The following is a 57,298-nucleotide window of genomic DNA, read 5'->3' on the forward strand; positions in this document are numbered from 1 at the left end:
CCGGACCCGCCGCAGCGTCGTCTCGTGCACCTGCCGGGTCCGATGACCGCAGCGTTCGCAGTGCATCCACTGCCGCGTCGGCTTCAGGTGCAACTCCAGCGTGCCGCCGGCCTCCTCCGGCCAAACCGCACGCTCCAGCCGATAGCCTTCCCAGCCGCCCAGCTTCTGCAACGTCTTCTTGTCCAGCATCGCTCCCTCCCGTGTCCTTCCTGGCTCCACGCGAGACTACGATGCCCTTCAGCGGTCGAACACCTCCCCGGTATCCTTCGATGAACCAAAAATAAGGCGACCCTGCGGCACCCGGGCGATTCCGGGTACCAGAAAAAAGCCCGGCACCGCGCAAGCGGGCCGGGCTTTTTCGTGGTCGGGAGCGCACCAAGCGCCCCCTCGCGGTTCTGCGGCGACTAGTCGAGCGCGTCGGGGAAGCGCTTGATCTCCGCCTGCTCTTCCAGCCATGCGAGATAGGACCGGAATTCGGCACTCCCGTAGGCGTTGCCAATCTGGTCGCGCGCCTGCTGGCGCGCCGCGGCATCCACCGCATCCTCGCCCATGCGTACGGCTTCCAGCACGGTCACCGCGAAGTCACCCTCCCCGACCCGGGCGCCGGCAATCTCCACTGCGCCCTCGCCTGGCGCCGCCAGCCGGAACAGGTGGTCCTGCAACCCGGTTGGCAGATCGGCCGCCCGTTCACGGGTGATCTCGACCGACCGACTCCATTCTCCGTTCTCCCCGGCCTCGGCGGTCCAGTCATCGGCTTCGCGCAGTCGCTCGATCAGGGCCTCTCCCGCCTCACGCGCGGCATCCGCGGCGGCCTGACGTTGCAGGCGCTCGCGGATCTCGTCCTCCACTTCCGCCAGCGGGCGCACCTCGGCCGGCTCGTGCTCATCGACACGCAGGATCACGGTGGAGCGGTCCTGCAGGTCGATCGCCTCGCTGTTGTTGCCGTCTTCCAGTACCCGCGGGTCAAACGCCGCATCGCGGATGGACCGATGGCGGGCGATGCCATCGCCCGAGCCGCGGGAGAACCAGTCGCTGGTCTGGACCTCCAGGCCCGTGGCGTCGGCGGCCGGCTCCAGAGTGTCCGGAAACTCGATTGCCAGTGCCATCAGGTCGTCCAGGGCGTCGATCTGCATCTGCTCGGCCGTCCGGTCGCGCAGATCCTGCTCGACCTCCTCGCGCACATCTTCGAACGGCTGCGCCCGGGATTCCTGAATCGAGGTCACCTCAAGGATGAACCAGCCGCGATCCGTTCGTACCGGCTGGCTGATGAGATCCTTCGGCAGGGTGAAAATGACGGTCTCCAGGGTGGAATCCAGATCGCCCCGGGCGACCTCGCCCAGGCTGCCACCACGGTCGGCCGTCAGGCTGTCTTCGGAGTATTCCTCCGCCAGGTCGCCGAAGTCCTCGCCATCATCCAGGCGACTACGCAGTTCGCGGATACGCGCCTCGCCGTCCTCGTCGGTATCCTGGATGCGGATCTGGCGCACCTCGCGCAGTTCCGGCTCTTCGTAGCGGCTGCGATTGACCCGGTAGTGTTCGCGCACCTGATCCTCGGTGACATCGACCCCGGCCTCGAGGCCTTCCGGGTCCAGGCGCAGATAGCTCACCCGCACCCGCTCCGTGGTCGTGAAGTCTTCCGGATTGGCGTCGTAGTAGTCGCGGATCGCGTCGTCATCCACCACATCGGGACGATCAAACTCGTCCGCGGCGAAGACCTTCCAGCTCGCAACCCGCGTCTGGTTGCGCAGGCGGCTGTAATCCGCCACCAGGGCTTCCGGCACCACGCCCGTGGCCTGGATGCCACGCTGAATTTGCGACATCACAATACTGCGGGCGATGTCCTGCTCGAAGTCGGCCGGGCTGATGCGCTGGGCATTCAACAACTGGCTGTAGCGTTCGCGGCTGAAGCGGCCCTCCTCCTGAAACACCGGCATGCCACGGATCTCGCGCAATACGCTGTCGCCCGCCGCCTTGAAGCCGGCGGAATCGGCCGCCTGGCGCAGCAGTTCCTGGCGGATCAGGGTCTCCATCGCCTGCAGGCGGATGCCCTGCTCGTCCAGGACGTCATCCGGGATCTCGCCGCCAAACATGCGCGCCATCTCGTCGCGCTGGGCGCGGGCCTCCTGGTGCACGTCGCGCACCGCGATATCCGTGCCGTTCACCTCGGCGGCGACCAGCGGGCCCGCCCCGCCGAAATACTCGCCCAGGCCCCACAGGGCAAAGGGGATGGTGATCAGGCCAATGATCACATAGGCGAGCCAGCCGCTCGCCCGGTCACGAATCGCTTGCAACATGATGGTCTCTGCTCACTCCGGCAATTGGGAGGAAAACGGGAATCAGCGGCCGATGGTAGCAGGCACGCCCGCGCGCGTCTGCGCCTGGGCGGCGGTGTCTGCCACGCAGCGCGCGCTGACAAGAAGAAGGCCCCGACCAAGATCATCTACAGGCAGAAGAGACGACTGGAAGGGGGCGCGGCGAAAACCTGAGCCCCTGGAGCGGTCTCCTCGCATGAAGCCTGGCCCACTCTCTTACCGGCGCCGAACACTGGGGGCGCACCTCGGCGCCGTCGGCCTGAAGAATCGGACTCGCATTCGATGCGCTCGCGCGATGACAGTGCCCGCCCCCGGACTCCCGAAAATGCGTCTCGGGCTTAGTTCTGCCCTTCCCACATTGCGGTCGACTGCTATGGACCCAGGTCTGGCCCAAAGGTGTGGCTTCGAGCGCTTCGTGGTAGTCAACAAAGAAAAAGGCGCCACAAGGGCGCCTTTCTCAAAGATGGCGGAGCGGACGGGACTCGAACCCGCGACCCCCGGCGTGACAGGCCGGTATTCTAACCAGCTGAACTACCGCTCCGTATTCGTGCAGCGCAACCAGGGTCAGGGTTGCACTTGGTGGGTGCTGACGGGTTCGAACCGCCGACATTCGCCGTGTAAAGGCGACGCTCTACCAACTGAGCTAAGCACCCGATAAAGCGCGCTAGTTTACTCGATCCTTGAGCGCTTTACCAGCCTTGAACGAAGGCGTTTTCGAGGCGGCAATCTGGATGCTCTGACCGGTACGCGGGTTACGGCCGGTGCGGGCTTCACGCTCGCGCACCAGGAAGGTACCAAAGCCCACGAGGGAGACCTGGTCACCCTTGGCGAGGGTATCGCCGACCACACTCACCATGGCATCCACGATCTTGCCGGCCTGGGCCTTGGGAACATCGGCTTCCGCCGCGATCGCGTCGATCAATTCGGATTTATTCATGAAGCGCTTCCTTATCTCAGTGGTGACTCAGGCTTTCTGCCGGACGGGGCCTAGCTTACACCAGCCGGGGACCTTTTCTCCATGGTCCCGCGACTGCCCTCGGCACGAAATCAGATGATGCGCATGGGGTTATAGCAAGCCCCCCGAAAAAGTGTCAAACGCCCGCCCGGCGGGGCGCTCGGCCGGGCGTGAACCCGCACACAAAAAAACCGCGGGCGCCGATGAACCCAGCGCCCGCGGTTTCGCTCCAATTACAGATGCTTAGTGATGCCGGACCCGACGGCGACCGGTTTCCTTGGCCGGTTTGACGACTTCCTCGACCTTCTCTGGCGTTTCCCCGGCCTTGCCTTCCGGCATGTGGGTCAGCGCGAGCTCGAGGACCTCGTCGATCCAGCGCACCGGACGAATATCCAGCTTCTGCTTGATGTTCTTCGGGATGTCGACCAGATCCTTCTCGTTCTCTTCCGGGATCAGGACGGTGCGAATCCCTCCGCGGTGGGCGGCCAGCAACTTCTCCTTCAGGCCCCCGATCGGCAGAACCTGACCACGCAGCGTAATCTCGCCGGTCATCGCGACATCCGCCCGCACCGGGATACCGGTCAGTGCCGAGACGATCGCGGTGCACATGCCGATGCCCGCGGACGGGCCATCCTTCGGCGTCGCGCCCTCCGGCACGTGGATGTGCAGGTCCTTCTTCTCGTGGAAGTTCTCCTCCAGGCCCAGGGCCTCGGCGCGCGAGCGAACCACGGTCAGGGCGGCGTGGATCGATTCCTGCATCACGTCGCCGAGCTTGCCGGTCTGCTGGGTCTTGCCCTTGCCCGGGACCACGCTGGCCTCGATGGTCAGCAACTCGCCGCCGACCTCGGTCCAGGCGAGGCCCGTGACCTGCCCGACCTGATCGTTTTCCTCGGCCAGGCCGAAGCGGAAGCGACGCACGCCGAGATATTTCTCCAGCGTCTTGGGCGAGACCGAGGTGGTGCGTGCCCGCTCCTTCTCGCTGGCCAGCAGACGCTGCTTGGCCACCTTGCGGCAGACCTTGGCGATCTCGCGCTCCAGCGAGCGCACGCCGGCCTCGCGGGTGTAGTACCGCACCATGTCGCGCACCGCCGAATCGGAGATCTGGATCTCGGCCGGCTTCAGGCCGTTGGCCTTGATCTGCTTGGTCAGCAGATAGTTGTGCGCGATGTGGACCTTCTCGTCCTCGGTGTAGCCGGACAGGCGGATGACCTCCATGCGGTCCAGCAACGGCCCGGGGATGTGCATGCTGTTGGCCGTGGCCACGAACATCACGTCCGACAGGTCGAAATCGACCTCCAGGTAGTGGTCGCTAAACGTGTGGTTCTGTTCCGGATCCAGCACCTCGAGCATCGCCGAGGCCGGGTCACCCCGGAAGTCCATCGCCATCTTGTCAATTTCGTCCAGCAGGAACAGCGGGTTGCGCACACCGACCTTGGCCAGGTTCTGGATGATCTTGCCCGGCAGCGAGCCGATGTAGGTCCGACGATGGCCGCGGATCTCGGCCTCGTCGCGCACGCCGCCCAGCGCCATGCGCATGAACTTGCGATTGGTCGCACGCGCGATGGACTGCCCCAGCGAGGTCTTGCCAACCCCGGGCGGGCCGACCAGGCACAGGATCGGGCCCTTCAGCTTGCGCACGCGGGACTGCACCGCGAGATACTCGAGGATGCGTTCCTTGACCTCTTCCAGGCCGTAGTGGTCCTCGTTGAGGATCTTCTCGGCGCGCGTCAGGTCCTTGCTGACCCGGGTCTTTTTCTTCCACGGGACGTTGACCAGCCAGTCGATGTAGCTGCGCACGACGGTGGCCTCGGCCGACATCGGGGACATCATCTTCAGCTTGTTCAGCTCGGCGGTGGCCTTCTTCTTGGCCTCCTCCGGCATCCCCGCCTTCTCGATCTTGTCGGCCAGGTCTTCCTGCTCGTTCGGCGCGTCCTCGAGATCCCCCAGCTCCTTCTGAATGGCCTTCATCTGCTCATTCAGGTAGTACTCGCGCTGGGACTTCTCCATCTGCTGCTTCACGCGGCCACGGATCTTCTTCTCGATCTGCAGCACATCCATCTCGCCCTCGATCTTGGCGACCAGGTGCTCCAGGCGCGCGCGCACATTGGCGATCTCGAGGACTTCCTGCTTCTCTTCCAGCTTCAGCGACATGTGCGCGGCAATGGTGTCGGCCAGGCGCGAGGTGTCGTCGATCCCGGCCAGCGAGGTCAGGATCTCCGGCGGGACCTTCTTGTTCAGCTTGATGTACTGCTCGAACTGATTCAGCGCGGAGCGGCCGAGGATCTCCAGCTCCTTGTCCTCGGTGTCGTATTCCTCGTCGATCAACCGGATGTCGGAGACGAAGTAGTCCTCTTCCTTCTCGACATTGCCGGTAGTGGAGATATCCATCACATGGGCGCGCTGGGCACCCTCGACCAGCACCTTGATGGTGCCGTCGGGCAGGCGCAGCAGCTGCAGGATATTGCCGAGGGTGCCGATCTGGTGCAGATCGCCGGCCTCCGGCTCGTCGACCTCCGCGCTCTTCTGCGCGACCAGCAGCACCTGCTTGTTCTCGGCCATGGCCGAATCCAGCGCCCGGATCGACTTCTCGCGACCCACGAACAGCGGGATGACCATGTGGGGATAGACCACGACATCGCGCAGCGGCAGGACCGCGACGCGCTTGACGGGGGAGTCCACCTCGTTCTGGGAGGAGTGGGTATCGGTCATGTTGCCCCCTAAGGGCTGGACGAATGTACAGGAGGAAGTGGGGGCGGCGGCGCCCGTTTCAAGGGCGCCGCAACACTTCCGCTCAGGAATCCGCGGCAGCCTGCTTCTTGGCGAACGAGTCGTTCTCGTAGACCAGGTACGGCTCGGCATCGCCACGGATCACCGCCTCGTCGATCACCACCTTGCTGACCCCCTCCATGGAGGGCAGCTCGTACATGGTGTCGAGCAGGATGTTCTCCATGATGGTGCGCAGCCCGCGCGCACCGGTCTTGCGGGCCATCGCCTTGTGGGCGATCGCGGACAGGGCATCGTCGCGGAACTCGAGCTCCACGCCCTCCATCTCGAACAGGCGCGCGTACTGCTTGATCAGGGCGTTCTTCGGCTGGGTCAGGATCGTGATCAGTGCGTCCTCGTCGAGCTCGTCCAGCGTCGCCTGCACCGGCAGACGGCCAACGAACTCGGGGATCAGGCCATAGCGCACCAGGTCATCGGCCTCCAGCTGCTTCAACCACTGGCCACCGGACTTGGCCGCCTCGGTGGTGCGCAACTCGGCGCCAAAGCCGATCCCGCCCTTCTCGGCGCGCTGCTGGATCACCTTCTCCAGCCCGGAGAAGGCACCGCCACAGATGAACAGGATATTGCTGGTATCGACCTGCAGGAATTCCTGCTGCGGGTGCTTGCGCCCGCCCTGCGGCGGCACCGAGGCGGTGGTGCCCTCGATCAGCTTCAGCAGGGCCTGCTGCACGCCCTCGCCCGAGACGTCACGGGTGATGGACGGGTTGTCCGACTTGCGCGAGACCTTGTCGATCTCGTCGATGTAGACAATGCCGTTCTCGGCCTTCTCGACGTCGTAGTCGCACTTCTGCAGCAGCTTCTGGATGATGTTCTCGACATCCTCGCCCACGTAGCCAGCCTCGGTCAGCGTGGTGGCATCGGCGATGGTGAACGGGACATTCAGTACCCGCGCCAGGGTCTCGGCCAGCAGCGTCTTGCCGGAGCCGGTGGGGCCGATCAGCATAATGTTCGACTTGGACAGCTCGACATCGTCCTTGCCGGCCCGGGCCTGCAAGCGCTTGTAGTGGTTGTACACCGCGACCGAAAGGATCTTCTTCGCGGAGTTCTGGCCGATCACGTAGTCGTCGAGGATCGCGCGGATCTCGTGCGGCGTCGGCAGGGAATCACGCTCGGCGTGCCCCGCTTCCTGCATCTCCTCGCGGATGATGTCGTTGCACAGTTCGACGCACTCGTCGCAGATGAATACGGATGGCCCGGCGATCAGCTTGCGCACCTCGTGCTGGCTCTTTCCGCAGAAAGAACAGTACAGGAGCTTGCCGTCGGCGGGGGGGGTGGTTTCGTCGCTCATCCGTTTGCCTCGGTTGCGATTTCAGTGTTCTTCAGAACATGCCCCGTTTGCCTGGCAGTTGCAAACGAGCCAAGCGGAAGTCCGGTATTGAAGCTGCGCCCCGCAGCGGTGCTCCGGGGCGCAGTTGCGAAGGACGCGGACTCAGCTCGCGGAGTCGCGGTGGGTCAGCACGTGGTCGACCAGGCCGTATTCCTTCGCCTCAGTCGCGGTCAGGAAACGGTCGCGATCGGTGTCCTCCGCGATCTTCTCCACCGGCTGGCCGGTGTGGTGGGCCAGCACATTGTTCAGTTCATCACGGATCTTCAGGATCTCGCGGGCGTGGATGTCGATATCCGAGGCCTGGCCCGAGAATCCGCCCAGCGGCTGATGGATCATCACCCGTGAATGCGGCAGGGTGTGCCGCTTGCCAGCGGCACCGCCCGCCAGCAGCACGGCGCCCATGCTCGCCGCCTGGCCGACGCACAGCGTGCTGACCTCGGGCTTGATGAACTGCATGGTGTCGTAGATCGCCATGCCAGCGGTGACCGCACCGCCCGGGGAATTGATGTACAGGCTGATTTCCTTGTCCGGATTTTCCGACTCGAGGAACAGCAGCTGGGCCACGATCACATTGGCCATGTAGTCCTCGACCGGACCCACGCAGAAGATCACTCGATCCTTCAGCAGGCGGGAGTAGATGTCGTAGGCGCGCTCGCCGCGGGCGGTCTGCTCGACCACCATCGGTACCAGGTTCAGCCCCTGGGCGTGTTGTGCGCCCTGGTCGGCCATATCGTGGCTCATTCAGTCGACTCCTTGTTCGGATTCATCACGTCCTGGAAGCTGGTTTCCTTCTCGGTGACCTTGCCCTGCTCGAGCACCCAGTCAACGACCTGATCTTCCAGCACCAGTGACTCCAGGTTGCTCTTCGCCTGGGGATTGGAGCGGTAGTACTGCTTCACCTCTTCCGGATCCTCGTAGGTTGCGGCCATCTCCTCGAGATCGCGCTCGACCCGCTCGGCGTCCACCTCGAACCCCTTCTGTTCGATGATGGCCCGCAGCGCCAGGCCCAGGCGCACGCGACGCTTGGCTTCTTCCTCGAACAGGCTGTCCGGCAGCGGCTGGGTCTGCTGCGCGCCGCCGAAACGCTTCTCGGCCTCTTCGCGCAGGCGGTTGACCTCCGACTTCACCAGGGCCTCCGGAAGATCGAAGTCGTGCTTGTCGACCACGGCCTCCAGCACCTGTTGCTTGACCCGACCCTTCAGGGCCTGACGCAGTTCCCGCTCCATATTGGACCGCACATCGGCGCGAAGTTTCTCGACCGAGCCGTCCTCGATGCCGAATTTCTTCGCAAATTCCTCATCGACCTCCGGCAGCTTGGGGCCTTCGACCTGCTTGATGGTCAGCGCGAACTGCGCGGTCTGGCCCTTCAGGTTCTCCGCCGGGTAGTCGTCGGGGAAGGTGACATCGATGGTCGGCTCCTCGCCGGTCTTCACACCCTTGAGCTGTTTCTCGAAGTCCTCGATCAGGCGCCCGGCACCAAGCTCGATCTGGAAGTCGTCGGCCTTGCCGCCCTCGAACTCCTCGCCGTTCAGCGAACCGACGAAGTCCAGCGTCACCCGGTCGCCTTTCTTCGCCTTGCGTTTGACCTCGGCCCACTCCTTGTTCTGCTCGCGCAGGGAGTCGATCACGCGATCGATGTCCTCGTCCCCGACCTCGGCCACCGGGCGCTCGATCTCGACGCCGGAGAAATCGGCCACCTCCACTTCCGGGAACACCTGGAAGCTGGCGGTGAATTCGATCGCGTCGGTGCCTTCCAGATTGGTCGGCTCAATGCTCGGGTTACCGGCCGGCTCCAGGCCTTCCTGCTGCACCGCCTCACGGTAGCTTTCCTGCAGGACCTCGCTCAGAACCTCCTGATACACACCGGTGCCGTAGCGCTGGCGCACGACCTTCAGCGGGACCTTGCCCGGGCGGAAGCCGTCCAGCTTGACCCGCTTGGCGAGGGACTTCAGGCGATTGTCGACCTCGGTATCGATCCGCTCGGAGGGGACCTGGATGGTCATCTTGCGTTCCAGGTTGCCGGTGGCTTCAACAGAAACTTGCATGGAGGGCCTCGTCATAGTTCGGTAATCGGTCATCCCTGCCGATCGCAGTGGTAACCTTCATGGCTGGTCGGAATGCAGACAGTGGTGCGAAAGGAGAGACTCGAACTCTCACGGGTTTTACCCCACTGGGACCTAAACCCAGCGCGTCTACCAGTTCCGCCACTTTCGCAATCTTGCAGAAAACTCTTGTTGCGTTCGCGCGTTAGCCGCGCATTCTAGCGTGTTCCCCACCCACAAACACAAAGAGCCCGTATAGACGGGCCCTTGTGCCGGTGCGGGGACCGGAGAAAATGGTGGGTCGTGTAGGATTCGAACCTACGACCAATTGGTTAAAAGCCAACTGCTCTACCAACTGAGCTAACGACCCTTTTCGGTTCGGCCCGGAGCGAACATCTGAATCGCCCTGGCCGTTGCAAAGTCGAAGGCCCGGGATCGCCGGGCCTCCAGTGCCGCGTAGTTTACGGCGCGACGGGGAAAACGCAAGACGTGCCCCCGTCGCTATGCCATCAGATGGCTTCCAGCTTGCGCATGCCGCCCGGCAGCAGCTTCATGTCCACCAGCGAGGTGATCAGCGCCTTGCCAAAGCTGGCCTCGTCTTCGTAGACCATCTTGTAGTACTGGATCTTCATGGTCAGCGCGGCGCCGAAGACGATCATGATGAACGTCAGGAAGCCGCCCAGGGCCAGCGTGGAGATGCCGGTGATCCCCTGGCCGATGGTGCAGCCCATCGCCAGAACGCCGCCGAAGCCCATCAGGATCCCGCCGATGAAGTGGTTCACGAAGTCGCGCACCGAAGCGAACCACTCGAAGCGGAAGGCACGCGTGACCAGGGCCCAGAAGAAGGAACCCAGGATCACGCCGGCCAGCGCCATCACGCCGAAGTACAGGACGGTGCTGTCGAAGCCGGTCGACACGTAGCGCAGGCTCTGCCCCATCGGGTTGATGAAGGTGAACGACTGGTTGGCCCAGGGGGCACTCTCGGCCGGGCGCTCACCCGCGTCGGCATCCGCCACGAAGTCCCAGTCCGAGACATAGGCTTGCGGCGTGTAGGTGTCCATGCCGTCATCGACCTGGATGTTGCTGGTCAGCCACCAGGCACCCAGCACCATCAGGCCGATCACCAGACCGCCCAGGATGTTGTCGAAGCTCTTGCGGAAGTCCGCGGCCTTGAAGATCAGGGCCAGCAGCAGAACGCCGATCACCAGACCCAGCACCAGGCGCGCGGTCAGGCCGTTCTCTTCACCGGCCACCAGCGTGCCCAGATCCTGGCCCGCCGGGGTGGAGATCGCCAGCGCGGTGGTCCAGTCCATGAACAGCAGGGAATACAGGGTGTCGGACGTGCCCGGCAGCGGGCGAACCATGTAGAAGGCGATGATCGCGATCACGATCAGCACCATCAGCGACTTGATGTTGCCGCCGCCGACGCGCACCAGGGTCTTGTTACCGCAACCCGAGGCGTAGGTCATGCCGATCCCGAACAGGAAGCCGCCCAAGGCGTGCTCGACCCACTGGAATTCGGTCATGCGATAGTTGGGGAAGGAGCCATCCGCGCTCAGCACGCCGAAGAACTCGAGGATCGCCACGCCCAGCATGGCCACGGCAATCGCCAGCAACCAGGAACGCATGCGCCCTGTGTCGCCCATGTTCACCCAGTCGGACACGGCGCCCATGGTGCAGAAGTTGGTCTTGTTCGCTACGGCTCCCATGATGAAGGCGAGGATGAACGCCCCACCCAGGAACGCCATTGCGGCAGTCGAAAAACTGGAGAATTCCATCACGTATCCTCTCGATGAAAGATTTCAGGGCACGCCTGCACCCATGGGGTGCGCAGCATACATCGGACGCTAGACGAGATCGAGCCCGCTTTCATTCCTGCCCGAGGCATTCCGGGGCCACGGATCAGTCGGGGACATACCGGGTCGGGTCGGGCACACCGGCGGCCGCGAAGCCCTCGCGGCGGATGCGGCAGCTGTCGCAGCGCCCGCATGCGCGGCCGGCGGCGTCGGCCTGGTAGCAGCTGACCGTCTGGCTGTAGTCGACCCCGAGGCGGACCCCGGCCTGGATGATCTCGGCCTTGGACCAGTGCATCAGCGGCGCCCGCACCTCCCAGGGCGTGCCCTCCACCCCGCTGCGGGTCGCCACCCGGGCGAGGTCGCGGAAGGCCTCGATGAAGGCCGGACGACAATCCGGGTAGCCGGAGTAGTCCACCGCATTGGCCCCCACATACAGCAGGCGCGCGTCCAGGGTCTCGGCAAACCCCAGGGCGAGCGCCAGAAACACCGTGTTGCGTGCCGGCACGTAGGTCACGGGGATACCCTCGGTCGGTGCCGTGGGCACGGCGATCGCGGCGTCCGTCAGTGCGGACCCACCAATCGCGCTCAGATCCACCGCCACTATGCGGTGATCGGTCACGCCCTGGGCGGCGGCTACGCGCCGCGCGGCGTCCAGCTCCGTGTGATGGCGTTGACCATAGTCGATCGACAGGGCGTGACAGTCCAGCCCCTCGGCGCGGGCCATGGCCAGGCAAGTCGCCGAGTCGAGCCCGCCCGAGAGCAGCACCACGGCCTTCTCCGCGCGCTCACTCATCTCAACGGCCCGGCTGATCGCCCCAGAGGAGCTTGTGCAGTTGCACCTGAAAGCGAACCGGGAGGCGTTCCGCGATGATCCAGTCGGCCAGGGCCCTCGGTTCCAGTTCGTCGTACACCGGCGAGAACAGGACCTCGACCTCCGGGGCCAGCCCCAGACGCTCCAGCTCGGCTCGCGCCCAGTCAAAGTCCTCGCGCCCGGCCAGCACGAACTTCAGCTGGTCGCCGGCCTTCAGCCGGGGGATATTTTCAGGGCGATTGCGAGCGGCCTCCTGCGAGGCCGGCGCCTTCCAGTCCATCACGATGGCCACCCGCGGATCGACACCCGCGATCGCCATCGCCCCGCTGGTCTCCAGCGACACGCTGAAACCGGCATCGCACAGGCCCTCCAGCAGCGGCAGGCAGCCCGGCTGCGCGAGCGGCTCGCCACCCGTCACGCAGACATGCCGAACCCCGGCGCGCCCGACCCAGTCAAGGATCGTCGCCAGCATCAGGGCCTCGCCCCCCTCGAAGGCGTATTCGCTGTCACACCAGCGACAGCGTAGCGGGCAACCGGTCAGGCGCACGAAGGCGGTGGGCCAGCCCACCTGCGCCGCCTCCCCCTGCAGGGAGACGAACATCTCGGTGATCCTCAGCCGCACCGCGGCCGGGTCGATCACCCCGGCGCCCCGGGCATCGCGCAGCGTGTCCGTGGTCATTGGCGGTCTTCGATCCGCCGCAGGCGCTCACGGGCCAGGCGATCCAGGGTGGTCCCGCCGTGGTCGGCCCGCACCGCCTCCAGGGCCTCGCGCGCCGCGTCGAAGTTCTGCAGTTCGTAGTGGGCGTAGCCAATCTTCAGCAGGGCATCCCCACCCTTGTCGCTTTCGGGGAAATCCTCTCGCAGTCGCTCGAAATCCTCCAGCGCTGCCTCGAACTCGCCGCTGGCGTATTTCGCCTCGGCCAGCCAGTACCAGGCATTGGCGGTGAAGTTGCCCTCGGGGTAGTCCTCGATGAACTGCTCGAGCTTGCGCATGGCCGTGGTGTAATCCCCGGCCATCAGGTCGTCAAACGCCGCCTGATAGGCGGCCTGCTCGTCCGCCTCCGGCAGGTCCAGTTCGACCACTTCCTCCCGCGGCGCGGCATCCGTGGCTACCGCCCCGCTCTCGAACGCGCCCACCCGCTCATCCAGATGACGGAACTGATCGCGCTGGCGGGTGCTGAGACGGTTCATCTCGTGGCGCAGGGTTTCCACCTCGCCACGCAGTTCGCGCAGGTCCCGACTCAGCGACTCCGAGACCTGCAGCAGTTCATTCATCGCACTGGAATCCAGCACCCGCTCGACCCGCTCGAGGCGGCGTTCGAGCTGGCGGATCTGCGACTGGGTGGCGAACACCGTATCGTCCTGGGCCCCGGCCGTGCCCGGCACCAGGGCCAGCGGGGCCAGGGCAAAGGTTACGGCCAGAATGACGCCAAAAAGAAGGCCCGGACGTCCCGGGCACCGAAACAGAAATGCCCCCGAGGGGGCATTTCCGCAAGACTTGTCGAGCTTTGATTGCATCTGGCTTCCCGTCGCTTAGCGCCGGGATTCGTAGACCAGCTCGACCCGGCGATTCTTGGCCCAGGCCTCCTCGTTCTGCTGGAAGGCCACCGGCATCTCTTCACCATAACTGATGACCTCGAGCTGGTCATCCGAGGCGCCGTTCAGATTCAGCACCCGGCGCACCGACTGCGCCCGGCGTTCGCCCAGAGCCAGGTTGTACTCGCGCGTGCCGCGCTCGTCGGTATGCCCTTCCAGACGCAGGCGCGCACCCGAATTCTGCGAGAGATAGGCGGCATGCGCCTCCAGCATCGGCATGTATTCGGACTTGACCTCGTCGCGGTCGAACTCGAAATACACCAGGCGTTCGGCCAGCGGGCTTTCCGGGTCGTCCAGGGCCGCCGCGTCGAAATCGCGATCTCGACCCAGGCCGCGGGCCTCGGCGGCCTCGCGTTCGGCACGCGCCTGTTCGGCGGCCGCCTCGCGCTCGGCGGCACGTTCGGCATCCTCGGCATCGCGCGTGGGTGTGGCACAGGCCGACAGGGCCGCAATGACGACAGCCGCAACGGCCAGGCGAAACAGGTTATTCATGGCTTTCGTTTCCTCGAAAAAGGGATAGTAAATAGGTCTGGGGACATCAGTTCAGGGGCGACCAGGCAGGTTCGCGCACTTCGCCTTCGCGGGCGGCCAACCGCTGGTGCACCTGGCCGTCGCGACTGACCGAGCCGAGCACGCCTCGCCCCCCATCCGTCAGGGCATACAGGATCATGCTGCCATTGGGTGCAAAGCTTGGCGACTCTGCATCGCGCCCGTCCGTGAGGCGCGTCACACGGCGATCATCCAGATCGAGACGCGCCAGCTGAAATCCGCCATCGCCCCCATGGACGTACACCAATGAGCGACCATCCGGGGAAATCGTGGCCGCCGCCGCGTAGCCGCTCTCGAAGGTAAGACGGCGCGCATTGCCACCGCTGGCCGGCTGGGCATAGATTTGCGGCGCGCCCGCACGATCCGAGGTGAAGTAGATGGTGTCGCCGTCGGGTGACCAGACCGGCTCGGTCTCGATCGCGCTGGAGCGCGTCAGTTGACGCAGATCGCCTGAGGCCAGATCCATCACGTAGATATTCGGCGAGCCGTCGCGCGAAAGGCTCAGCGCCAGCTGGCGGCCGTCCGGGGACCAGGCCGGGGCGCTGTTAATGCCGGTAAAACTCGCGATCCGGTTGCGCTCGCCGGTCTCCACATTCTGACGGAAGACCTCGGAGCGGCGATTCTCGAAGGAGACGTAGACCAGCTCACGACCGTCCGGCGACCAGTCCGGCGACATGATCGGATCCCGCGACCGGAACAGGGTGCGCGGATTGGCGCCGTCGGAGTCGGCGACCTCCAGGCGAAACTCGCGCGAGTCGTTGCGGCGCTCGACGCTGACAAACGCGATACGCGCACTGAAGGCACCCGGGTCTCCGGTGATCTGCTCGTAGACGATATCCGACACGCGATGCGCGCCGCGGCGCAGCATGTCCGCCGGCACCGGGATACGCCAGCCGCCCAGGCGTTCCTCGGCCAGCACGTCGAACACGTGGAACTCGACCAGCACGTTGTCGCCGTCGGGGCGCATGGAGCCGACCACCAGGTACTCCAGACCCGCCTCGGCCCAGGGCTGGGCAAGGAAGTCGGCTGGGCCCGAGGGTGCTTGGGGCAAACCGTCGCGTTCGACGTCAAACAGCCCGCTCCGGGTCAGGTTCGCGGCCAGGATCTGGTCCACATCCTCGCCCGGACGCCCGTCGCCGTCCCAGGTGAACGGAGCCACGGCCACCGGGATCGCACCCGTCACCCCCTCGGTTACCGTCACTTCCAGTACCGCCTGGGCTTGCGCCGACCAAAGCAGCGCCAACCCCAGCAGCATCGTATGAATCATTCGTCGCATGTGTTTCCTCGTGGACCGGCTTGCGCCGGCCCGGTCAGTCGGGCTCGAAGCGGATGAGCACCCCACCGCGCACGGCATCCGCATCCGGCGGGCGCGGCAGCGACGACAGGCGATCCATGGTCTGACGGACCGAGTCGCAGAAGGCGGGCCCGCCGGAGCAGCTCTCGATGTCGAAATTGATGATACGCCCGGTCTCGTTGACGCGCACGAGAACGATGGCACGATCCGAGGCATCCAGCCCCGATGGCTGGCGCCAGCGTCGCTGCACCACCGACTGCACCTGCGCGCGCCATTCGTTCAGCTCACGATCCGCCTGTGCCTGGCGTTCCGCGGCCTCGCGCCGGGCCTGGGCCTCGGCCATGCGCTCCTGCTCGCGCTCCATCGCCTCACGGCGGCGCTGCTCTTCCAGTTCGCGCTCCTGCTCGGCGCGACGCTCGGCCTCTTCCCGTTCGCGGCGTTCGGCCGCCTCGCGCTCGCGGCGCTCCGCCTCTTCCTGCGCCTGACGCTCCGCTTCCTCGCGCTCCCGCCGTTCCGCCGCCTCACGCTCGCGCGCCTCCTCGGCCTCACGCCGGGCCTGTTCCGCAGCCTCGCGCTCCTGGCGGATACGCTCGCGTTCGGCCTCGGCCTCCTCGCGCGCCTGGCGACGCTCCTCCTCGGCCTCGCGGCGGGCCTGCTCGGCATCCTCCAGGGCCTGCTGGCGCGCGCGCTCCTGTTCCTCGCGGCGGCGTTGCTCCTCCGCCTGGCGGCGCTCTTCCTCGCGCCGGGCCTGTTCCTCGGCGCGGCGGCGCTCCTCTTCGGCGCGCAGCTGTTCGGCGACCTGCTCCTGCTCGGCGACTTCGCGCTGGTGTTCGATGCGATCGAAGGTCTCGGCATCCACCGCGACCGCGTCGATCACCTCGATATCCTCCTGCACCGCGATCTCGACAGCGGCACGGGTGGAGGTCGGCGAGACGAGGCTGACATTCAGCAACAACGCCGCGAACAACACGCCATGCAGAAGCAGGACGAGGACCAGGCTCAAGGGATGACGGCGCAGGAGCTCGAACACGGCGGGGCGGCTCAGTCCTGGTTGTCGCGCGGCGGCTCGGTGATCAGCCCGACCCGGCCGCCTCCGGCACGCTGCAGGGCAACCATGGCATCGATCACGCGGCCGTAATCGACATTGCGGTCACCGCGCACGAAGGTCTGGGTACCCGGATTCTCGGCGAGGAACTCGCGCACGATCTCGGTCATCTCCTGCGGCGCCAGCGGCTCGTTCACATAGGGCCCCTGGTTCAGGCTCATGGCGCCGCCGGCATCCACCGTGACCACCAGCGGCTCGGCCGCCTGCGGGTCCTCTTCCATGGCCTCGGCATCGGCCTCCGGGAGGTCGACCTCCACGCCCTGCTGCAGCATGGGCGCGGTGATCATGAAGATGATCAGCAGAACGAGCATCACGTCGATGAACGGCACGACGTTGATCTGCGACATGGGCCGCCGCAGGCGGCGACTGTTGCGACGCGACTCGGCCATGGCTTAGGCCGGCGCCCCGGCGGCACCCTCGGCAGGCTTGCCCGCCCCCTGGCGATTCAGCAGGGCCACGAACTCGTCGCCGAAGTTCTCCAAGCGCGAGGCCACGCGGTCAACATCCCCGGCGAAGCGATTGTAGGCGATCACCGCCGGGATGGCGGCGAACAGGCCAAGCGCGGTCGCGATCAGGGCCTCGGCAATCCCGGGGGCCACCATCGCCAGTGTGGCCTGCTGCACCCCGGACAGCCCCAGGAAGGCATGCATGATGCCCCACACCGTCCCGAACAGGCCGATGTACGGGCTGGTCGAACCGACCGTGGCGAGGAACTGCAGGTAGCGCTCCATCTCGTCGGTCTCGCGCGCGATGGCCACGCGCATCGCGCGGTGCGCGGGCTCGCCGGGCGCCATGCCGTGCTGGCGGGCCCGCAGGAATTCCTTGAAGCCCGAGGAGAAGACATGCTCCATGCCGGACATCTCCGACTTGCGCCGCACCCCCTCGTACAGATGCGACAGATCGGCGCCGGACCAGAAGCGCTCCTCGAATTCATCGCTGGCGCGGTGGGCCGCGTTGAGGGAACGCGCCTTGATGATAATCACCAGCCAGGAGAGCACCGAGGCGACCACCAGGATCACCATGACCAGCTGCACGATCAGACTCGCGTCCATGATCAGCTGGTACATTGAAAAGTCGACTGTCACTTGTCCATCTCCCGTTATGCCTTTGTTCCATCCGCCGCACGCAGCGCGTGCGTCACTTCATCGGGGATTGCCACCGGCGCCTGCCGGGCCACGTCCACACAGGCAATGCCGACCTCGCCAGTCACCAGCACCGCCGCGTCACGCTGCACCGCCTGCGCGAATTCGATGCTGGCGCGGCGCAGACGCTGCACCCGGCAGGTCACCGTCAGGGCCTCGTTGAAATGGGCGGGACGCTGCATCTCCACAGACAGACGCCGCACGGCGAACACAATTCCGTACTCGGCGCGCAGCCGGTCCTGCTCGAAGCCCAGCGCACGCAGCCATTCGGTCCGCGCGCGCTCCATGAATTTCAGATAATTCGCGTGGTAGACCACGCCACCGGCATCGGTGTCCTCGTAATACACCCGCACCGGCCATTCGAAATCCGTCGTCATGGCTGGCGCGCGCCCTCGGCCATCGGCGTCAGCAAGTCACCCTCCTCCGTGCGCGCCAGACCAAACATGGCCAGCGTGCGGCGGGTCGCCTGGCGCCCGCGCGGGGTGCGCTGCAGATAGCCCTGCTGGATCAGGAACGGCTCGACCACATCCTCCAGCGTGCCGCGGTCCTCGTTCATCGCGGTGGCCAGACTCTCGACCCCGACCGGGCCACCATCAAACTTCTCCACCAGCACCTCCAGCAGACGGCGGTCCTGGGCATCCAGCCCCGAGGCATCGATCGCCAGCAGGTCCAGCGCCTGCGCGGCCACATCGAGCGTCACCACGCCGTCGGCCCGCACCTGGGCGAAATCGCGCACCCGCCGCAACAGACGATTGGCCAGACGCGGCGTGCCGCGCCCGCGGCGCGCGATCTCGGTCGCGCCCTCGGCCTCGACCCCCACGCCCAGCAAGCCAGCGGCGCGATTCACGATATGCGCGAGATCGGGGACAGTGTAATGATCGAGGCGCTGGACGATACCGAACCGGTCACGTAACGGGGCCGAGAGCAGCCCGGCGCGGGTGGTGGCCCCCACCAGCGTGAACGGCGGCAGGTCCACCTTGATTGAACGCGCGGCCGGACCCTCGCCGATCACGATATCCAGCTGGCCATCCTCCAGGGCGGGATACAGGATCTCTTCCACCACCGTCGGCAGGCGGTGGATCTCGTCGACGAACAGGACATCGCGCGGCTCCAGCGCGGTGAGGATCGCCGCCAGGTCGCCGGCGCGCTCCAGCACCGGGCCGGAGGTCTGACGCAGGCCCACCCCCAGTTCGTTGGCAATGATATGCGCGAGGGTCGTCTTGCCCAGCCCGGGCGGGCCGGCGACCAGCGTATGGTCCAGGGCCTCGTCACGCCCGCGGGCGGCCTCGATGAACAGCCCCAGCTGCTCGACCACGCGCGGCTGACCGGTGTAGTCCGCGAGCCGTTTCGGGCGCAGGCTGACCTCCGCCCGCTCTTCCTCGGACCGACTCTGCATATCCACCAGACGTGATTCCATAGCCTCGCAGTATGCATCGCCACCGGCGCCGTTTACAGGGCCTTCTGCCGGGTTTTCGGACCGGGGTCCGGGCGTGGGTCGGCGTGGTCAGGCGCTGGCGGGCAAGTCGCGGGCGTAGACCAGGAACACGCCATGCCCGCCGGCCTCGAACTCCAGCCAGATCATTGGCAGGTCCGGGAAGGCGGCCTCCACCGCGGCCTGGCTGTTGCCGACCTCCACGATCAGCGCGCCGCCCCCGGTCAGGTGCTCGCGGGCCCCGTCCAGGATGCGGCGCACGATATCCAGCCCGTCGCCCCCGGCAGCCAGTCCCAATGCCGGCTCGTGGCGGTACTCCTCCGGCAAGGCCGCCATGTCCTCGGCATCCACGTACGGCGGATTGGACACGATCAGGTCATAGCGGTCACCGGCTTGCAGCCCATCGAACACGTCGGACTGCAATGCGCGGACTTGTTCGCTCATCTGGTGGCGCTCGATGTTGATCCGAGCCACCGCCAGCGCATCCGGCGAGACATCCGCCAGGTCCACCTGCGCCTGCGGCAGGGCCAGCGCCATCGCGATACCGATGCAGCCGCCCCCGGTGCAAAGATCCAGGGCCCGAGTCACCCCATCGGGATCCACCCACGGTTCGAAGCCCGCGGCGATCAACTCCGCCAGGGGCGAGCGCGGCACCAGCACGCGCTCGTCGACATAGAACGGCAACCCGGCGAACCAGGCCTCGCGGGTCAGGTACGCCGCCGGCTTGCGGGTGGCGATGCGCTCGCGCAACACCGCCACGACCCGCGTGCGCTCGGCCTCGCTCAGGCGCGAATCCCACCACGACTCGGGTAGATCCAGCGGCAGGTGCAGGGTGTGCAGCACCAGCCAGGCCGCCTCGTCAAAGGCGTTGTCGGTGCCATGGCCGAAGGTCAGCCCGGCGCCGCGAAACTGGCTGGCGCCGAAGCGAATGAAGTCGCGCAAGGTGCGCAATCCGGTGGTTGAATCCATGCCCGGTCTTTCCGTTGCGTGCGGGGGCGGTCATCATACCGCCTCGATGTCACTGTGTACGCCCGAGCGAGATCCCGCATGAGCAAGATCGACCCCTGGCTGGCGCGCCTGTCGCACCTGCTGCCGCAGCACGCCCTGTCGCGCGTGGTGCACCGGCTGGCGCGCATCGAGTCGCCGCAGCTGCAACCGCTGCTGCGCGCCTTCGTGCGCCGCTTCGGCCTGAACATGGACGAGGCCGCGGAACCGGACCTGACCACCTACCCCAGCTTCAACGCGCTGTTCACCCGCGCCCTGCGCGAGGACGCACGGCCACTGGAGGGGGACGCGAATACCCTGGTCAGCCCGGCCGATTCCCGGGTCAGCGCCGCCGGGCGCATCGAGGGCGGACAGATCTTCCAGGCCAAGGGGCATCACTACACGGTCCGGGAACTGCTGGGCGGGGAGGACGAGCTCGCGGAGGCCTTCCGTCACGGGCACTTCGTGACCCTGTACCTGTCGCCGCGTCACTACCACCGACTGCACATGCCGCTGACCGGCACCCTGACCCACATGATCCATGTGCCCGGACGGCTGTTCTCGGTCGCCCCGCGCATCGTGCGTCACGTGCCGCGGCTGTACGCCCGCAACGAACGCGTGGTGACCTGCTTCGACACCCCGGTGGGGCCGATGGCCATGGCCCTGATCGGCGCCCAGAACGTCGGTTCCATCGAGACCGTCTGGGCCGGCGAGGTCACCCCGCCCCATGGTCGCGAGATCAGTGTGAGCGAGTATCCGGACCGTGCCGTCACCCTGGAGCGCGGCGCGGAGATGGGTCGCTTCAACCTGGGCTCGTCGGTCGTGCTGCTACTGCCCGATCACCCGCTGAAACTCGCGGAACACCTGACGCCCGAGACCGAGGTCCGGGTGCGCTCGACGCTTGGCCAGTTCTACTGAGCCTTCACCACGAAGCCCACAAAGAGCTGCCAGTTCCTTGATGGGATTCGCTGCGCTCATCCCATCCTACGACCTACTGAGTTTTCACCACCAAGCAAGCGACCGAAGAAAGGCCAGGTCAAGGGCGGATTGACCTGGCCTTTGTTCGGGCCTTCGTGTGCTTCGTGGTGACTCCTGAAGTTCAAGCGTGGGCGCGGGTCCCAGCCGGCTGATTGAAATAGGCGGCCTTCCAGCTTTCGTAGTCGGCGACGAGCCGCTCGACGTCGGCGGCATCGAACGCGCGCAGCCCGCTCAGCACCAGGTGCTTGCTGCCGTCGGCAACCACGGACTGGTCGATCACCAGCTCGTAGTCCAGGCGGATCTCGCCACGCTTGCCGTTGACCGTCATCACCGCATCCTTCAGGCGCGGCTCCGGCACCCCGGCGCTGGCCGCCAGCGGCTCGGGCAGGCGAAAGCCCATGCGCTCGTACATCACCAGCGGGCGCTTCGGGTTGACCATCACGCCGTGTTCCTCCATCAGCGGCACCAGCACGTGCGGGAAGTTCTGCCCGGAAAAGCCGACATAGCTGCGGATCAGCGACTCGATCGCATTGGGCTCGTCGATCACCGGCCCGGAGCGTTCCACCTCGATCACGCTCTTGCCGCCTTCGTCGGTGATGGCGAAGGCGTCACCCGGGCTGTCCGGGAACACCAGTGGCACGTTGCCACCCACCATGCCGGTAAAACGGAAGTGCATGTTGGCACTGGCGCCGTAGGTATCCAGCACCAGGGCGAACAGGAGATCGCCCGGGACGCAGAAGCGCCGGTTGTCGGCATCGTGGATCGGATTGAAGTCGCCCGCGAGGGTCTTGGCGAAGTCGCTGCCCTGCTCCGGGGTTACGACCAGCTGACCGTCGCGAAGGCGGTAGAAATCCTCAAGGAAGCGGGTATCGGTCACGCGGTCTCCCCGAACGCATCATTTGGTGTGGTTTTTCGCACCACTATAGCCCGAAATGCCCCTCGATGGCCTTGATAAAGGCATCGCCGTAGCGTTCCAGCTTGTGCTGCCCGACCCCGGAGATCCCGGCCATCTCGTCATGGGTGCGCGGCGCGGCCGCCACCATCTCCAGCAATGTGGCATCGCTGAAGATCACGTAGGGCGGCACCCCCTGATCCCGCGCCAGCTCGGTACGCAGGCCCCTTAGCGCCTCCCACAAGGAGCGATCCTCGGTGTCCATCGCCGCGACTGTACGGGCCGTATCACGCCGTGCCGGGCTGGCGCTACGTGTCCCCTTCTCCGGACGGGCCGCCTCCTCGCGCAGGTGAATCCCCTCCTCGCCGCGCAGAACCGGGCGGCAGGCCGGATCCAGCTTCAGTCCGCCGTAGCCCTCGTCATCCAGACGCAGCAGCCCACGCGCCAGCAACTGCCGGACCACGCCGCGCCACTGCGCCTTGTCCAGTTCCTTGCCAATGCCGAAGGTGCTCAGACGATCGTGCCCCAGACGGGTCAGGCGCTCACTGGCCGAGCCGCGCAGCACGTCGATCACATGCCCGGCGCCGAAGCGCTCGCCGGTTCGATAGATGCAGGACAGGAGCTTTTGCACCGGCACGCTGGCATCCCAGGTCGCCGGCGGCTCCAGACAGTTGTCGCAGGCCCCGCAGGGTTCCGGCATGTGCTCGTCGAAATATCCCAGCAGGGCCTGGCGGCGGCAGCTGGTGATCTCGCAGAAGCCCAGCATCGCCTCCAGCTTCTGCTGTTCGACGCGCTGGCGTTCGGCCCCGGCCTGCGACCCCTCCAGCATCTGGCGCAAGGTCACGACATCCTGCAACCCAAAGACCATCCAGGCATTGGCCGGCAGGCCATCGCGGCCGGCGCGGCCGGTCTCCTGATAGTAGCCCTCCAGACTCTTCGGCAGGTTCAGGTGGGCGACAAAGCGCACATTCGGCTTGTCGATGCCCATGCCGAAGGCGATGGTGGCAACCATCACCACCCCCTCCTCGCGCAGGAAGCGGGTCTGGTTTGCCGCGCGGGTCGCGGCCGGCAGGCCGGCGTGATACGGCAGGGCGGTGACACCCTGCTCCGCCAGCCATTCGGCCACGGCGTCCACCTTCTTGCGCGACAGGCAGTAGACGATCCCCGCCTCCCCGGCGTGTTCCTCGCGGATGAAGCGCAGCAGCCGATCACGTGCCGAGCCGCCCCGGCCGCCGTCTGCCTGGGCGATGCGGTAGCGGATATTGGGGCGGTCGAAGGAACTGACGAAGGCGCGCGCCTGATCGAGGCACAGCCGTTCGCGGATCTCCTGGCGGGTCGGGCCGTCGGCGGTCGCGGTCAGGGCCAGGCGCGGCACCTGCGGAAAGCGCTCGGCCAGCACCGCCAGCTGGCTGTATTCGGGGCGGAAGTCATGCCCCCACTGCGAGACGCAGTGCGCCTCGTCAATCGCGAACAGGGCGAGATCGATGCCTTCCAGGCGTTCCAGCATGCCCGAGGCAAACAACCGCTCTGGCGACATGTACAGGAGATCCAGTTCGCCGGCGTGCAGGGCCGCCAGCACGGAACGCGCCTCGTCCGCCTTCTGGCCGGAGTCGAGACTGGCCGCGGCCACGCCGTTCTGGCGCAGGGCGGCGACCTGATCCTGCATCAGCGCGATCAGCGGCGAGATCACGATGCCGCAGCCGGATCGCGCCAGCGCCGGGATCTGGTAGCAGAGCGACTTGCCGCCGCCGGTGGGCATCAGCACCACCGCGTCGCCACCACCGGTCACGTGCTCGACGATCGCCTGCTGCTGGCCGCGAAATTCCGTATAGCCGAAGGTCTCGCGCAGGATCTCCAGTAGCGCCGCCGCCGGAGCGCTTCCCTGCGCTTCTCCAGCTGCAAGACCCGAGGGTTCCAATGGATACACTCCAAACAAGATGACAGGCGGGCAAGACTGCCGAATGCCCGGCACCGCTGCAAGCGACAGGCGTCGGAATCACCCTGCGCCGCCCGCAACCGACACCTGCAAGAAGACGCTGATTCGATTTTTTGCGCCTTTCCGCGATAACACCCGCCACGCTAGACTGCCAACCCAGCCCTTCTTCTCCGGAGATCCAATGCCGACCCCCGTCCGCCTCCTGCCCGTTGTCTGTCTCGCGCTATTGACGCTCGCCGCCTGCTCCGAGGCTCCGGATTCGGACACCGGCGACGCGGCCGCGCAGGCACCCGCCAGCGAGTCGAACGCGGCCTCGGGCTCCACGGCGCAGCTCGACTACAGCCTGCCGCCGGAGGATTTCGCCGCCGACCCCGAGGCCGGCCGCTCGCTGTTCCGGTCCAACTGCATGCAGTGCCACGGGGAGGAGGCGCGCGGCACCGACCAGGGTCCACCGCTGATCCACCGGATCTACGAACCCTCGCACCACCCGGATATCACCTTCCATCGTGCCGTGGCCCTGGGCGTGCACCAGCACCACTGGGAATTTGGCGAGATGCCGCCGGTGGCGGACGTCACCGGCGAGGACACCGCCCACATCATCGCGTGGATCCGCCAGGAGCAGCGCGCCGTCGGCATCGACTGATCTCGATGCCCTCCAGCGTGAAGGCCGCCATCCGCCAGGTCGTTCACGGTTACCTCGACGCCTGGCTGCGTGAGCGCGACCTCGCACGCGTACTCGAGTGGCACGCACCCCAGGTCGGTGGCTTCGGAACCGGAGGCGACGAAGCGGCCTTCACACCCGAGGACGTGGAGCGCGTCGTCGGACGCGACATCGAACAGGTCCCGGAACCGTTCGACTACGAGATACACCGCGAAGACGTCCGCCTCGTCACGGATCAGGTCGCCCTGGTGATGCTGGTATTCGACATGCAGCTCGACACCCGCGGACAACGGGTGCGACTGAACGGACTGCGGGCCAGCCTCTTGCTGCACCGGACCGACGACGGCTGGCGCCTGGAACACCTGCACGGTTCCTTCCCCACCAGCGTCCACGATGCCGACGAGCCGTACCCGGTCAAGGAGCTGGAGGAGCGCGCGCATGTGCTCGAACGCCTGGTCCGGGAGCGAACACACTCCCTGGAGGCGGCCCAGAGACGCCTGGAACGTCTCGCCACCACCGACCCGCTGACAGGCCTGCACAACCGCATGAAGGCGAGCGAGGTACTGGCCGACGAAATCCGGCGGGCCGAACGTCACGGGGGTGTGCTTGGCGTGATCATGATGGATCTGGACCACTTCAAGCCGATTAACGACACCCTGGGGCATGGTCGCGGCGATGCCGTGCTCACCGAGGTCGGTCGCGTGATCGCCGCACGCATCCGCGAAACCGACCGGGCCGCCCGCTGGGGCGGCGAGGAATTCCTCATCCTGTGCCCACAGGGCGATGTCATGGCCACGAGCCAGCTGGCCGAGGACCTGCGCCGCACCCTTGAGGCCACCGACTTCGACACCGGACACACGCTGACCGCCAGCTTCGGCGTGGCCCAGCTGAAACCGGACGAGAGCGCGGAGGCCCTGGTCGATCGCGCCGACCGCGCCCTGTACGCCGCCAAGAATGCCGGGCGCAACCAGGTACAGGGCACGTGAACTCGATCCGGCGTCTGCGGGTCGACCTGGAACAGGACCGGGGCGAGGGCTACCGCATCCACCGCTGACCTTCCGCGGACGCAGGGATGAGCCGCTACTGAACGCGCGCCCATGTGCGAATTCCGCCGCGCCTCTCTAAAGTAAGCGACCTACCCAGCCCCGGACTCCCCCATGCGCGGTCATTCCAGCGTGCACGATGCGCCCGACGATGCGATCAACTGGCGCATCGTTCGCTCCCTGTTCCCCTATCTCGCGGAGTTCCGCGGGCGGCTGTTCCTCGCCCTCGGGCTGATGGGCCTGGCCAAGCTCGCGACCGTGCTGGTCCCGCTGGCACTGAAGTACATCGTCGACCACTTCGAGGATTCCGGCACCGACGCGCTGGTGACAGTACCGGTGGCACTGGTGGTGGCCTACGGCCTGTTGCGCTTTGGCGGCACCCTGTTCGGGGAACTGCGCGACGCGGTGTTCGTGCGGGTGGCCGAACGCGCAATGCGGCGGGCGGCCCTGCGCGTGTTCGAACATCTGCATCGGCTGGAGCTGAGCTTTCATCTGGCGCGCGAGACCGGCGGGCTGGCGCGGGACATCGAACGCGGCACCAGCGGCATCAGCTTCCTGCTGCGCTTCATGGTGTTCAACATCCTGCCGACCATCATCGAGATCGCGATGGTCGCGGTCATCCTGCTGATCGCGGTGGGCCCGGTATTCACCCTGACGGTGCTCATCGCGGTGGCGGCCTACATCGCCTGGTCGGTGTGGATTACCGAGTGGCGCACCCGCTTCGTGCGCGAGGCCAACCAGCGCGACAACGAGTCCAACACCCGCGCGATCGACAGCCTGCTGAACTACGAGACGGTTAAGTACTTCGGCAACGAGGGCTTCGAGGCCCGGCGCTACGACGAGGGCCTGGCCACCTGGGAACAGGCGCGTACCAAGAACGTGCTGTCGCTGGTGCTGTTGAACTCCGGGCAGGCCCTGATCATCGCCGGCGCGATCACCGTGATGATGCTGCTGGCCGCCAGCCGCGTGGCCTCGGGGCAGATGTCGCTGGGCGACCTGGTCATGGTCAACGCCTACATGATCCAGCTGTTCATGCCGTTGAACTTCCTCGGCTTCGTCTATCGCGAGATCCGCCAGTCGCTGGCGAACATCGAGCGCCTGTTCGGGCTGCTGGAGAAGCCCGTGCAGGTCGAGGACCGCCCGGACGCACCGGATCTCGAGGTCACCAGCGGGCAGGTGCGCTTCGAACAGGTCGCCTTCCACTACCAGCCGGAGCGCCCGATCCTCGCGGACGTCTCGCTCGAGATCCCCGCCGGGCACAAGCTCGCGGTGGTCGGGCCCAGCGGGGCCGGCAAGTCCACGCTCGCGCGTTTGCTGTTCCGCTTCTTTGACGTGACCGACGGGCGCATCACCATCGACGGACAGGACATCCGCGAGGTGACCCAGCAGAGCCTGCGCCGCGCGATCGGCGTGGTCCCGCAGGACACCGTGCTGTTCAACTCCAGCATTCGCTACAACATCGCCTACGGCGACCCGGAAGCGTCCGAAGAGGCGATCTTGCGCGCGGTCCACCTGGCGCACCTGGACGACTTCATCGAGCGCCTGCCCGACGGCCTCGACACGGTGGTCGGGGAACGCGGGCTCAAGGTCTCCGGCGGCGAGAAACAGCGCATCGCCATCGCCCGCATGCTGCTGAAGGACCCGCCGATCCTGGTATTCGACGAGGCCACCTCGTCACTGGACTCGGGCTCGGAGAAGGCCATCCTGCAGGCCCTGAACGAGGTCTCGGCGCGGCGCACCACGCTGGTCATTGCCCACCGCCTGTCCACCGTGAAGGACGCCGAGCAGATCGTGGTGCTGGACCAGGGCCGCGTGGTCGAACGCGGCACCCATCGCGAACTCCTCGCCAGGAACGGCGCCTACGCCCGCCTGTGGCAACACCAGCAGGAACACGAACCCACCACCGCCAACGCAAGCCCGAACGCCGGGGACTAAACCCTTGTTCACCACGGAGGGGACAGAGAAAACAGCGAAGTGGAAGTGAGATACGGGTATTGATTGCAGCTTGGGTTACTGCCGGTTAACCGCCGCTGCTTCGTGCGCTTAGCGGCACCCCGCACCCTTGACGGATCACGCACATCAGAGCCTTTCGAATTTCTCCGTGTCCTCCGTGCTGAATACGCCCTTGAGTTCCGTCATTTCTTCGTGCGCTTCGTGGTGTACCGAGAAGTGGATCAGTCCGGGTCGACGCGGCCGCGCAGGGCCTTCTTGCGGCCGCGCTGGGTCTTGCCCTCCAGGCGGCGCAGCTTGGAGGCGCGGGTCGGCCGCGTGGCCTTGCGCGCCTTGATCGGGCGGCCGGCCTCGCGCAGCAGCTCCGCCAGGCGTTCGAGCGCGTCCTCGCGATTGGCCTCCTGGGTACGGTACTGCTGCGCCTTGATGACGATCACGCCCTCCTTGCTGATGCGCTGATCGCGGCGGCGCAGCAGGCGTTCCTTGTAGACATCGGGCAGGCCGGAGGCGCGGATATCGAAGCGCAGGTGAATCGCCGAGGCGACCTTGTTGACGTTCTGGCCGCCAGCCCCCTGGGCACGGATCGGAATCAGCTCGATCTCGTGCTCGGGGACGCTCACGCTGTTGGAGATTTGCAGCATCGCGGGATCAGCGAAACTCGCCGCCACGGATACGATTTTCGTCGTCCAGATCGGCGAAGAACCGGCTGTGATCGGTGCGGTATTCCTGGGTCACGATGTCGCCGGGCAGCACCAGCATCACGTCGGGGTAGACGCGCCCGAATTCCGCGGGTGTCGGGCGGCTCTCGAGAAAATGCAGGAACGGGTTCATCTGCTCGACCGTGCCCGGACGCGGCTCGGGCCCGTCACCCCGGGTCTCGGTCTTGTGCACCGAACAGGCACCAACGCCCAGCGCCAGCACTACAACCACAAGGGCCGGGGTCCATCGGAAATTCAACGCCATGCAAACCTCCTGCGCAGGCAAGATGCAACGTCATTGCGAGGCGCCGAAGGCGCCGCGGCACCCTCCAGAAGCTCGCACCCCAGCTAGATCCGATGGCCCACGGGGGATTGCTTCGTCGCTTCGCTCCGCGCAATGACGGGCCAATGTCCCGCGCGCCGAGGGAGTAGTTAGGAGCGCGGAGGTTACTCCGTCGGCTGGCCGTGCTCGCGAGTCGACTGGAAGCGGATCTCCGGCCACTTCTCCTGCGCCATCTGCAGGTTGACCCGGGTCGGGGCGATATAGACCAGATCGCCGCCGTGGTCGATGGCCAGGTTGGTCGCCGCCTTCTCCTTGAACTCGTCGAATTTCTTCGGATCATCGCTTTCGACCCAGCGCGCCGTCTGGACGTTCACGTTCTCGAACTGTGCCTCCACCTTGTACTCGGTGCGCAGGCGTTCGGCGACTACCTCGAACTGCAGCACGCCGACCGCCCCCAGGATCAGGTCGTTGTTGGTCAACGGGCGATAGAGCTGGGTCGCACCCTCCTCGCACAGCTCCTGCAGCCCCTTGGCGAGCTGCTTCATCTTCAGCGGGTCCTTCAACTGCGCGCGACGGAACAGCTCCGGGGCGAAGTTCGGCACGCCAGTGAAGGTGAGGTCCTCGCCCTGGGTGAAGGTATCCCCAATGCGGATGGTGCCGTGGTTGTGGATGCCGATGATGTCACCGGGATAGGCGGTCTCCACATGCTCGCGGTCGGAGGCCAGGAAGGTCAGCGCGTCCGGGATCTTCACGTCGCGCCCGATGCGCACGTGGCGCAGCTTGGCGCCCTTGTCGAAGGTGCCCGAGCAGATGCGCATGAACGCGATGCGGTCACGGTGGTTCGGGTCCATGTTCGCCTGGATCTTGAACACGAAGCCGGTGAACTTCTCCTCGGTCGGCTCTACCTTGCGCGAGTGGGTCGGGCGCGGCAACGGGCCCGGAGCATACTCGACGAAGTCGTCCAGCAGTTCCTCGATCCCGAAGTTGTTGATCGCCGAGCCGAAGAACACCGGGGTCTGCGCACCGCTCAGGTAGGCCTCCGGGTCAAATGCGTGCGAGGCGCCCTGCACCAGCTCCAGTTCCTCGCGCAGCTCCCCGGCCTGCGGCCCCAGCACCTCGTCCAGGCGCGGGTTGTCCAGGCCCTCGATGATCTCGCCGGTGGACTTCTTGCCACCCTCTTCCGGGTCGTACAGATGCACCGCGTCGCGGCGGAGGTGATAGACGCCACGGAAGCGCTTTCCCGAGCCGATCGGCCAGGTGATCGGGGCGCACTGGATCTTCAGCACTTCCTCGACCTCGTCCAGCAACTCGATCGGATCGCGGCCCTCGCGGTCCATCTTGTTCACAAAGGTCATGATCGGCGTATCGCGCAGCCGGCAGACCTCCATCAGCTTGATGGTCCGTTCCTCGACACCCTTGGCGGCGTCGATCACCATCAGCGCGGAGTCCACTGCGGTCAGCGTGCGATAGGTGTCCTCGGAGAAGTCCGCGTGTCCCGGGGTGTCCAGCAGGTTCACCATGCGGCCCTTGTACGGGTACTGCATGACGGAAGAGGTGACCGAGATGCCACGCGATTTCTCCATCTCCATCCAGTCGGAGGTGGCATGGCGCGCTGACTTGCGCCCCTTGACCGTACCGGCGAGCTGGATCGCGCCGCCGTACAGCAGGAGCTTTTCGGTCATGGTGGTCTTGCCGGCGTCCGGGTGCGAAATGATCGCGAAGGTCCGGCGTCGGCGGGTTTCCTCGATAAAGGACATGAATACGGGCCGCTTGAATCAAGCCCGTCAGTTTAACGCGAAAGCGCCGGTCCGGTTCATCTTTCCGGGGGCCCAACATGCAAACGGCCCCGAAAAACGGGGCCGTTTGCATGGGTTCCGGCGCTGCCCGATCAGCGCGCCGAGGCCGCCCGAAGCGCGGCGTTCTGTTCCTTGAGGCGCCCCTGGGCAGTCACCAGGTCACGGTTGTTCATGCGAGTCTCCAGCGAGGCCAGGCGTTCCCGGTCGTCCGCCATGCTGTACCAGACATGTGCCTGCACCAGATCACGTTCGACCCCGCGACCGTTCTGGTGCAGGCGACCCAGCCCGATCTGGGCATGCCGGTAGCCCTGCTCCGCTGCAGCGGTATACCAGCGCGCGGCGGCGGCCGGATCACGCGAGGTGCCCTGACCATTCTCGTGCATCAACCCCACATAATACTGCGCGGCAGGCAGTCCCTGATCTGCCGCCTTGCCCAACCACTCGAGTGCGGCGGTCGAATCCTGCTCGCCATTGGCCAGATGGCTGCCCAGCCAGTACTGGGCATCGGCATGACCCAGTTCCGCCGCGCGGGAGTAGTGTTCGTGACTGCGTTCGGCGTCGGCCGAGGGGCCCTTGCCGGTCGCGAAGAGGTAACCCAGATAGTAATGCGCACTGGCGTGGTCGGCATCCGCAGCGCGAGCAAACCAGCGCAGGGCCTGATCGTAGTCCACCGCCGTGCCGCGCCCGGCGTAGTTCGCCATGCCCACGTCGAACATCGCCGCCGTATTGCCCTTCTGTGCGTTGCTTTCACGGATCTCGTACCAGACTTCCAGCAGCTCCTGCTGGCGCTCGGCCTCGTCATAGCCGAAGGCCTGCTGGGCATGGGCAAGCCCTCCGGTAGCCAGGAGCGGCAGCGCCAGGGGGAGCGAAACAAACAATGCACGTAGGGATCGGGACATGGGTTACCTCATCCGGAGTCGGGGCCAATACCGAGTTCGATCATAGACCCGGGGGGTGACCGTCACAACGCGGAGGTCCCGGGACGAGAACCCAAGGCGGCAAAACCCGACCGGGTTACGGATTTTGCACCCGACGCTGTGACTGACTTCACACTCCGGCGCCGAACCGACACATCATGCCCCGGCGGGTGCGGCGCAGCGACGCGTCAGCACCCAGGCATCCTCGCGGCCGCTGGGGAGCGGGTAATAGCGCGGACGGGTACCGATATGCTCAAAGCCCTCGGAGCGGTAGAGCTGCACCGCCGCCACATTGGATGGGCGCACCTCGAGGAACAACGCCTCTGCATCCTGACTGCAGACATAGTCAAACAGGCGACGGACCATGAAACGGCCAAGCCCGTTGCCCTGCCAGCGCGGGTCCACCGTAAGGTTGAGCAGGTGGGCCTCGCCGGCGGCCACCGTCAGCACACTATGCCCCACCTGGCGACCATCCACCGCCAGCACCCAGCAGTCGTAACCCACCCGAAGACAGTCCTCGAAGATGCGGGCGGTCCAGGGGTACGCATAGGCCTCGCGCTCCACGCGCATCACGCCTTCCACATCGGCCACCTGCATGCGGCGCAACTCGGGCTGGACGCGGGGTTCGGCACTCATGACGCAGGCTTCTCCAGCAGCAGTGAAGGAAAGGACGGGGCGAGGTGTCGTTGGTTCGGAACCCTGCGACTCGGCCAAGGTTCCCAATCCCTCAATCAGTGAGCGGTTTTGACAGACAGGTCCGGGCGCGCTGCAGGTCCTTCCAGGCACGCGCCTTGTCGCCCGGCTTTCGCAGCAGGTAGGCCGGATGGTAGGTCACGACCAGAGGAACGCCCTGGTAGCGCTGCTCCGTGCCACGCAGCTGACCGAGCGGCTCGTCCGTCGCCAGCAAGGCGTGGGCCGCTACACGCCCCAGCGCCACAATGACCTCTGGCTGGATCAGTTCGATCTGGCGATCGAGAAACCCGCGGCAGGCCGCGGACTCCTGGGGTTTCGGGTCGCGGTTCCCGGGCGGGCGGCACTTCAACACGTTGGCGATAAACACGTCGCGGCTCCGGTCCAGGCCCAGCGCCCGCAGCATGTTGTCCAGCAGCTGCCCCGCACGACCCACGAAGGGCTCGCCACGGCGGTCCTCTTCCGCACCCGGGGCCTCGCCGACGAACAGCCAGCGCGCGCGCGGGTCGCCCACCCCGAACACGGTCTGCGTGCGTTCGCGGGCCAGCTCGGCGCAGGCATGGCAGCCACGCACCCGCGCCTCCAGGGCCTCCCAGTCCAGGGTATCGACCGCGGCGTCCGGCGCCCCGGCATCCACGACCTCGGCGTGCTCGCCCGCCACAAGGGCGGATTCCGCCGCTGGCGCCGCAGCCTCGGTCTTGTCCTCCAGCGCGATGCGCGAGCGCCACACCGGAATGCCCATGTCCGCGAGGATGCGGCGCTGGCGCACCGACAGCGACACGCGGTTACTCCCCCGACGGCGCCCGGCGACGATGCCGGCGCCAGCGCTCCAGGGTCAGCAACGGTCCGGACAGGGCATAGATGACGAAGGCCGCCAGCAGGACCTTGGGCGGATCCAGGGCCAGCAGCATCAGCGCCAGCACCACCCCGACAATCGCCAGGAAAGGCACCCGATGCTTGAAGTCCATGTCCTTGAAGCTGAAGTAGGTCAGGTTGCTGACCATCGCCGCCCCGGCGAGCACGGTGACCACCAGGATGCCCACCAGATAGGGGTCGGCCAGCTCCGCCGGGATGCCCCAGTCCTCCAGCACCCAGACCATGCCCACCAGGATCGCGGCGCTGGCGGGGCTTGGCAGCCCCTGGAAAAAGCGCTTGTCGCTGACCGCGAGCCGGCTGTTGAAGCGCGCCAGGCGCAGGGCCGCGGCGGTGGCAAAGAAGAACGCCGCCACCCAGCCAAAGTTGCCGAGGTCGTGCAGTTGCCAGAGGTAGACCACCAGCGCCGGGGCCACACCGAAGGACACCAGATCCGACAGCGAGTCGTACTGCGCGCCGAACTCGCTCTGGGTATCGGTCATGCGCGCGACGCGGCCGTCCAGGGTGTCCAGCACCATGGCCACGAAAATCGCGATGGCGGCGGTGATGTATTCGCCATTGATTGCGGACACGATGGCGAAGAATCCGGAGAACAGCACCCCGGTGGTGAACAGGTTGGGCAGCAGATACACCCCGCGCCGGCGCCGGCGATGGGGCGGCTGGTCGTCGGCGACGGTATCCTCGCCCTCGATGTAGTCCGGCTCGGGATCCGTCCGTCGGTCGCCTTCGTCCCCTGCACTCATTGCAGCACCTCCGCCGCGCTCTCGTCGTCCCCGGTCGCCTCGGATTCGGGTAACCCGCCGAGCAAGGCCGAACCCGCCAGGACCCGTTGACCCGGCTCGACCATCACCTGCGCGCCGACCGGCAGCCAGACCTCGAAGGTACCACCAAAGCCGGCGAAGCCCATGCGCTTGCCGCGTCCCAGGCGGTTGCCGGGGACGTTGTTCTGCATGCGCACCATGCGGGGCCAGTGATCGACGCTGAGTGCCAGGGTCAGCCGGGTGCCCTCGTCGGTCTCCAGCGCATAGGCCAGACGCCCCTCCAGCTGGGCATCCGGCACCTCGTCGGTCTCCTTGCCGGGCCAGACCCGTTCGCGAATCTCGGCCTCCTGCGGGGCGTGCACGTTGTATTCGCCCAGGCGGCGCTGACGCAGGCGGATGCAGACCGCCGGCTTTTTCGTAAACGGATCCCGGGTCTCGGTAATCGACTCGATCGTGCCATCGGCCGGAGCGATCACGCCCAGGGCCGGTGCCGGGGCCTTGCGCCGCACGTTCCGGAACAGCCCCATCAGGGCCACGGTGAGGATCACCATGAACAGGCCCAGCTCCGCCTCCCCGACCAGCAGCGTAATCACCGTCATCCACGCGGCGATGATGACGAACAGACGGCCTTCGGGAGCTAGCGGAAACAGCATCGGGTGCTCGAGAGAGAGGACGCCCTGCGACAGACCGGAATGTCCATCGCAGGGCCTCGCATCAGTTGCGGGACTTGTCGACCAGCTGGTTGGCCGTGATCCACGGCATCATGGACCGCAGACGCTCGCCGACCTGCTCGATCTCGTGGGCGGCGTTCAGGCGTCGGTTGGCGGTCATCGACGGGTAGTTCATCGCGCCTTCCAAGATGAACTGCTTGGCGTACTCGCCGTTCTGGATGTTGCGCAGGGCCTCGCGCATGGCCCAGCGCGACTCTTCGTTGATCACCTTCGGGCCGGTCACGTACTCGCCGTACTCGGCATTGTTGGAGATCGAGTAGTTCATGTTGGCGATGCCGCCCTCGTACATCAGGTCGACGATCAGCTTGAGCTCGTGCAGGCACTCGAAGTAGGCCATCTCCGGTGCATACCCCGCCTCGGTCAGGGTCTCGAAGCCCGCCTTGACCAGTTCCACGGCACCCCCACACAGCACGGCCTGCTCGCCGAACAGGTCGGTTTCGGTCTCGTCCTTGAAGCTGGTCTCGATGATGCCAGTACGCCCGCCGCCGATCGCCGAGGCGTAGGACATCGCGATGTCGCGCGCCTTGCCGGAGGCGTCCTGCTGGATGGCGATCAGATCGGGGATGCCGCCGCCACGCACGAACTCGGAACGCACGGTGTGGCCCGGGGCCTTGGGCGCGATCATGATCACGTCCAGGTCCTTGCGCGGCTCGATCTGGTTGTAGTGGATCGCGAAGCCGTGGGCGAAGGCCAGGGTCGCGCCCTGCTTCAGGTTCGGCTCCAGCACATCGCGGTACAGCGCGGCCTGGTACTCGTCCGGGGCCAGCACCATGATCAGGTCGGCGCCGGCGGTCGCGGCATCGACATCGGCCACCGTCAGGCCGGCCTCTTCGGCCTTGGCGCGCGAGCTGGAGCCTTCGCGCAAGCCCACGGTCACGTCCACGCCGGAGTCCTTCAGGTTGTTCGCATGGGCGTGGCCCTGCGAACCGTAGCCAATGATGGCCACCTTCATGCCCTTGATGATGGAGAGATCGGCGTCTTTGTCGTAGTAAAGATTCATCGCAATTTCCTTGATATCAGCCCCCAGCGGGGCCCATGGCAAACAAACGGGCCCCGCCCCCGCAACGGGGGCCGGGCCCGGGGATTCAGATTTGCAGGGCGACGTCGCCCCGGGCGATGCCCATCACGCCGGAGCGCACAACCTCCAGGACAGTAAACGCGTCGAGTGCCACGAGGAAGGCGTCCAGCTTGGAGCCCTCGCCGGTGATCTCGATCACGTAGCTGTCCTGGGTCACGTCGATGATCCGGCCGCGGAAGATATCCGCCAGGCGCTTGACCTCCTCGCGCTCGGCAGCCTCCGGCACACGCACCTTGACCAGCGCCATCTCGCGCTCGATGTGCGGATAGGCGGTCATGTCCAGCAGCTTGATCACGTCGATCAGCTTGTTCAGCTGCTTGGTGATCTGCTCGACGATCTCCTCGGAGCCGCTGGTGACGATGGTCATGCGCGACAGCGACGGGTCGTCGGTCGGCGCGACGGTCAGTGACTCGATGTTGTAACCCCGTGCGGAGAACAGCCCGGCCACCCGCGAGAGGGCACCGGATTCATTTTCCAGCAGGACACTAATGATATGACGCATACGGCTCTTCCCTGTACCCGGCTCAGACCAGGATCATTTCGTTCTGGCCGGCACCGGCCGGGATCATCGGATACACGTTCTCGGACTGGTCGGTAATGAAGTCCATGAACACCAGGCGGTCCTTCTGCGCCAGGGCCTCCTTGATCGCACCCTCGACGTCGCCCGGCTGGGTGATCTGGATACCGACGTGGCCATAGGCCTCGGCCAGCTTCACGAAGTCCGGCAGCGCATCCATGTAGGACATGGCGTAGCGGCCCTGATAGAAGAACTCCTGCCACTGCCGGACCATGCCCAGATAGCGGTTGTTCAGGTTCAGGATCTTCAGCGGCAGCTGGTACTGGAAGCAGGTCGACAGCTCCTGGATGCACATCTGGATGCTGGCCTCGCCGGTAATACAGCCCACCGTCGCCTCCGGATGCGCGAACTGCACGCCCATCGCAAACGGCAGACCCACGCCCATCGTGCCCAGGCCACCGGAGTTGATCCAGCGATTGGGCTTGTCGAAACCATAGAACTGCGCCGCCCACATCTGGTGCTGACCGACATCGGAGGTCACGTAGGCATCGCCCTCGGTCAGCTCCCAGAACTTTTGCACCACGTACTGCGGCTTGATCAGCCCGGAGGTCTGGTCGTACTTCAGGCAGTCCTGCGCCTGCCATTCCGCGATCTGTTTCCACCAGGTGGCCAGGGCCTCGGCGTCCGGCTTGCCGCCGGCCTCGTTCAGGCCCTTGATCAGTTCGCGCAGCACCGGCTCTACCTCGCCGACGATCGGCACGTCCACCTTCACGTTCTTGGAGATGGAGGACGGATCGACATCCACGTGCACGATCTTCGCATGCGGACAGAACTTCTCGATGTTGCCGGTCACGCGGTCATCGAAGCGCGCGCCAATGGCGATCAGCACATCCGCGTGGTGCATGGCCATGTTGGCCTCGTAGGTGCCGTGCATGCCCAGCATGCCCAGGAACTGCTTGTCCGACGCCGGATAGCCACCCAGCCCCATCAGGGTGTTGGTGATCGGATAGCCCAGCTGGCGGGTGAACTCGGTCAGGGCCTCGGAGCCACGCCCCAGGATCACGCCGCCGCCGGTGTAGATCATCGGCTGCTTGGCCGACAGGATCAGGTCCACCGCCTTGCGGATCTGACCGGTATGCCCCTTCGTGGTCGGGTTGTAGGAGCGCATGTGGATGCTCTCCGGGTACTCGAACACGCAGGTATCGGCAGTCACGTCCTTCGGGATATCGACCACCACCGGGCCGGGACGCCCGGTGGTCGCCACGTAGAAGGCCTTCTTGATCGTGGACGCCAGGTCCTTCACGTCCTTCACCAGGAAGTTGTGCTTCACGCAGGGACGCGTGATCCCCACGGTATCCACTTCCTGGAAGGCGTCGTTGCCGATCATGCTGGTCGGCACCTGCCCGGTGAACACCACCAGCGGCACCGAATCCATGTAGGCATCGGCAATCCCGGTAATCGCGTTGGTCGCGCCGGGGCCCGAGGTGACCAGGGCCACGCCCGGCTTGTCGGAGGACTTGGCATAGCCCTCGGCCGCGTGCACCGCACCCTGCTCGTGGCGCACCAGCACATGGGAGACCTTGTCCTGCCGGTACAGCGCATCATAGATGTGCAGTACCGCACCACCGGGATACCCGAATACGACTTCGACGCCCTCGGCCTGGAGGCTGCGACAGAAGATTTCGGCGCCGGTGATGGCGGTGGCGGAGCTTGCGGACTCGGACATGGTGGTCGACTTCCTTACCGGGGGCTTGTGCACGATCGTCGGGCGATCACGCACCACAAATCAAAATAGCCCACCATTCTAATATGAAATCGCCCCCATTTCACGCCATAAAGCGGATGGGCACGCGACAGACGTCGCGAGGAGCCAGCGATGTAGCCACCTGCAAACGGGGCTGGCTGACCCCGCCGGCCTGCCGGTCCCGCGAGATTGCCACGGCCCCTGGCGGGGCCTCGCAATGACGGGGTTGCGAGCACCGTCATTGCGAGGCGCGCAGCAACGTGGCGATCTTTTTGGGCGGCCCCGACGTCAAACCGAGCGGGCGCGGCAAGGTCAGCTGTGCTCGCCCCCGGCCTGCGCGGTGGGCAGCTCGGCGAAATGCTCGCGGGCCCGCGCCACCAGCTGCGGTGGCAGGCCGTTCTTCTCGGCGATGGTCAACCCGAAGGAGACCCCCGGCTCGCCGATCAGCAGCCGGTAGGTGGGCGACAGGGTGTCCGCGTCGAACTGCATCGAGGCATTCACGATGCCCGCATGCTGCGCCGCGTAGTCCTTCAGCGGTGCCAGGTGGGTATTCACGATCCCGCGCGTACCGCGGGCGCGCAGCTCGTCCAGCATCGCCATGGCGAGGGCCGCACCTTCGTCGGGGTCGGTACCGGTACCCAGCTCGTCCAGCAGGATCAGGCTCTCGGAGCCAGCATGGTCGAGGATCCGCTTGAGCACCTCCACATGCCCGGCGAAGGTCGACAGATGGTGGAACAGGCTCTGGTGATCACCGACATCGACCATGACCCGATCAAAACGACCGATGCGACAGTCCTGCTCGGCCGGGATATGCAACCCGCACCAGGCCATGGTGACCAGCAGGCCCAGGGTCTTCAGCGCGACCGTCTTGCCGCCGGTGTTCGGGCCGGTAATCAGCAACAGCGGCTGTTCGCCATCCAGCCGGATCGACAGGGGAACCGGCTGCGGGCCGTTCCCCTCGGCGAACTGCAACAGCAGCAGCGGGTGGTAGGCCTCGATCAGCTCCACGCCGGCCTCGGGCTCCAGCCTCGGGGCATGGGCATTCATCTGCGCCGAAAGCTGTGCGGCGGCCGAGGCCAGATCAATCCAGGTCAGCGCGGTCAGCATCAGGTCCAGGGGCTCGCCATGCTGGCGCACCCCATCGGTCAGCTCGCGCAACAGACGCTGCTGTTCGGTGTTGATCTGACTGTTGACCGTATCGAGCTGGTTGTTCAACGGGACCGCCTCGATCGGCTCCACGATCTGGTCGCGCCCACCCATCGCGGTGCCCCGACGCACACCTTTGACCGCCCCGGCCGCGTCGCCGCGCAGCACCATGACTGCGCGCTCCTGGTGCCACTGCACCTTCAGCGCATCCTCGCCCTTCTGCGCAAGATCGGAGTCCGCCAGGCGCTTTTTCACCACCGCCTCGACCTCGTCACGCAGCCGCCCGCGCTGCCCGAAGGCCTCGACCAGCTCGGCGCTGGCGTCTTCGCGCAGCGAGCCGCCGGGGTTCAGGCAGGCAGCCAGGCGCTCTTCCAGTGCCTCGGGTGGGTACAGCTTGTTCAGATCCGCCGGATAGATCTCCGGGGTGTCGGCCAACTGATCCGCCAGTTCACGGGCCTGGCGCATGATGACCTGGAGATTGTGCAGGGCCTGTACCGGCAGCGCCGCACCGGGGTTGGCCGCCTGGCGCAGCGCGGCACGCACATCCGGCAGCTGGCCCAGCCGCGGCAGCGTGCCGGCATCCAGACGCTGGCGTGCGACGGTCACCGCCTTTTGCAGCGCCCGCGCCGCATCCAGATTCGGCGCCGGTTCCAGCCCGCGCGCGGCGTCGGCGCCATAGGGCGTGGCAGTCAGGCGCTCCAGCAGACGCTGGATCGCGGGGAATTCGAGGGCCTTCAGATCAACCTGCATGGCATACCCTTGTGTATGAAATCTCCACCACCGCAGAGGCTCCGGAACCCTTGTAGGAGCCGGCTTGCCGGCGAAGCCCCTGCCAAAGTCGGACGCGGGCAGGGGCTTCGCGTGCAAGCACGCTCCTACAAGGCGTTATTCCTCCTCGGCCTTCTTGAACATGCCGAGATAGGCCTTCTTGTCCATCATCGGCTCGCGCATCACCGCCAGCATGTCGTCCAGGTGTTCCGGCGTGCTCATGCCGACCAGCGAGGTGCCCAGACCCGGCGTGGAGCGGTTGAACTGCAACGCGCGCTGCGCCGGGTTGGGCAGGCTCGCCAGTTGCTGCTCGACCACCTCCACCGACTGTTTCGCCAGATGCCCCTTCAGCATGGAATGCGAGGCGATCATGTACACCTCCAGCTGGTGCGCGGCCTGCAGCGGGCTGGCCACATTGCCCTGCCCGGTCGCGGTGTTGAAGCGGGTAAAGCCTTCCAGCATCACCTGGTTGAACGGCAGCATGGCGATCTTGAAGTGGTGCCGCGCATGGTCGTCGCCGGTCACCGTCTGCGCGGCGCGTTCGGCCAGGCCCTGCATCGAGGTGAGCGACTGGAACACCGCCGCGTCGGTCTCCTCGCGGAAGCCCTCGAAGGTGGAGATGCCGTAGGTGCGGATCTTCTTTTCGAGTACCGCCCGCTCCAGCATCTCGAACACGGGTTCCAGCTTGCGGTTGGTCGGCTCCTTGCCGATCTCGTGGATGTGCACTTCGGGCTGGTCGATCAGGAACGCGTCCAGCGTCTCCACCCCCATCAGCGAGCGCGACAGCTCCATCTGGTAGTGGAGGTATTCCGGCGTCAGCAGATGCGCGCCCTTGGCCAGATCATCCTTCGTACCCATGCCCTGGGCCTCGATCTCGCGCTGGAACCAGGCCTCCATATCGTCCGGAGGCCCGCCACGCAGGGTCAGGAAGCCGCCCTTGGAGATCAGGAACATCGCCTCGCGCGCAACCCCGGCCTCCAGCGCGGTGCGCACACCGGCCCCCACCGCGGCCAGCGACCGGCCGTAGCGGTAGTGCGCGCCGGTATCGACCACGTTGACGCCCTCGGCCAGGCCACGCGCAACGATCGCGGAGATCTGCGCGTCGACCTCGGCGGTGGCTGCCCCGCCGAAGGTGCCGATCCCGAGGCTCGACAGGCGCATCTTCGCGCGCGAGAACTCGCTGTAATGCCCCTCGGCGGCCTTGCCCTCGGACACGAACTGCTCTGCGTAACGACGCGTCGCCTTGGCATTGGCGTATCCGGGTATCAGTTTCTGCACGGGCTGCATGCGTCTCCTCGATTGGTCGCGGGCCCCAGGTGACGGATTCCGGGATGCCCCGAACCCTCACCCACCCGATGTGGGGGAGAATCGTACGTCAGCGGACGGGATTTGCGAAAACCCGCAACGCGAGCGGGCCACTACCGGCGGCATTGTACGGCCGCACAAACAGCCGCGCCCTGGCATGTGCCAGGGCGCGGGTCAGAGGCCGCCCCGAGCCGGAAGTCAGGGGGCGGCAGGGGAAACCAGCGGAGACTACAGGCCCGGGGCCGAATGCCGATAGCGGCGGAAGGCCCCCAGCATCACGAGCCCAAGCCCGATCAACCAGACCGGCCCCGGCAGCGGGACCTCAGTGGCGGTGGTGGAGAATCGACCGCTGAGATAGAGCTCCTCGAAGCCATTGTTCAGGTCGTCCATGAAGAAATCGATCCCGAACAGATAGCCCGCACCGGAGAACAGGCCGAGATCCATGGTCGGGGCAAACACGATGTAGTCGAGCTTGCCACTGCCCTTGTTGGCATCGGCCTCGTACACCTCGCCCGATTCGCCAACCACCTGGACGTCGCCGGGCGAGAGAACCGGGCCGCCATTACCGTCGTCGAAGATCCAGCGAGCCACGCGTTCCCCGGTGACGGGGTCGTAGATGAAGACCTCGGCCTGGACGAACAGATCGGGGTTCCCCCCTGTCTGGTTGTGGTCGAAGATGAACGTGGGGATCGTGGCCCCCGGGTTGATCGCATCCAGGTACGCCAGGAGGTTGTCCACCAGCACGGGTCCATTGGCCTGGGTACCCAGTCCCCAGTTACCGGTGAAGTCGTTCGCGCCGCCACCGGGGAAGGGCATGGGATCTTCAAAATTGTAGCTGCCGTCGGGCCCGATACCCTGATTGTTCTGACCACCCGCACCCGTGCCCACAATCAGGTCCAGCGTGCCGGTGCCCTGCCCGGTGTAGTTGGCCTGCGACAGGAAGCCCCACTGGTTCAGCAACGAGCCGGAGTAAGAATAGAAATCGTTGTACTGAATGGCGACCGGGATCCCGTCATAGGTCTCGTCGACGTCCGGAAGCTCGATAATGGCCGCGTTCGCCACCGAGCCTGCGAGCATTACGCCCGCTAGCACCACCACCTGCTTACTCCACCACTTGCGCATCACACTCACCTCCGGCTCCCGGCCTGTTGACCGCTCAGGGCGCCTTTCGCCCTCTCGAGCAACTACGAAGCAAGACACACGCCAAAGCCGATAAGACCCTGTTTGATCGGAATTTCTTCTCAAACCCGATTCACCGCGAAGGGCCTCGTGTAAACCATTCCGACATTTTTCGGGAAAACGGCCCGAAACCCCGTCGGAAAGCTTTACACCCGATGGGCGCCCCAGGAGATTCGGAGCCACAATCCAGGCTCGGTATCGTCTGTGCCCGCAGTCACGGGCCGGTGATGGGTCAGCGTCTCTTCACTACCCGCGCAACAGCGGGTGTGTATGGAAAAGCCGCTCCAGGCGGTCCTCGAGTTCGGGACGCACGGGGCCGGAACGGTCGGCGTCCAGGCGGGAGACGAACAGGTTCGCGTACCACGCCTCTTCCTCGTCCATGTCCCAGTCGACCTCGCGCAGCAAGGCCTGGCCGGCCGCGGGGATCGCGGCGGGGAGGTCGCGCCCGGTCAGCAGGGACCAGACGCCGGTCCAGCAGCGAGCGAGCGCGAGGGGGTGATAACCGCCACCGCCGAGGACCAGCAGCTTCGGCGTGCCATCCGCATGGCGCGGGCTGGTCTCGATCACGTCGTCGATGCAGGCGAGGAAACACTGCGTGGAGATGCCGAACTTGCCGAGCGGATCCGGCAGCAGGGCATCGGTGCCGGCCTGGACGACAATCACGTCCGGCCGCCAGCGATCAAGCACCGCGTCCCAGACCCGGGTGAAGGCGGCGCGGAATTCGCTGTCATTGGTCTCCTTCGGCAGCGGCACATTCACGGCGTTGCCGAGCGGACCCCTGTCCTCGATGCGGCCGCCCTCGAAGGGATAGCCGTATTCGGTATCCATGTGCAGGGAGACGGTGAGGACATCCGGGTCGTCGGTGAACGCGGCCTCGACGCCATCACCGTGGTGGGCGTCGATGTCGAGATAGAGCACCCGCTGGCCGGCCTGGCGCAGGCGCAGGATCGCGAGCGCGGGGTCGTTGAAGTAGCAGAAACCGCGCGCCTGGTCGGGGGCGGCGTGGTGCATGCCGCCAGCCGGATTAAAGGCCATCTGCCCGCCCAGCACGACCTCGGCGCCCTGGATGGAGCCGAAGGTGGCAGTGGCCGGGGTGGCGAAGAAGCCGGCGAAGAACGGGTTTTCGAAGTTGCCGATGTTGTGGCGGTCGCGGTAGCGCTGGAAGACCTTGCCCAGCGCCTCGGCGCGCTGCATCGCGGAGACATACTCGCGGGTGTGGAACCATTCGAGCTCGGCCGGCTGCGCACGGCGCGTGACGGCCATCTCCCCGGGGGTGATCGCGTCATAGGCCTCGATCAGGTCAATGGTCAGCGAGACGCGCGGGATACCCAGTGGGTGATTGTCACCGTAGCTGTGCCCGCGATAGCGCGGCGCATGCAGCAGGGTCGCGTGGCGCCGGGCCGGAGCGCGCTCCGACCCCGGGGCTGTGGCGTCCTGATCGATGGCTTCGGGGGTGGCATTCACTGGCGCAGCCTCAGGTAGATCTCGGGCAGACGGCGCGGCAGCTCGTCCACGTGGTCGATGATGGTGTAGTGGCCGGGGCCGAAGATGGCCGGCAGGTACTCGGACCCGGACGGGTCCAGGGTGATGCAGAAGGGGTGAATGCCGGCATCCACCGCCTCCTTCATCGCCATGCGGGTGTCTTCGTGCAGATAGCGCTGGTCACCGCCGTCGTCATAGTCGGCCGGGCGCCCGTCGGTGAGGATCAGCAACAGGCGGCGCTGGCTGGAGTTGCGCTTGAACGCCTCCAGCGAGTGACGGATGCCCGCCCCCATGCGCGAGGCCAGGCGCCCGGACACCCCGGCGATGCGGGCGCGCACGGTGTCGTTCAAGTCCTCGTTGAAATCCTTCAACCAGTAGTAGTTGACCTGGTCACGCTGCTTGGAGGCAAAGCCGGCGAGCGCGTAGGGATCGCCGACCTTCTCGATCGCCTCGGCGAACAGCATCATCCCCTCGCGGATGCGGTCGACGATCTTGCCCTGCCCACTCGGGTGGCGCGCCATGATGGAGGTGGACATGTCCGCCAGCATCAGCACCGAGGTGTCGCGGTGCTGCACTGCGCGGCGGCGGTAGATGAAGGCCTTGGGCGAGAGCCCGGCCTTCTTGTCGGCGATGTAGTCGATCACCGCCTCGGTATCCAGCTCGTCGCCGTCCAGCTGTTTGCGCTGCGGCGCCAGGCGCATCGGGCGCTGCATCTCCAGGCCGCGGGTCAGACGCTTCAGGGTATCGGCGTTCTCCGACAGGATGGTCGCCGCCAGCTCCGGGTTCTCGTCGTCCAGCACGCGCTCGTAGAGGTTCACCCAGTCGGAGATGTAGCGTTGTTCGCGGTAGTCCCACTCGGGATACGGGATGCCGTCCTTCCGTGGCGTATAGGGTACGCCGCGCTTGGCCACCTGGGCCGGCTGCGGGATGCCGGTGCCGATGCGCCCGCCGGTGCCGGAGGTCTCCTGCTGCGGGGTCTGGATGTCCGCGTCCGGATCCTTCTGCGCCTGCTCCGGGGCCTGCTGGGGCTGTTCTTCCTGTTTCTGGTGCTCGAGCTTGTGCTCGTCGTGCGCCTCGTGGTCGCGGAAGTCGGCCAGGCTGCCGTCGCGCTTGCGTTGTGGGTAGACGGGCAGCGACTGGTTCAGCGACAGCCCCGGCAGATAGGCCTCGGCACGCTCTTCGATCGTGATGTCCGGGAAGGTATCGTCGGCGAACAGTTCCTCGCCCACGGCCCACGCAGTGACGATATCGGCGTCCGGCTCCAGCATGCGCGCCAGGCGCGGGTCCTGGGCCTCACCGCGCAGCAGGGCCTCGTGGGCGCGCAGGGCGAAGTCGTAGTAGATGCCGGCCGCACCCTCCGGACGCTCGTGGGCGCGGGCGAGTTCCACCAGGCGCGACAGGAAGTTCGGGATGCGCGGGGCCAGGCGCGCGTTCACGCGCAGATCCTCGGCCAGGTCAAACAGCACCTGGAAGCTGAACATGCGCGCCTCGAACTGAGCGAACAACGGGCGCCAGGTGATGCGCGACTTATCGTCCAGCGGCGGATGCTCGGCGCCGGCGCGCTCGAACAGGCGCTCGACGTCGGGTTGCGCGTAGGTATCAAAGGCGAGATGCGCGGCCGCGTGCTGGGTGGCGACGATCGCCTCCTCGCGGGAGTCCATCACGGCCGGCATGAACAGGCGGCGCCCGTCGGTCTCGAGCATCGGGCGGCCCTCGCCCGGCTTCCAGCTGGAGTCGGCCAGCGGGATGTCGGCATCCAGCCAGGCCATCAGCACCAGGCGCAGGAAGCGCCCGTTCATCCGCGGGCGGAAGCCCGGCAGCGCCTCCAGCAGGAGCTTCAGACTCTCGTCGCTCTCCAGGCGGAAATAGGCCTCGCCACGCGAGCGCCCGGCCTTCAGCAAGTCCGCCCCGCGCCGCGCCCAGGAAAGCAGCCCCGCGTCACCGACCAGGTTGCGCGCGATCGGGGCACCCTCGAGGTAGGCGTCCAGGGTCAGACCACGCTCGTCGAACAGCTTTTCGGCCGGCTCGATCAGGGCGCGCAGGCCCTCGATGCCGCGCCCGCCCGAGAGCTTGTCGAATGGGGCCTCAAAATAGGCCCGGGCATCCGGCAGGCTGCGCGCGCACCAGCGCAGGCCGATCTCGGCCCACTCGCGCTCGCCGGCCTCGCCCCACTCCGCGTACACCCGGTCGGCCTGCGCCATGAAGCCTTCCAGGGCGTAATTGGAGTTCACCCACTCCTGAAAGCGCGCAGCCTGCTCCAGCCACAGCTCCACCGTCTGCATGTGCTCGGCAAGCCGGGCCGAGTGGCGCATGAAGCTCTTGCCGGCCTCGCGGTCATGGAAGAACAGGTCGCGCGCGGTCTCGATCCAGCGCCGCGCGATGGTCGCCCCGAACGGACGGATCGCCGGCAGGGCCTCCTTCGTATCGCGGTGCGCGACGAAGCTGATGTCCTCCAGGTGCTGGAGGATCTCCTCGATCTCGACGAGTTCTTCCGCCTCCGGTTTCGCGCCGCCTTGAGTCGCGGGGTCACTCACGCCGCTTCGGACTCGGGGAAGTGGGCGTCGAAGATCTCCTCCAGTGCCTGGATCAGCTCGGGGTCATCGGTGATCGGGGCGATCATCGCGGCGCGGCAGGCGACACGCGGGCTCAAGCCCGCCTGCATCAGTTCGCCGGCGTAGGCCAGCGCACGGGTGGAGGTGGCCTCTTCCAGACCGTGGTCCTTCAGCGCGCGCGCCTTGCGCCCGGCGGCGACCAGCTTCTCCACGCGATCGGCATCCAGGCCACCGGATTCCTTGGCCACGATCTCGCGCTCGACGTCCTCCTCCGGGTAGTCGAAGTGGATACCGACGAAGCGCTGCTTGGTGGAGGGCTTAAGGTCCTTCAATACGGTCTGATAGCCCGGGTTGTAGGAGATCACCAGCATGAAGTCTTCGTGCGCATCGATGATCTGCGACTTCTTGTCCAGCGGGAGCTGGCGGCGGTGGTCAGTCAGCGGGTGGATCACCACGGTCGTGTCGGTGCGCGCCTCGACGATTTCGTCGAGGTAGCAGATCGCACCCTCCTTGACCGAGCGCGTCAGCGGGCCGTCCTGCCAGACGGTTTCCTCGCCCTCCAGCAGGAAGCGGCCGACCAGGTCGGAACTGGTCAGGTCCTCGTGGCAGGACACCGTCACCAGCGGCTGGCCCAGGACGTGGGCGATGTGCTCCAGGAAGCGGGTCTTGCCGCAACCGGTCGGCCCCTTGAGCATCACCGGCAGGCGCTTCGAGTAGGCCGCCTTGAAGATCTCGATCTCGTCGCGCTGGGGCTTGTAGAACGGGGCGTCACCCGCGTCCCCCGGTTTCTCGATGACGTCGCGTTCCACACCGCGGATGCGGTTGATCAGGTTCTTCATGGGATCTCCGATGTCGACCGCGGGGTCGGGACTGACCGCGGGGCCGGGACTGGTGTATGCGCGGGGGCGGCGTTACCCTGCTGCGCGTTGGGCGGGCCGCCAATCGTGTTCCCGCAGGCTTTGTTGTATCATTCTCTGTTTCTATTCTATCGAACCTGCGCACTTGCATGAACCAAACGCCCCACGGCTGCGGGGTTGGTCTTGCGGATGCGCCCGTCACTCGGATTCAGCGCTTCAATAGAGGACCCGGTATGAAACTTGTCAAGCTCGTCAAGCTGAACAACCTGCAGTACAACCCGAACCGCGACCCGAACTTCTACCGTCGTCCGGTCAACGAGGAATTCCGGCTGCAGGCCGTGCTGAACGGCTCCGGCAGCGCCCAGTGCTCGTTCTCCGTGGAAGGCGAGACCCTGTGCGAGGGCAGCGTGTCCCTGCCGGGCACCTTCGACTGCAAGTTCAGCTACGACACCGCCGGCACCCGCATTGGCGACCTGGTGATCGAGGGCAATGGCGAGACCTTCCACGAGAAGGTCCGCATCGACGTGCTGGAACACGCCTGGATCGGCTGATCCAGTCCGGCCAGCGCGGCCCCGCTCCATCGGGGACGGCAACAGCGAAAGGCCCCGCGGCAACCTGCCCGGGGCCTTTCGCGTTTCGGGTCCAGCCACAACCGTCCCTTGCCATCTCCTGCCACACGCCCCCGTCATCCCCGGCCGCACGCCCCTCGTCATCCCCGGCCAAATACCCCCTCGTTATCCCCGGCCTCATACCCCCTCGTCATCCCGGCCGCATACCCCCTCGTCATCCCGGCCGCAGCGAAGCGGAGAGCCGGGATCTCCCGGGCGAGCCCCCGGACGTCCGGGTGATCTCCAGCAGTGGCGATCCCGGATAACCGCTGCGCGGTTTCCGGGATGCCGAGGGAGGGGCGTCTTCATGGTGATCGGAGAATGCCGACAAGGTGTTCCGAATGACCCGTCGCCCGCCCCCTAATCGCGCTTCTGCGAACTGTTTGTGTCCTCCGCGGTGCAACCGCCTTGGCCCTTCTTCGTATCTTCGTGCGCTTCGTGGTTAACAATGGAGTCGGGGCCCCAGACGAAGAAAGCCCCGCCGGAGCGGGGCTTTCGGGCATGGCCATGGCCTGCGGTGATCAGTCGATCACGCCGGTCACCCAGTACTGCACGTACTTCGGGTTGTCCTCGATAAAGCGATCCACGGCCTCCGCGTAGGAGTTTTCCTGGGCGTAGAACATCGCGTCTTCCAGGACCTCGAGATCCAGGTGCATACGCGAGATCATCATCGCCACGTCGTGGTACTCCTCGGCGAAGCCTTCACGCGCCAGGGCATGGATGCGTTCGAAGCTGCCCAGGGCCCCTTCCGGGTCTTCGAGGTAACGCAGATCATGGGCGCCGAATTTCCAGTGCGGGCTCCAGCCGGTCACCACGATCCACTCGTCACGACGGATGGCGCGTTCCAGCGCGGAGGTCATGCCCGCCCCGGAGGAGATCTGCAGGTTGTAGCCATCCAGGCCGTAGGTCTCCATGGCCTCTTCCGACAGCCGCGTCAGGCCCGCGCCCGGGTCGATCCCGGTGATGCGGCCATTCAGCTTGTCCCGCACGGAGTCCTTCTTCAGGTCCTCGATGGAACCGAGCTCGTCCTCGGGGATATAGTCCGGCACCACCCAGCCAAGGCGGGCGTTTCCGTACAGCGGCCCCAGGTTCACCACGTCCTGACCCACACGATCCATGTAGTCGGCGTGGGTCCCTGGCAGCCAGGCCATCAGCATCATGTCGATGTCGCCGGAGGCCAGACCCTGGTACTGCGGGGCGATATCGGTCTGGATCAGATCGACCGAGTAGCCCATCTCGTCCTCGATGACGCGTTCGGCCAGCCGGGTCACGAACTCGGCGTCGGACCACGCGGTCCAGCCAATCTGGATATCGTCGGCCTGGGCCGTGGAGAGGCCCATGGAGGCGGCCAGCACGCCGCCCAGCAGGGTTGAAGTCAGTGTCTTGTTCATCGTGCTACTCCTTCCTTCGAGTGAAACGGATAGCGCGACGCGAGGGCCGGTCAACTGCTCGCCTTGCGCCGCAGTCCTACGCTCTGAGTGATCCGGTCGAGCAGGATGGCGAGGATCACGACCCCCAGGCCGCCCTCGAACCCCAGCCCGACATCGAGCCGCTGGATACCGGTGAGCACGGTGTTGCCAAGCCCGCCGGCACCGATCATCGACGCGATCACCACCATGGAGAGCGCCAGCATGATGGTCTGGTTGATCCCCGCCATGATCGACGGCATCGCCAGAGGCAACTGAATCTTGGTCAGGAGTTGGCGCCGATTGCAACCGAAGGCCAGCCCGGCCTCGATCTGCTCGCGGTTTACCTGGCGGATGCCGAGATTGGTCAGACGCACCACCGGCGGCATGCAGAACACCACCGTGGCGATCGCACCGGGCACCGTGCCCAGCCCGAAGAAGATTGCGGCGGGGATCAGGTAGACGAAGGGCGGCATGGTCTGCATCAGATCCAGCACCGGACGGATGGAGGCCTCGATCCAGTCGCTGCGCGCCATCGCGACCCCGACCGGCATGCCGATCGCCAGCGCCACGGCGGTGGCCGCCAGCACCAGCGACAACGTCTTGATGGTGGGCTCCCACAGGTCCATCCCGAGGATCAGGCCCAGCGCCACGATAGCGAAGATGCCGAATCGCCAGCTGACCCGCCACCAGCTGAGCCCCACCAGCACCAGCACCAGCAGCCAGGCGGGGATCGCGAGCAACGCCCCCTCGAAGGAATTGGTCAGCAGCCCCAGGAACCAGGCAATACCGTCCAGCGCCGGCTCCAGGTTATCGAGGATCCAGTCGACTCCATTCTCGATCCAGTCGCCCACCGGGATATTGATGCGCCCTTCCATGTCAGTAATCTCCATTCGCGGCGGCCGCGTTGCGGCTGCGGTCCAGGGCCTCGACCAGGCGCTGCAGGGTTACCAGGCCGCGGAACCGGCCCTCGCCATCCACCACCGGGATGGATACCGGGCTCTGCGCAGCACGCCGCGGCAGGTCGGCCAACGCCGTATCTTCGGGGACCGGCTCCACCTCCACCGCGACCTCGCTGGCGGCGCGATCCAGGGTAAGCTCGCCCAGACGCTTGGCCTGGACGACGGACTGGAAGCGCCCGCCGGCATCGACGATCACGGCCTCGTTGCCCGGCACGTGGGCAATCCGGTTGCGCGCCTCGCCGGCCGTGGTATCGGCATCCAGCACCGGGATGTTCTCGCTGTCCATGATGTCGCAGGCCTGGAATACCTGGGTGATGTCCACGCCGTGGAAGAACGAGCGCACGTATTCGTTGGCTGGGTGCGTGATGATTTCCTTCGGCGTACCGACCTGCACCACCTCGCCCCCCTGCATGATGGCGATGCGATCCCCGATCCGGATCGCCTCGTCGAGATCGTGGGAGATGAACACGACCGTACGTCGGTGCTCGCGCTGCAGGTCCAGCAGGCGGTCCTGCATCTCGGTGCGGATCAACGGGTCCAGCGCCGAGAAGGCCTCGTCCATCAGCATGATCGAGGGGTCGGTGGCCAGCGCACGGGCCAGGCCCACGCGCTGCTGCATGCCGCCGGAAAGTTCATCCGGATAACTGCGGGCATGGGCCTTGAGACCCACCTGGTCCAGGGCCTCCTGGGCGCGTTCACGGCGCCGGGTGCGGCCGACCCCGGCGATCTCCAGGCCGAGGGCGGCGTTGTCGATCACGGTCTTGTGCGGCATCAGGGCGAAAGACTGGAACACCATCGCCAGATCCTCGCTGCGCAACCGGATCAGATCGCGCTGGCTCATGCGCGTGACGTCACGCCCACGGACCTCCACGGTGCCGGCAGTGGGCTCGATCAGGCGGTTAAGCAGGCGCACCAGGGTGGACTTGCCCGATCCGGACAACCCCATCACCACGAAGATCTCGCCCTCGGCGATATCGAGGTTGCAGTCCTTCACGCCCACCGTGTTGCCGGTGCGCTCGAAGATGGTGTCCTTGTCCAGGCCGTCCTCGATCAGCCGCAGGCCTTCCTGCGGGTTCGGCCCGAAGACCTTGTACAGCTCGCGCACCCGGATGATGGGTTCCATGCCACGATCTCCCTGTAACGCTGCGTCCGACCGTCAGGCCGGACCGGGGCCCGTTACCAGTCGTACTGGCGAATGAACTCGGGAAGCTTGTCGATCATTTCGTCGCGCCCGAAGAAACGATCGGCGCGGGCCAGGCGCATCTCGTCCTGGATGTCCTGATCCCCGCCGAAGCAGAATACCGGAAGATTGATCTGGTATTCCATGCGCAGCATCCGGATCACGTCCAGCGGGTCGAAGGCCTCGATCTCGTCCAGATCCAGCAGCAGGAAGCGATACAGCAGGATCTCGTTCCACGGACCCAGTTCATCCAGGTCGGTCACCCGGTGCAACTGCCAGCCCTGCGGCAGTTGGGCCTGCATGCGCTCGGTCAAGCCGGCATCCTGCGTCATCAGGATGACGCGTTTCTCCAGGCGGCGTTCGATCGTCGGTTCGGACATACGGCATCTCCGGCGTTCGTGGGTAACGGAAAGGGCGGGTCAGGCCGCCGCGATTCCGCGATAGAGCCCGTCGATGCGGGCACTGATCTCGTCGACCATGCGGGCATCGAGCTGGCCATTCAGGCGCGAGCGCACGCGCAGGCGCTCCGGGGACTCGCCAATCAGGTGCTCCTCGAGGATGGCGGTGGTCGCCGGATCCTCGCACCAGACCCGCGCGATGTGCGAGCCCTCGACGTGCAGACGCAGGCGCCCACAGGCCCCGCGGGTCTCGAACACGTGGTTGTCGCGGTTCACGCGGATCCCGTCGCGCACCGCAGGCGACCCCTGCCCGTCGGCCAGATCCTCGAGCTCCTCGCGCCCGGCCGCCAGCCACTGTTCGATGGTGTCTCGGTCCGGCTCGATCACCCGCACCGGCACGCCGAAACGGCGCTCCAGGACCGCGCGCAGGGCGGCCTCGACCTGCGCGGGCTCGGGCGGCTCCGGGCACTGACGGGCGCAATCCGTCATGCCGGTCTCCAGCGCCGGGCGCAGCCAGTCGCGGTAGCCCTCGCTAGGGGCATGGACACAGGCGAGAAAACGCTCGACCGGGAAGTGCCGCAGGAAACTGGCCCCGAACACGCAGCCCTCGTCGAGCGTGGCCGCGCCGGTGCCCATGATCTTGCGCCCCTGGACCCAGACATCCTGACCCCGCGCCTCCACGCCCTCCAGCCCAAGCTCGCGCAGGACATCCATCGCAATGCCCAGGCCCATGGCAAACAAGTGGCGATGCCCCCGAGCGAGGACATGACGCGGCTGGATCAGGAAGAAACAGGCCTGATCGGCATCCACCCAGACCGAGCCACCGCCCAGCGGGCGCCGCACCACCGGGACGCCCTGCTCCGCACAGGCCGCAAGGTCCAGATCGGACGCGGCATCCTGGCTGGCGCCGACCGAAATATGTGGCTCGCGGGCGTGCGTCCAGAGGACGCGCGGGGGGGCGTCCGGCGAGGTCATGCTCGCCAGCCCCGCATACAGCGCGTGGAGTTCCTCGGCGGAGCGAGCCCCGGCGTCGAGCCACTCCGGGGTCACCGTCGATGCGACCAAGTGTCAGCCCTCGGTCTTGTCCTGGCCGGCAGCGGGATCGTCCGCCTTGTCCTCCTGGCCGGGCTGGTAGAAGTAACGGAAATAGAAGTCACTGCGCGAGAGATCCTCGTACAGCTTGGCGCGTTCCTCGACCCCACTGCGCATGATCTCGACCATGGCCATGGCCTGCTCGCCATCGATGATATGGATGCCGCCGGACAGCTCCTGATCGGTATCGAGAAAGTGCGCGGCCAGCTCTTCCGGCTCCTGGATGTAGACCAGGAAGGACTTGCACTCGGCATCCTCCAGATCCAGCGGCTGCATCACGATCTTGCCGAGCCAGGCCAGGCGCGCGACCTGGTTGAACTGATGGATATCGAGCTTCTTGCCCTTCTTGTACTTGTTGAGTTCGTTGCGGATCTCGCCAATATTGGCGATCTTCATCGATTTCATGGATGTACATCCTGCCGCGAGTGTTGCGGGAGCATAAAACAACTGCGTGCCCGGGCCGTAAAAAAACCCCGGCAGACCGGGGTTCTTGAGTGGGGTACGCGGGAATTCCGCCACCCCTTGCGCCGTTCCGTGGCGCGTACGGATTATAGCGGGGTTACCACTCGAATCCGCTGTCCTCCGGTTCCTCAAAGCCGGCGACCGCCTTCAGGGTCTCCTCCAGCGCGCCGGGCGAGCTGCGCAGACGCATGAAGCTGTTGTCCCCCAGCATCCGCAGATCCGGGAAATGCAGCGCCTTGCGGAAACGCATGTGCAGCGCCTCCACCTCGCCCCCGCGGACCATGATCTCCAGCGGCACGGTCGCGGTATGGCGGAACTCGCCCACATCCACGATGCCGAGCTGGTGCAGGTCGGCCGAGTCCTGGGCGGCCCCGTCGGCCTCGCGCACGGCCACGCCGATCACGGTGACGTCCTGCCCCGGGATGTCCACCCGGTAGACCTCGCTGACCCCGGCAACACGGGATGCGAGATTGCCATCCAGCTCGCTCAGCGCCGCCCGCCGGGAGCCATGACTGGCCAGCTCGTACGGGGCATCAAAGCGCTCCATGCCAAAGGTATAGCGATAGCGGCCGAGATCACGTTCGCTCAGCCCGTCCTCGGAACCGTACTCGCGTTCGGCACCCAGAGTGCTGGACAGGCGGTTGGCGACACCCGTGACCGGACGATCCAGGCGATAGGCGTGACGGAAGTACTCGAGGTTGTTGTAGCTCACCTGCAACTCGCCATCGACCGCGGTTACGGCCACGCGGATCGGGGCGATATAGCCACCCCGCTCCTCCGAGCCGGCGACGGACAGCAGGTCATCGTGGGTGACCACGACCACGTGTCGGTCATTGCTGACGGGGTATTCGCCCAGAAACCGGAAGTCGGCCCCCTCCAGGCGTTCCCGCACACTGGCAGCCTCGCCGGAGACATCGGTCCCCGATTCGGTGTAGGCCAGTACAAACGGGCGATAGGCATCGGCCGCCACGGTCTGGCTCGCCGCGAACAGCGCAACCGCCGCGACCATGCCGACCGCACGGACGCTCCCGCGCAAGGCGTGGATTGCTCGCATGGCATCCTCCTTTGAATTCACTAATAGGTTCGAGCGGAATGCTCGGCAGGAAGAAGGGCCCGGAACGCACCCCCAGTGCGTCACGAACCTCGGGGTCACCCGCCCTCCCTGGCGGATCCGGCCTTCCCCTCAAGGCCAGGCGCCCCTCCCGGGCGCATAACACCGAGGCCCGCTGCGGTCAGGCGACCGCCCCGGGCCTCCCGATCAGAACCGGTACGCGTACCCGATCTCGAGCTCGTACTGACGCATCTCGATGGTCGCTTCACCTTGCTGGGTAGGTCCACGAACGCTCTGCCGCGGCGCGTACATTGCCGCAAAATTCAGCTCATGCTGATTGCCAAAGCCCTTGGTGAACCCAAAGGTGAAGTGATCTTCCATCACGGCCGGGGCCAGGATGTTGAATTCCACTTCGCTAGACGGAATCGGGTTTTCCCCCCGGTTGTAGCCCACTCGCCAGGTCCAGTCATTTCCGGCTTCATACTGAGCGCCAAACTTGAAGATATCGATATCTTGCCAGCCAAAGCCGGCACCGTTCGGCGCCCCCAGAAGCCCAGAGTCGCCCGGGTTCGAGATCGCAGCGACATCCGTGTAATTGATGCGCTGGTAATCGGCGGAAAGAGTGACGCTCGGGCTAACATCAACCGAGAAACCCAAACCGTAGGTGGACGGGACATCGAAACTCCCGCCATCGGCGAAGAGACCGCTGTAGTCATCGAAGTCCCCGTTGCGGATCTTGGAGCGGTAGCTCGCCCCGACCCGGGCACCTTCAGCCAACTCGGCCTGAAAGCCGATCTGGGCGCCGTAGCCCCACGTGGTATCGGTACCGCTACCACTTCCCGTATCTCCTTCGGCGCTGGCCTGATTGAATGCCTCGATTCCCTTCGCACTAAAACGTTGATAGCTGATGATCGGGCTAAAACCCACGCTAACGCGACCATCTGCGAACTTCTGGGCGTAGGTCGGAATGATCGCGAGTTGCTCAAGATCAACCCCCGCCGAACCACTGCAGAACACGCCTTGTCCCGGAACCAGTGGCCCGTTCGGATCCTGCGGATTCTGGCATTGACGATCAAAGGCAGGGTAATCCGTATTCAGCCCCCCGTTCCCCAGCAGTGCAATACCCCAGGATCGGTTCTCGTCGATCTGCTGGACATACCCAATCGACGGGATGAAGAAGTCTTCACTGTCGGAATCGATCGTCATATCGCCCATATCGTTAAACGTCACGGAACGTTCGGGACGGAAGTAGGCGAGGGAGCCATCGATACGGGATTCCATGCCGGCGATGCCGGCGGGGTTGATGCCCGGGGCGTAGGAATCCTGGGAAATCGCCATGCCGACGCCCCCCATACCCTTGGCCTTGGTGCCGTAGCCGTGGGCGAAGTAGCCGTTGGTGGCGTGCGCGACGCCGGCGGAGCCCATGGCCAGGCCGACCGCGATCGTCACCACGCTGCGGCGAATGATGCGTGCTTCCATTTTGTATCTCCTTTGGTGGTCTTCTTGTTGTGTTGTGCGAACACCCCGGTTCCGCGCGGCCCCCTTGTATCGCCGCCGGTCCGGTCTTGGTGGTGTTCCCACGGCCCGCGCCACGGTGACCGACCGTGGCGCGGGTTTTTCGACAGGTGTGTTCAAGGGCACTCGGACGAATGGCCTTGATAACCCTGCTCGAAACCTGAATATTCAAAAAGTCTTATTGACCCCCTGACGTGCGAAAGCCCCGGGGGTACCGGGGCTTTCGCTGGATACTACCACTATCGATTTCAGGCTGTCTTCTCGTCTTCCGCCTCGTCGGCGTCGAAGTCGAAGGTGCCGACATCCTCCCCGGCCATCTGCCGCTGGACGAAGCCGACGTCGGTCGAGTTGAGCGCGAACGGGAAGGACAGGATGTCCGTCGGGCTGGAATCGCCATACGGGCGGTTGCAGGCCGAGACCTCCTCGTCCGACTTGCCGGGGCAGCCGGAGGTCTGGAACGGCTTGCCGGAGGCAATCAGTTCTTCCACCTCGGCCTGCGGCAGACCGAAGTCCACGACCTGGCCGTCGGCATTGAACTTCATGTCGTCGATGCGGCCACCGGCGTAGTCGATGACGAAGCGACCCAGCTGCACGCGGCGCCACTGGTCACGCGGGACCGGGTTCCAGTCTTCCATCAGCGAGCCCTCTTCCGGGAAGAAGGCAAACATGTGGTTGTGGCCGCCCAGGTCACGAATGCGCTGGCAGACCTGCAGGATCTCTTCCTCGGTCTCGCCCATGCCGCAGATCAGGTGCGCGCCAAACTTCTCCGGACCGAAGATCTCGGCGGCCCACTCGATGGACTGCCAGTACTTGTCCCAGCTATGCGGGCTCTCGACCGCCTTGCCGCGGGTGCGCTCGAAGATCTCCGGGGTCACCGCGTCCAGTGCGACGGTGAAGATGTCCGCACCCTTGTCGCGCAGGAGCTGGAGGTCTTCATAGCTCATGGTGGTCGGATTGGACAGGATCGACACCGGGATATGGTTGACCTCGGCGACCCAGCGCTCCAGCAGCTCGACGGTGTCGGCGTCGGAGTTCGGGTGGGTGATCATGGAGATGCACATGCGCTCGAACTGGCCGCCGTCGGCGTGGTTCTTCACGCGTTCGATCACCTCGTCGTACTTGGCGGTGGGCCAGTCGACGCGGATGAAGTTGCGGTCGGCGTAATCCCGCGATTCCTCGCGGTGGCGGGCCAGGCCGCAGTAGGAACAGTTGGCACGGCAGCCTTCCGGGTACGTGACCAGGAGGTTCAGGCAGTGCGTGCAGGACGTGCGATGCATGGTGCCCGGCACCAGGCCCAGCGTGATCGCGGCCGCGGTGGACATCTGCACGTACTCCGGCGAACGCATGTCCGGGGTCTTGATGTGATAGTCGGGCCGATAAAAGTTGATCGGCGCGACCATCTCCTCTGCACTTGCACTCATGGAATTCCTCCAGCGTTGTCTCGGGGATGCCAGGCATCCGTCGACCGGGGCCGATTACGCGGCCCGGTCACCATCGTTGAAATACTCGGAAAATGCAATCCATCCGCGGCGCTGAGTGGCATCTTCCTGCGCCCGCGGGGTTCGCCAGTGTTCGTTGAGGAAGGCGCGCCGCTCGCAGGCGCGATCCAGCGCCGGCCCGTACTGGTCGCGCATGTCCTCGTCATAGTCGGCCAGGGC

General features: G+C 66.0%; 52 protein-coding genes, 4 tRNA genes and 1 pseudogene (1 of these 57 cut by a window edge). 5 read left to right on the top strand and 52 right to left on the bottom strand.

The features are described from left to right. The 23 genes and pseudogenes from D573_RS0106760 to prmB all read right to left on the bottom strand — a co-directional run. Positions 1–189, bottom strand: a pseudogene (locus D573_RS0106760) (ISL3 family transposase); the annotation flags it as partial. 215 nt (positions 190–404) lie between these two features. Further along, positions 405–2,294, bottom strand: coding sequence for a SurA N-terminal domain-containing protein (locus D573_RS0106765; protein WP_018938886.1), 1,890 nt, complete (start codon positions 2,292–2,294; stop codon positions 405–407). Between the two features lie 482 nt (positions 2,295–2,776). Further along, a tRNA-Asp gene (locus D573_RS0106770) sits at positions 2,777–2,853 on the bottom strand. A 36-nt stretch (positions 2,854–2,889) separates the two neighbouring features. Continuing rightward, positions 2,890–2,965 (bottom strand) — tRNA-Val (locus D573_RS0106775). Positions 2,966–2,976: 11 nt separating this feature from the next. Continuing rightward, positions 2,977–3,249 carry an HU family DNA-binding protein gene (locus tag D573_RS0106780; RefSeq protein ID WP_018938885.1) on the bottom strand — a complete coding sequence of 91 codons (273 nt, stop codon included), beginning with the start codon at positions 3,247–3,249 and terminating at the stop codon, positions 2,977–2,979. Between the two features lie 261 nt (positions 3,250–3,510). Continuing rightward, complete coding sequence (lon, locus tag D573_RS0106785; RefSeq protein WP_018938884.1) at positions 3,511–5,976, bottom strand: endopeptidase La; 2,466 nt, start codon at positions 5,974–5,976, stop codon at positions 3,511–3,513. An 82-nt stretch (positions 5,977–6,058) separates the two neighbouring features. After that, complete coding sequence (gene clpX, locus D573_RS0106790) at positions 6,059–7,339, bottom strand: ATP-dependent Clp protease ATP-binding subunit ClpX (protein WP_018143950.1); 1,281 nt, start codon at positions 7,337–7,339, stop codon at positions 6,059–6,061. Between the two features lie 141 nt (positions 7,340–7,480). Beyond that, complete coding sequence (clpP, locus tag D573_RS0106795; protein WP_018938883.1) at positions 7,481–8,119, bottom strand: ATP-dependent Clp endopeptidase proteolytic subunit ClpP; 639 nt, start codon at positions 8,117–8,119, stop codon at positions 7,481–7,483. Continuing rightward, entirely contained in the window at positions 8,116–9,423 is a 1,308-nt protein-coding gene (tig, locus tag D573_RS0106800) for a trigger factor (protein WP_018938882.1), read from the bottom strand. The genes clpP and tig overlap by 4 nt, the downstream gene beginning before the upstream one ends. An 82-nt stretch (positions 9,424–9,505) precedes the next feature. After that, positions 9,506–9,592 (bottom strand) — tRNA-Leu (locus D573_RS0106805). Positions 9,593–9,714: 122 nt separating this feature from the next. Then, positions 9,715–9,790: transfer RNA gene (locus D573_RS0106810), tRNA-Lys, on the bottom strand. 139 nt (positions 9,791–9,929) lie between these two features. After that, positions 9,930–11,198 carry a YeeE/YedE family protein gene (locus D573_RS0106815; protein WP_026287986.1) on the bottom strand — a complete coding sequence of 423 codons (1,269 nt, stop codon included), beginning with the start codon at positions 11,196–11,198 and terminating at the stop codon, positions 9,930–9,932. A 124-nt stretch (positions 11,199–11,322) separates the two neighbouring features. After that, positions 11,323–12,009, bottom strand: coding sequence for a 7-cyano-7-deazaguanine synthase QueC (gene queC, locus D573_RS0106820; RefSeq protein ID WP_018938880.1), 687 nt, complete (start codon positions 12,007–12,009; stop codon positions 11,323–11,325). A gap of 1 nt (position 12,010) precedes the next feature. Then, positions 12,011–12,706 (bottom strand): 7-carboxy-7-deazaguanine synthase QueE, encoded by a 696-nt coding sequence (gene queE / locus D573_RS0106825; protein WP_018938879.1) that lies wholly within the window; start codon positions 12,704–12,706, stop codon positions 12,011–12,013. Then, positions 12,703–13,545 carry a tol-pal system protein YbgF gene (gene ybgF, locus D573_RS0106830; RefSeq protein WP_018938878.1) on the bottom strand — a complete coding sequence of 281 codons (843 nt, stop codon included), beginning with the start codon at positions 13,543–13,545 and terminating at the stop codon, positions 12,703–12,705. The genes queE and ybgF overlap by 4 nt, the downstream gene beginning before the upstream one ends. 15 nt (positions 13,546–13,560) lie before the next feature. Next, complete coding sequence (gene pal, locus D573_RS0106835) at positions 13,561–14,115, bottom strand: peptidoglycan-associated lipoprotein Pal (RefSeq protein ID WP_018938877.1); 555 nt, start codon at positions 14,113–14,115, stop codon at positions 13,561–13,563. 46 nt (positions 14,116–14,161) lie between these two features. After that, positions 14,162–15,448, bottom strand: coding sequence for a Tol-Pal system beta propeller repeat protein TolB (tolB, locus tag D573_RS0106840; RefSeq protein WP_026287985.1), 1,287 nt, complete (start codon positions 15,446–15,448; stop codon positions 14,162–14,164). A gap of 34 nt (positions 15,449–15,482) precedes the next feature. Then, positions 15,483–16,496 (bottom strand): cell envelope integrity protein TolA, encoded by a 1,014-nt coding sequence (gene tolA / locus D573_RS0106845; protein WP_018176068.1) that lies wholly within the window; start codon positions 16,494–16,496, stop codon positions 15,483–15,485. A gap of 11 nt (positions 16,497–16,507) precedes the next feature. After that, entirely contained in the window at positions 16,508–16,960 is a 453-nt protein-coding gene (tolR, locus tag D573_RS0106850) for a protein TolR (RefSeq protein ID WP_018143960.1), read from the bottom strand. Between the two features lie 3 nt (positions 16,961–16,963). Next, positions 16,964–17,638, bottom strand: coding sequence for a protein TolQ (gene tolQ, locus D573_RS0106855; protein WP_018168448.1), 675 nt, complete (start codon positions 17,636–17,638; stop codon positions 16,964–16,966). Positions 17,639–17,670: 32 nt separating this feature from the next. Then, positions 17,671–18,090 carry a tol-pal system-associated acyl-CoA thioesterase gene (ybgC, locus tag D573_RS0106860; RefSeq protein WP_018143962.1) on the bottom strand — a complete coding sequence of 140 codons (420 nt, stop codon included), beginning with the start codon at positions 18,088–18,090 and terminating at the stop codon, positions 17,671–17,673. Then, a complete protein-coding gene (ruvB, locus tag D573_RS0106865) occupies positions 18,087–19,130 on the bottom strand; it encodes a Holliday junction branch migration DNA helicase RuvB (RefSeq protein ID WP_038038349.1) in 1,044 nt (347 codons plus the stop codon). The genes ybgC and ruvB overlap by 4 nt, the downstream gene beginning before the upstream one ends. Before the next feature lie 87 nt (positions 19,131–19,217). Further along, entirely contained in the window at positions 19,218–20,114 is an 897-nt protein-coding gene (gene prmB, locus D573_RS0106870; RefSeq protein ID WP_018938875.1) for a 50S ribosomal protein L3 N(5)-glutamine methyltransferase, read from the bottom strand. A 78-nt stretch (positions 20,115–20,192) separates the two neighbouring features. Between prmB and asd the strand changes: the two genes are divergently transcribed. After that, positions 20,193–21,047 (top strand): archaetidylserine decarboxylase, encoded by an 855-nt coding sequence (gene asd / locus D573_RS0106875; protein WP_018938874.1) that lies wholly within the window; start codon positions 20,193–20,195, stop codon positions 21,045–21,047. A gap of 181 nt (positions 21,048–21,228) precedes the next feature. Here asd and D573_RS0106880 read toward each other — a convergent pair whose 3' ends face one another. Both D573_RS0106880 and recQ read right to left on the bottom strand, forming a co-directional pair. Continuing rightward, positions 21,229–21,984: a DUF3581 family protein gene (locus D573_RS0106880; RefSeq protein ID WP_018938873.1), complete on the bottom strand. Its 756-nt coding sequence runs from the start codon at positions 21,982–21,984 to the stop codon at positions 21,229–21,231. Positions 21,985–22,027: 43 nt separating this feature from the next. Beyond that, positions 22,028–23,917, bottom strand: a complete 1,890-nt coding sequence (gene recQ / locus D573_RS0106885) for a DNA helicase RecQ (protein ID WP_018938872.1) — start codon at positions 23,915–23,917, stop codon at positions 22,028–22,030. A 199-nt stretch (positions 23,918–24,116) separates the two neighbouring features. On the opposite strand from recQ, the gene D573_RS0106890 reads away from it, so the two are divergent. From D573_RS0106890 to D573_RS0106900, 3 genes are all read left to right on the top strand, one after another. Further along, the gene (locus D573_RS0106890; protein WP_018938871.1) at positions 24,117–24,578 is read left to right on the top strand and encodes a c-type cytochrome; all 462 of its coding nucleotides are present in this window, start codon (positions 24,117–24,119) and stop codon (positions 24,576–24,578) included. A 5-nt stretch (positions 24,579–24,583) separates the two neighbouring features. Then, on the top strand, positions 24,584–25,582 hold the full coding sequence (locus D573_RS0106895; protein WP_018938870.1) for a diguanylate cyclase: 999 nt from the start codon (positions 24,584–24,586) through the stop codon (positions 25,580–25,582). Positions 25,583–25,753: 171 nt separating this feature from the next. Next, positions 25,754–27,574, top strand: a complete 1,821-nt coding sequence (locus D573_RS0106900; protein ID WP_018938869.1) for an ABC transporter ATP-binding protein/permease — start codon at positions 25,754–25,756, stop codon at positions 27,572–27,574. Positions 27,575–27,813: 239 nt separating this feature from the next. On the opposite strand, the gene arfB is transcribed toward D573_RS0106900, so the two are convergent. The 17 genes from arfB to D573_RS0106985 form a co-directional block, all read right to left on the bottom strand. Beyond that, positions 27,814–28,230 carry an alternative ribosome rescue aminoacyl-tRNA hydrolase ArfB gene (gene arfB, locus D573_RS0106905; RefSeq protein WP_018143971.1) on the bottom strand — a complete coding sequence of 139 codons (417 nt, stop codon included), beginning with the start codon at positions 28,228–28,230 and terminating at the stop codon, positions 27,814–27,816. A gap of 7 nt (positions 28,231–28,237) precedes the next feature. Continuing rightward, a complete protein-coding gene (locus tag D573_RS0106910; RefSeq protein ID WP_018143972.1) occupies positions 28,238–28,552 on the bottom strand; it encodes a hypothetical protein in 315 nt (104 codons plus the stop codon). Positions 28,553–28,734: 182 nt separating this feature from the next. After that, complete coding sequence (locus D573_RS0106915; protein ID WP_018143973.1) at positions 28,735–30,327, bottom strand: peptide chain release factor 3; 1,593 nt, start codon at positions 30,325–30,327, stop codon at positions 28,735–28,737. A 131-nt stretch (positions 30,328–30,458) separates the two neighbouring features. Beyond that, positions 30,459–31,265 carry a tetratricopeptide repeat protein gene (locus D573_RS0106920; RefSeq protein WP_038039773.1) on the bottom strand — a complete coding sequence of 269 codons (807 nt, stop codon included), beginning with the start codon at positions 31,263–31,265 and terminating at the stop codon, positions 30,459–30,461. Positions 31,266–31,439: 174 nt separating this feature from the next. Then, positions 31,440–31,919: a ribosomal protein S18-alanine N-acetyltransferase gene (gene rimI, locus D573_RS0106925; RefSeq protein WP_018938867.1), complete on the bottom strand. Its 480-nt coding sequence runs from the start codon at positions 31,917–31,919 to the stop codon at positions 31,440–31,442. 91 nt (positions 31,920–32,010) lie between these two features. Beyond that, positions 32,011–32,754, bottom strand: a complete 744-nt coding sequence (locus D573_RS0106930; RefSeq protein ID WP_018938866.1) for a uracil-DNA glycosylase family protein — start codon at positions 32,752–32,754, stop codon at positions 32,011–32,013. A 4-nt stretch (positions 32,755–32,758) separates the two neighbouring features. Next, complete coding sequence (pssA, locus tag D573_RS0106935) at positions 32,759–33,589, bottom strand: CDP-diacylglycerol--serine O-phosphatidyltransferase (RefSeq protein ID WP_018176075.1); 831 nt, start codon at positions 33,587–33,589, stop codon at positions 32,759–32,761. After that, positions 33,586–34,260, bottom strand: a complete 675-nt coding sequence (locus tag D573_RS0106940) for a phosphatidylserine decarboxylase (RefSeq protein WP_018938865.1) — start codon at positions 34,258–34,260, stop codon at positions 33,586–33,588. The genes pssA and D573_RS0106940 overlap by 4 nt, the downstream gene beginning before the upstream one ends. 61 nt (positions 34,261–34,321) lie before the next feature. After that, positions 34,322–35,338 carry a ketol-acid reductoisomerase gene (ilvC, locus tag D573_RS0106945; protein ID WP_018168432.1) on the bottom strand — a complete coding sequence of 339 codons (1,017 nt, stop codon included), beginning with the start codon at positions 35,336–35,338 and terminating at the stop codon, positions 34,322–34,324. 85 nt (positions 35,339–35,423) lie between these two features. Continuing rightward, on the bottom strand, positions 35,424–35,918 hold the full coding sequence (gene ilvN, locus D573_RS0106950; RefSeq protein WP_018938864.1) for an acetolactate synthase small subunit: 495 nt from the start codon (positions 35,916–35,918) through the stop codon (positions 35,424–35,426). Between the two features lie 22 nt (positions 35,919–35,940). Next, positions 35,941–37,659 (bottom strand): biosynthetic-type acetolactate synthase large subunit, encoded by a 1,719-nt coding sequence (ilvB, locus tag D573_RS0106955; protein WP_018938863.1) that lies wholly within the window; start codon positions 37,657–37,659, stop codon positions 35,941–35,943. Between the two features lie 330 nt (positions 37,660–37,989). Further along, positions 37,990–39,573 (bottom strand): DNA mismatch repair protein MutS, encoded by a 1,584-nt coding sequence (locus D573_RS0106960; protein ID WP_018938862.1) that lies wholly within the window; start codon positions 39,571–39,573, stop codon positions 37,990–37,992. A 135-nt stretch (positions 39,574–39,708) separates the two neighbouring features. Then, positions 39,709–40,878: an aldo/keto reductase gene (locus tag D573_RS0106965; RefSeq protein WP_018938861.1), complete on the bottom strand. Its 1,170-nt coding sequence runs from the start codon at positions 40,876–40,878 to the stop codon at positions 39,709–39,711. Between the two features lie 246 nt (positions 40,879–41,124). Then, positions 41,125–42,018, bottom strand: coding sequence for a PEP-CTERM domain protein (locus tag D573_RS0106970; RefSeq protein WP_018938860.1), 894 nt, complete (start codon positions 42,016–42,018; stop codon positions 41,125–41,127). Between the two features lie 303 nt (positions 42,019–42,321). Continuing rightward, on the bottom strand, positions 42,322–43,539 hold the full coding sequence (locus tag D573_RS0106975) for an acetoin utilization protein AcuC (RefSeq protein ID WP_018938859.1): 1,218 nt from the start codon (positions 43,537–43,539) through the stop codon (positions 42,322–42,324). Continuing rightward, entirely contained in the window at positions 43,536–46,091 is a 2,556-nt protein-coding gene (locus D573_RS0106980; RefSeq protein WP_018938858.1) for a nitric oxide reductase activation protein NorD, read from the bottom strand. The genes D573_RS0106975 and D573_RS0106980 overlap by 4 nt, the downstream gene beginning before the upstream one ends. Then, positions 46,088–46,948, bottom strand: a complete 861-nt coding sequence (locus D573_RS0106985; RefSeq protein WP_018168425.1) for a CbbQ/NirQ/NorQ/GpvN family protein — start codon at positions 46,946–46,948, stop codon at positions 46,088–46,090. The genes D573_RS0106980 and D573_RS0106985 overlap by 4 nt, the downstream gene beginning before the upstream one ends. Positions 46,949–47,199: 251 nt before the next feature. Here D573_RS0106985 and D573_RS0106990 point away from each other — a divergent pair, with 251 nt between their 5' ends. Further along, entirely contained in the window at positions 47,200–47,517 is a 318-nt protein-coding gene (locus D573_RS0106990; RefSeq protein ID WP_018143988.1) for a hypothetical protein, read from the top strand. Positions 47,518–48,095: 578 nt separating this feature from the next. Here D573_RS0106990 and D573_RS0106995 read toward each other — a convergent pair. The 10 genes from D573_RS0106995 to D573_RS0107040 form a co-directional block, all read right to left on the bottom strand. Continuing rightward, entirely contained in the window at positions 48,096–48,965 is an 870-nt protein-coding gene (locus D573_RS0106995) for a glycine betaine ABC transporter substrate-binding protein (RefSeq protein ID WP_018143989.1), read from the bottom strand. Positions 48,966–49,015: 50 nt separating this feature from the next. Next, positions 49,016–49,858 (bottom strand): proline/glycine betaine ABC transporter permease, encoded by an 843-nt coding sequence (locus tag D573_RS0107000; protein ID WP_018938857.1) that lies wholly within the window; start codon positions 49,856–49,858, stop codon positions 49,016–49,018. A gap of 1 nt (position 49,859) precedes the next feature. Then, entirely contained in the window at positions 49,860–51,065 is a 1,206-nt protein-coding gene (proV, locus tag D573_RS0107005) for a glycine betaine/L-proline ABC transporter ATP-binding protein ProV (RefSeq protein WP_018176083.1), read from the bottom strand. Positions 51,066–51,118: 53 nt separating this feature from the next. Next, the gene (locus D573_RS0107010) at positions 51,119–51,502 is read right to left on the bottom strand and encodes a hypothetical protein (RefSeq protein ID WP_018143992.1); all 384 of its coding nucleotides are present in this window, start codon (positions 51,500–51,502) and stop codon (positions 51,119–51,121) included. A 39-nt stretch (positions 51,503–51,541) separates the two neighbouring features. Then, entirely contained in the window at positions 51,542–52,585 is a 1,044-nt protein-coding gene (locus tag D573_RS0107015) for a lipoate--protein ligase family protein (RefSeq protein ID WP_018938856.1), read from the bottom strand. Between the two features lie 3 nt (positions 52,586–52,588). After that, complete coding sequence (locus D573_RS0107020) at positions 52,589–53,017, bottom strand: hypothetical protein (protein WP_018143994.1); 429 nt, start codon at positions 53,015–53,017, stop codon at positions 52,589–52,591. A 154-nt stretch (positions 53,018–53,171) separates the two neighbouring features. Next, entirely contained in the window at positions 53,172–54,128 is a 957-nt protein-coding gene (locus D573_RS0107025; RefSeq protein ID WP_018938855.1) for a hypothetical protein, read from the bottom strand. A gap of 204 nt (positions 54,129–54,332) precedes the next feature. After that, positions 54,333–55,604: an OmpP1/FadL family transporter gene (locus D573_RS0107030; RefSeq protein ID WP_018938854.1), complete on the bottom strand. Its 1,272-nt coding sequence runs from the start codon at positions 55,602–55,604 to the stop codon at positions 54,333–54,335. 284 nt (positions 55,605–55,888) lie between these two features. Further along, positions 55,889–57,061, bottom strand: a complete 1,173-nt coding sequence (locus D573_RS0107035; protein ID WP_018938853.1) for a radical SAM protein — start codon at positions 57,059–57,061, stop codon at positions 55,889–55,891. A 54-nt stretch (positions 57,062–57,115) separates the two neighbouring features. Beyond that, positions 57,116–57,298 carry the final stretch of an NAD(P)/FAD-dependent oxidoreductase gene (locus tag D573_RS0107040; RefSeq protein ID WP_018938852.1) on the bottom strand. Its footprint extends 900 nt past the window's final position, so 183 of the gene's 1,083 nt are visible here — the last part of the coding sequence; its start codon lies off the right edge, out of view; the stop codon is at positions 57,116–57,118.

Origin of the sequence: Thioalkalivibrio sp. AKL9 (assembly GCF_000377825.1) — a bacterium.
Lineage (GTDB): Bacteria > Pseudomonadota > Gammaproteobacteria > Ectothiorhodospirales > Ectothiorhodospiraceae > Thioalkalivibrio > Thioalkalivibrio versutus.

Coding starts and splice junctions, on each gene's coding strand:
- D573_RS0106765 (WP_018938886.1), bottom strand. CDS start 2,294: ATGTTGCAAGCGATTCGTGACCGGGCGAGCGGCTGGCTCGCCTATGTG.
- D573_RS0106780 (WP_018938885.1), bottom strand. CDS start 3,249: ATGAATAAATCCGAATTGATCGACGCGATCGCGGCGGAAGCCGATGTT.
- lon (WP_018938884.1), bottom strand. CDS start 5,976: ATGACCGATACCCACTCCTCCCAGAACGAGGTGGACTCCCCCGTCAAG.
- clpX (WP_018143950.1), bottom strand. CDS start 7,339: ATGAGCGACGAAACCACCCCCCCCGCCGACGGCAAGCTCCTGTACTGT.
- clpP (WP_018938883.1), bottom strand. CDS start 8,119: ATGAGCCACGATATGGCCGACCAGGGCGCACAACACGCCCAGGGGCTG.
- tig (WP_018938882.1), bottom strand. CDS start 9,423: ATGCAAGTTTCTGTTGAAGCCACCGGCAACCTGGAACGCAAGATGACC.
- D573_RS0106815 (WP_026287986.1), bottom strand. CDS start 11,198: ATGGAATTCTCCAGTTTTTCGACTGCCGCAATGGCGTTCCTGGGTGGG.
- queC (WP_018938880.1), bottom strand. CDS start 12,009: ATGAGTGAGCGCGCGGAGAAGGCCGTGGTGCTGCTCTCGGGCGGGCTC.
- queE (WP_018938879.1), bottom strand. CDS start 12,706: ATGACCACGGACACGCTGCGCGATGCCCGGGGCGCCGGGGTGATCGAC.
- ybgF (WP_018938878.1), bottom strand. CDS start 13,545: ATGCAATCAAAGCTCGACAAGTCTTGCGGAAATGCCCCCTCGGGGGCA.
- pal (WP_018938877.1), bottom strand. CDS start 14,115: ATGAATAACCTGTTTCGCCTGGCCGTTGCGGCTGTCGTCATTGCGGCC.
- tolB (WP_026287985.1), bottom strand. CDS start 15,448: ATGCGACGAATGATTCATACGATGCTGCTGGGGTTGGCGCTGCTTTGG.
- tolR (WP_018143960.1), bottom strand. CDS start 16,960: ATGGCCGAGTCGCGTCGCAACAGTCGCCGCCTGCGGCGGCCCATGTCG.
- tolQ (WP_018168448.1), bottom strand. CDS start 17,638: ATGTACCAGCTGATCATGGACGCGAGTCTGATCGTGCAGCTGGTCATG.
- ybgC (WP_018143962.1), bottom strand. CDS start 18,090: ATGACGACGGATTTCGAATGGCCGGTGCGGGTGTATTACGAGGACACC.
- ruvB (WP_038038349.1), bottom strand. CDS start 19,130: ATGGAATCACGTCTGGTGGATATGCAGAGTCGGTCCGAGGAAGAGCGG.
- prmB (WP_018938875.1), bottom strand. CDS start 20,114: ATGGATTCAACCACCGGATTGCGCACCTTGCGCGACTTCATTCGCTTC.
- asd (WP_018938874.1), top strand. CDS start 20,193: ATGAGCAAGATCGACCCCTGGCTGGCGCGCCTGTCGCACCTGCTGCCG.
- D573_RS0106890 (WP_018938871.1), top strand. CDS start 24,117: ATGCCGACCCCCGTCCGCCTCCTGCCCGTTGTCTGTCTCGCGCTATTG.
- D573_RS0106895 (WP_018938870.1), top strand. CDS start 24,584: ATGCCCTCCAGCGTGAAGGCCGCCATCCGCCAGGTCGTTCACGGTTAC.
- D573_RS0106900 (WP_018938869.1), top strand. CDS start 25,754: ATGCGCGGTCATTCCAGCGTGCACGATGCGCCCGACGATGCGATCAAC.
- arfB (WP_018143971.1), bottom strand. CDS start 28,230: ATGCTGCAAATCTCCAACAGCGTGAGCGTCCCCGAGCACGAGATCGAG.
- D573_RS0106910 (WP_018143972.1), bottom strand. CDS start 28,552: ATGGCGTTGAATTTCCGATGGACCCCGGCCCTTGTGGTTGTAGTGCTG.
- D573_RS0106915 (WP_018143973.1), bottom strand. CDS start 30,327: ATGTCCTTTATCGAGGAAACCCGCCGACGCCGGACCTTCGCGATCATT.
- D573_RS0106920 (WP_038039773.1), bottom strand. CDS start 31,265: ATGTCCCGATCCCTACGTGCATTGTTTGTTTCGCTCCCCCTGGCGCTG.
- rimI (WP_018938867.1), bottom strand. CDS start 31,919: ATGAGTGCCGAACCCCGCGTCCAGCCCGAGTTGCGCCGCATGCAGGTG.
- pssA (WP_018176075.1), bottom strand. CDS start 33,589: ATGAGTGCAGGGGACGAAGGCGACCGACGGACGGATCCCGAGCCGGAC.
- D573_RS0106940 (WP_018938865.1), bottom strand. CDS start 34,260: ATGCTGTTTCCGCTAGCTCCCGAAGGCCGTCTGTTCGTCATCATCGCC.
- ilvC (WP_018168432.1), bottom strand. CDS start 35,338: ATGAATCTTTACTACGACAAAGACGCCGATCTCTCCATCATCAAGGGC.
- ilvN (WP_018938864.1), bottom strand. CDS start 35,918: ATGCGTCATATCATTAGTGTCCTGCTGGAAAATGAATCCGGTGCCCTC.
- ilvB (WP_018938863.1), bottom strand. CDS start 37,659: ATGTCCGAGTCCGCAAGCTCCGCCACCGCCATCACCGGCGCCGAAATC.
- D573_RS0106960 (WP_018938862.1), bottom strand. CDS start 39,573: ATGCAGGTTGATCTGAAGGCCCTCGAATTCCCCGCGATCCAGCGTCTG.
- D573_RS0106965 (WP_018938861.1), bottom strand. CDS start 40,878: ATGCAGCCCGTGCAGAAACTGATACCCGGATACGCCAATGCCAAGGCG.
- D573_RS0106970 (WP_018938860.1), bottom strand. CDS start 42,018: ATGCGCAAGTGGTGGAGTAAGCAGGTGGTGGTGCTAGCGGGCGTAATG.
- D573_RS0106985 (WP_018168425.1), bottom strand. CDS start 46,948: ATGAAGAACCTGATCAACCGCATCCGCGGTGTGGAACGCGACGTCATC.
- D573_RS0106990 (WP_018143988.1), top strand. CDS start 47,200: ATGAAACTTGTCAAGCTCGTCAAGCTGAACAACCTGCAGTACAACCCG.
- D573_RS0106995 (WP_018143989.1), bottom strand. CDS start 48,965: ATGAACAAGACACTGACTTCAACCCTGCTGGGCGGCGTGCTGGCCGCC.
- D573_RS0107000 (WP_018938857.1), bottom strand. CDS start 49,858: ATGGAAGGGCGCATCAATATCCCGGTGGGCGACTGGATCGAGAATGGA.
- proV (WP_018176083.1), bottom strand. CDS start 51,065: ATGGAACCCATCATCCGGGTGCGCGAGCTGTACAAGGTCTTCGGGCCG.
- D573_RS0107010 (WP_018143992.1), bottom strand. CDS start 51,502: ATGTCCGAACCGACGATCGAACGCCGCCTGGAGAAACGCGTCATCCTG.
- D573_RS0107020 (WP_018143994.1), bottom strand. CDS start 53,017: ATGAAATCGATGAAGATCGCCAATATTGGCGAGATCCGCAACGAACTC.
- D573_RS0107025 (WP_018938855.1), bottom strand. CDS start 54,128: ATGCGAGCAATCCACGCCTTGCGCGGGAGCGTCCGTGCGGTCGGCATG.
- D573_RS0107030 (WP_018938854.1), bottom strand. CDS start 55,604: ATGGAAGCACGCATCATTCGCCGCAGCGTGGTGACGATCGCGGTCGGC.
- D573_RS0107035 (WP_018938853.1), bottom strand. CDS start 57,061: ATGAGTGCAAGTGCAGAGGAGATGGTCGCGCCGATCAACTTTTATCGG.